This window comes from Wenzhouxiangella psychrophila, assembly GCF_042310375.1.
Classification (GTDB): Bacteria; Pseudomonadota; Gammaproteobacteria; order Xanthomonadales; family Wenzhouxiangellaceae; genus Wenzhouxiangella.
Window position 1 is genome coordinate 537,922 of record NZ_JBHJMQ010000001.1, and the last position, 57,671, is coordinate 595,592.

The 57,671-nt window shown below is 63.7% G+C and carries 47 protein-coding genes and 2 tRNA genes (1 of these 49 running past the window's edge); 37 read left to right on the top strand and 12 right to left on the bottom strand.

What is annotated here, in order from left to right; translation table 11 throughout:
* Nucleotides 1-2: 2 nt before the first annotated feature.
* The 14 genes from ACDC66_RS02310 (at nucleotide 3) to pmbA (ending at nucleotide 17,338) form a co-directional block, all read left to right on the top strand.
* Nucleotides 3-482, top strand: a complete 480-nt coding sequence (locus ACDC66_RS02310; protein ID WP_376695056.1) for a DUF2937 family protein — start codon at nucleotides 3-5, stop codon at nucleotides 480-482.
* Nucleotides 483-555: 73 nt separating this feature from the next.
* Entirely contained in the window at nucleotides 556-1,914 is a 1,359-nt protein-coding gene (locus ACDC66_RS02315; RefSeq protein WP_376695057.1) for a leucyl aminopeptidase family protein, read from the top strand.
* A gap of 155 nt (nucleotides 1,915-2,069) precedes the next feature.
* Entirely contained in the window at nucleotides 2,070-2,609 is a 540-nt protein-coding gene (locus ACDC66_RS02320; RefSeq protein WP_376695058.1) for a hypothetical protein, read from the top strand.
* Nucleotides 2,610-2,694: 85 nt separating this feature from the next.
* Complete coding sequence (gene leuS, locus ACDC66_RS02325) at nucleotides 2,695-5,283, top strand: leucine--tRNA ligase (protein ID WP_376695059.1); 2,589 nt, start codon at nucleotides 2,695-2,697, stop codon at nucleotides 5,281-5,283.
* On the top strand, nucleotides 5,283-5,780 hold the full coding sequence (locus ACDC66_RS02330; protein WP_376695060.1) for an LPS-assembly lipoprotein LptE: 498 nt from the start codon (nucleotides 5,283-5,285) through the stop codon (nucleotides 5,778-5,780). Before leuS ends, ACDC66_RS02330 begins: the two co-directional genes overlap by 1 nt.
* Nucleotides 5,777-6,796, top strand: coding sequence for a DNA polymerase III subunit delta (holA, locus tag ACDC66_RS02335; protein ID WP_376695061.1), 1,020 nt, complete (start codon nucleotides 5,777-5,779; stop codon nucleotides 6,794-6,796). The genes ACDC66_RS02330 and holA overlap by 4 nt, the downstream gene beginning before the upstream one ends.
* Nucleotides 6,793-7,431 carry a nicotinate-nucleotide adenylyltransferase gene (gene nadD / locus ACDC66_RS02340; protein WP_376695062.1) on the top strand — a complete coding sequence of 213 codons (639 nt, stop codon included), beginning with the start codon at nucleotides 6,793-6,795 and terminating at the stop codon, nucleotides 7,429-7,431. The genes holA and nadD overlap by 4 nt, the downstream gene beginning before the upstream one ends.
* Before the next feature lie 76 nt (nucleotides 7,432-7,507).
* Nucleotides 7,508-7,888 (top strand): ribosome silencing factor, encoded by a 381-nt coding sequence (gene rsfS / locus ACDC66_RS02345; protein ID WP_376695063.1) that lies wholly within the window; start codon nucleotides 7,508-7,510, stop codon nucleotides 7,886-7,888.
* 15 nt (nucleotides 7,889-7,903) lie between these two features.
* Nucleotides 7,904-8,365, top strand: a complete 462-nt coding sequence (gene rlmH, locus ACDC66_RS02350) for a 23S rRNA (pseudouridine(1915)-N(3))-methyltransferase RlmH (RefSeq protein ID WP_376695064.1) — start codon at nucleotides 7,904-7,906, stop codon at nucleotides 8,363-8,365.
* A 216-nt stretch (nucleotides 8,366-8,581) separates the two neighbouring features.
* Nucleotides 8,582-9,160 (top strand): Maf family protein, encoded by a 579-nt coding sequence (locus ACDC66_RS02355; protein ID WP_376695065.1) that lies wholly within the window; start codon nucleotides 8,582-8,584, stop codon nucleotides 9,158-9,160.
* A gap of 84 nt (nucleotides 9,161-9,244) precedes the next feature.
* On the top strand, nucleotides 9,245-10,717 hold the full coding sequence (gene rng, locus ACDC66_RS02360) for a ribonuclease G (RefSeq protein ID WP_376695066.1): 1,473 nt from the start codon (nucleotides 9,245-9,247) through the stop codon (nucleotides 10,715-10,717).
* Entirely contained in the window at nucleotides 10,714-14,496 is a 3,783-nt protein-coding gene (locus ACDC66_RS02365; protein WP_376695067.1) for a YhdP family phospholipid transporter, read from the top strand. Before rng ends, ACDC66_RS02365 begins: the two co-directional genes overlap by 4 nt.
* A gap of 32 nt (nucleotides 14,497-14,528) precedes the next feature.
* Nucleotides 14,529-15,959 (top strand): metalloprotease TldD, encoded by a 1,431-nt coding sequence (gene tldD, locus ACDC66_RS02370; RefSeq protein WP_376695068.1) that lies wholly within the window; start codon nucleotides 14,529-14,531, stop codon nucleotides 15,957-15,959.
* Nucleotides 15,956-17,338, top strand: a complete 1,383-nt coding sequence (gene pmbA / locus ACDC66_RS02375) for a metalloprotease PmbA (protein WP_376695069.1) — start codon at nucleotides 15,956-15,958, stop codon at nucleotides 17,336-17,338. Before tldD ends, pmbA begins: the two co-directional genes overlap by 4 nt.
* 94 nt (nucleotides 17,339-17,432) lie before the next feature.
* On the opposite strand, the gene ACDC66_RS02380 is transcribed toward pmbA, so the two are convergent.
* Nucleotides 17,433-18,014 carry a YceI family protein gene (locus ACDC66_RS02380; RefSeq protein ID WP_376695070.1) on the bottom strand — a complete coding sequence of 194 codons (582 nt, stop codon included), beginning with the start codon at nucleotides 18,012-18,014 and terminating at the stop codon, nucleotides 17,433-17,435.
* Between the two features lie 126 nt (nucleotides 18,015-18,140).
* Here ACDC66_RS02380 and ACDC66_RS02385 point away from each other — a divergent pair, with 126 nt between their 5' ends.
* The 19 genes from ACDC66_RS02385 to nuoN all read left to right on the top strand — a co-directional run bounded on the left by ACDC66_RS02385 (nucleotide 18,141) and on the right by nuoN (nucleotide 35,136).
* Nucleotides 18,141-18,713 (top strand): DUF2845 domain-containing protein, encoded by a 573-nt coding sequence (locus ACDC66_RS02385; RefSeq protein ID WP_376695071.1) that lies wholly within the window; start codon nucleotides 18,141-18,143, stop codon nucleotides 18,711-18,713.
* 85 nt (nucleotides 18,714-18,798) lie between these two features.
* A complete protein-coding gene (gene tpiA, locus ACDC66_RS02390) occupies nucleotides 18,799-19,548 on the top strand; it encodes a triose-phosphate isomerase (protein ID WP_376695072.1) in 750 nt (249 codons plus the stop codon).
* Between the two features lie 28 nt (nucleotides 19,549-19,576).
* Nucleotides 19,577-20,008 carry a preprotein translocase subunit SecG gene (secG, locus tag ACDC66_RS02395; RefSeq protein WP_376695073.1) on the top strand — a complete coding sequence of 144 codons (432 nt, stop codon included), beginning with the start codon at nucleotides 19,577-19,579 and terminating at the stop codon, nucleotides 20,006-20,008.
* 34 nt (nucleotides 20,009-20,042) lie between these two features.
* A tRNA-Leu gene (locus ACDC66_RS02400) sits at nucleotides 20,043-20,129 on the top strand.
* A gap of 102 nt (nucleotides 20,130-20,231) precedes the next feature.
* Nucleotides 20,232-20,588: an NADH-quinone oxidoreductase subunit A gene (locus ACDC66_RS02405; RefSeq protein ID WP_376695074.1), complete on the top strand. Its 357-nt coding sequence runs from the start codon at nucleotides 20,232-20,234 to the stop codon at nucleotides 20,586-20,588.
* An 8-nt stretch (nucleotides 20,589-20,596) separates the two neighbouring features.
* Entirely contained in the window at nucleotides 20,597-21,124 is a 528-nt protein-coding gene (locus ACDC66_RS02410) for a NuoB/complex I 20 kDa subunit family protein (RefSeq protein WP_181918711.1), read from the top strand.
* Nucleotides 21,121-21,846, top strand: coding sequence for an NADH-quinone oxidoreductase subunit C (locus ACDC66_RS02415; RefSeq protein ID WP_376695076.1), 726 nt, complete (start codon nucleotides 21,121-21,123; stop codon nucleotides 21,844-21,846). The genes ACDC66_RS02410 and ACDC66_RS02415 overlap by 4 nt, the downstream gene beginning before the upstream one ends.
* A complete protein-coding gene (locus ACDC66_RS02420; RefSeq protein WP_376695077.1) occupies nucleotides 21,843-23,096 on the top strand; it encodes an NADH-quinone oxidoreductase subunit D in 1,254 nt (417 codons plus the stop codon). Before ACDC66_RS02415 ends, ACDC66_RS02420 begins: the two co-directional genes overlap by 4 nt.
* Nucleotides 23,093-23,620, top strand: a complete 528-nt coding sequence (nuoE, locus tag ACDC66_RS02425) for an NADH-quinone oxidoreductase subunit NuoE (protein WP_376695078.1) — start codon at nucleotides 23,093-23,095, stop codon at nucleotides 23,618-23,620. The genes ACDC66_RS02420 and nuoE overlap by 4 nt, the downstream gene beginning before the upstream one ends.
* A 15-nt stretch (nucleotides 23,621-23,635) precedes the next feature.
* Nucleotides 23,636-23,803 carry a hypothetical protein gene (locus ACDC66_RS02430; protein ID WP_376695079.1) on the top strand — a complete coding sequence of 56 codons (168 nt, stop codon included), beginning with the start codon at nucleotides 23,636-23,638 and terminating at the stop codon, nucleotides 23,801-23,803.
* Complete coding sequence (gene nuoF, locus ACDC66_RS02435) at nucleotides 23,796-25,091, top strand: NADH-quinone oxidoreductase subunit NuoF (protein WP_376695080.1); 1,296 nt, start codon at nucleotides 23,796-23,798, stop codon at nucleotides 25,089-25,091. Before ACDC66_RS02430 ends, nuoF begins: the two co-directional genes overlap by 8 nt.
* 53 nt (nucleotides 25,092-25,144) lie before the next feature.
* Complete coding sequence (nuoG, locus tag ACDC66_RS02440) at nucleotides 25,145-27,508, top strand: NADH-quinone oxidoreductase subunit NuoG (RefSeq protein WP_376695081.1); 2,364 nt, start codon at nucleotides 25,145-25,147, stop codon at nucleotides 27,506-27,508.
* 29 nt (nucleotides 27,509-27,537) lie between these two features.
* On the top strand, nucleotides 27,538-28,524 hold the full coding sequence (gene nuoH / locus ACDC66_RS02445; protein WP_376695147.1) for an NADH-quinone oxidoreductase subunit NuoH: 987 nt from the start codon (nucleotides 27,538-27,540) through the stop codon (nucleotides 28,522-28,524).
* Nucleotides 28,525-28,535: 11 nt separating this feature from the next.
* Complete coding sequence (gene nuoI, locus ACDC66_RS02450; protein WP_376695082.1) at nucleotides 28,536-29,024, top strand: NADH-quinone oxidoreductase subunit NuoI; 489 nt, start codon at nucleotides 28,536-28,538, stop codon at nucleotides 29,022-29,024.
* 13 nt (nucleotides 29,025-29,037) lie between these two features.
* Nucleotides 29,038-29,640 carry an NADH-quinone oxidoreductase subunit J gene (locus ACDC66_RS02455; RefSeq protein WP_376695083.1) on the top strand — a complete coding sequence of 201 codons (603 nt, stop codon included), beginning with the start codon at nucleotides 29,038-29,040 and terminating at the stop codon, nucleotides 29,638-29,640.
* Complete coding sequence (gene nuoK, locus ACDC66_RS02460; RefSeq protein ID WP_376695084.1) at nucleotides 29,640-29,945, top strand: NADH-quinone oxidoreductase subunit NuoK; 306 nt, start codon at nucleotides 29,640-29,642, stop codon at nucleotides 29,943-29,945. The genes ACDC66_RS02455 and nuoK overlap by 1 nt, the downstream gene beginning before the upstream one ends.
* 207 nt (nucleotides 29,946-30,152) lie before the next feature.
* Nucleotides 30,153-32,114 carry an NADH-quinone oxidoreductase subunit L gene (gene nuoL, locus ACDC66_RS02465; protein ID WP_376695148.1) on the top strand — a complete coding sequence of 654 codons (1,962 nt, stop codon included), beginning with the start codon at nucleotides 30,153-30,155 and terminating at the stop codon, nucleotides 32,112-32,114.
* Nucleotides 32,115-32,125: 11 nt separating this feature from the next.
* The gene (locus ACDC66_RS02470) at nucleotides 32,126-33,637 is read left to right on the top strand and encodes an NADH-quinone oxidoreductase subunit M (protein ID WP_376695085.1); all 1,512 of its coding nucleotides are present in this window, start codon (nucleotides 32,126-32,128) and stop codon (nucleotides 33,635-33,637) included.
* Nucleotides 33,638-33,699: 62 nt separating this feature from the next.
* Nucleotides 33,700-35,136, top strand: a complete 1,437-nt coding sequence (gene nuoN, locus ACDC66_RS02475) for an NADH-quinone oxidoreductase subunit NuoN (RefSeq protein WP_376695086.1) — start codon at nucleotides 33,700-33,702, stop codon at nucleotides 35,134-35,136.
* A gap of 237 nt (nucleotides 35,137-35,373) precedes the next feature.
* Here nuoN and ACDC66_RS02480 read toward each other — a convergent pair whose 3' ends face one another.
* Nucleotides 35,374-35,877, bottom strand: coding sequence for a DUF456 domain-containing protein (locus tag ACDC66_RS02480; RefSeq protein WP_376695087.1), 504 nt, complete (start codon nucleotides 35,875-35,877; stop codon nucleotides 35,374-35,376).
* Nucleotides 35,878-36,116: 239 nt separating this feature from the next.
* Here ACDC66_RS02480 and ACDC66_RS02485 point away from each other — a divergent pair, with 239 nt between their 5' ends.
* Nucleotides 36,117-37,421 carry a sensor histidine kinase gene (locus ACDC66_RS02485; RefSeq protein WP_376695088.1) on the top strand — a complete coding sequence of 435 codons (1,305 nt, stop codon included), beginning with the start codon at nucleotides 36,117-36,119 and terminating at the stop codon, nucleotides 37,419-37,421.
* Between the two features lie 36 nt (nucleotides 37,422-37,457).
* Here the strand turns inward: ACDC66_RS02485 and ACDC66_RS02490 are convergent, their stop codons facing one another.
* Complete coding sequence (locus ACDC66_RS02490; protein WP_376695089.1) at nucleotides 37,458-38,114, bottom strand: response regulator transcription factor; 657 nt, start codon at nucleotides 38,112-38,114, stop codon at nucleotides 37,458-37,460.
* Nucleotides 38,114-38,809 carry an HvfX family Cu-binding RiPP maturation protein gene (locus ACDC66_RS02495; RefSeq protein ID WP_376695090.1) on the bottom strand — a complete coding sequence of 232 codons (696 nt, stop codon included), beginning with the start codon at nucleotides 38,807-38,809 and terminating at the stop codon, nucleotides 38,114-38,116. The genes ACDC66_RS02490 and ACDC66_RS02495 overlap by 1 nt, the downstream gene beginning before the upstream one ends.
* 200 nt (nucleotides 38,810-39,009) lie before the next feature.
* Between ACDC66_RS02495 and ACDC66_RS02500 the strand changes: the two genes are divergently transcribed.
* Complete coding sequence (locus ACDC66_RS02500; protein ID WP_376695091.1) at nucleotides 39,010-40,230, top strand: ISL3 family transposase; 1,221 nt, start codon at nucleotides 39,010-39,012, stop codon at nucleotides 40,228-40,230.
* A gap of 44 nt (nucleotides 40,231-40,274) precedes the next feature.
* On the opposite strand, the gene ACDC66_RS02505 is transcribed toward ACDC66_RS02500, so the two are convergent.
* Nucleotides 40,275-40,349: transfer RNA gene (locus ACDC66_RS02505), tRNA-Val, on the bottom strand.
* A 193-nt stretch (nucleotides 40,350-40,542) separates the two neighbouring features.
* Between ACDC66_RS02505 and ACDC66_RS02510 the strand changes: the two genes are divergently transcribed.
* On the top strand, nucleotides 40,543-41,247 hold the full coding sequence (locus ACDC66_RS02510; RefSeq protein WP_376695092.1) for a YkgJ family cysteine cluster protein: 705 nt from the start codon (nucleotides 40,543-40,545) through the stop codon (nucleotides 41,245-41,247).
* Between the two features lie 30 nt (nucleotides 41,248-41,277).
* Here the strand turns inward: ACDC66_RS02510 and ACDC66_RS02515 are convergent, their stop codons facing one another.
* The 5 genes from ACDC66_RS02515 to ACDC66_RS02535 form a co-directional block, all read right to left on the bottom strand.
* The gene (locus ACDC66_RS02515; RefSeq protein WP_376695093.1) at nucleotides 41,278-44,298 is read right to left on the bottom strand and encodes an efflux RND transporter permease subunit; all 3,021 of its coding nucleotides are present in this window, start codon (nucleotides 44,296-44,298) and stop codon (nucleotides 41,278-41,280) included.
* Nucleotides 44,295-45,347, bottom strand: coding sequence for an efflux RND transporter periplasmic adaptor subunit (locus ACDC66_RS02520; protein WP_376695094.1), 1,053 nt, complete (start codon nucleotides 45,345-45,347; stop codon nucleotides 44,295-44,297). The genes ACDC66_RS02515 and ACDC66_RS02520 overlap by 4 nt, the downstream gene beginning before the upstream one ends.
* A 93-nt stretch (nucleotides 45,348-45,440) precedes the next feature.
* On the bottom strand, nucleotides 45,441-46,070 hold the full coding sequence (locus ACDC66_RS02525) for a TetR/AcrR family transcriptional regulator (RefSeq protein WP_376695095.1): 630 nt from the start codon (nucleotides 46,068-46,070) through the stop codon (nucleotides 45,441-45,443).
* A gap of 77 nt (nucleotides 46,071-46,147) precedes the next feature.
* Entirely contained in the window at nucleotides 46,148-46,801 is a 654-nt protein-coding gene (locus ACDC66_RS02530) for a 2OG-Fe(II) oxygenase (protein WP_376695096.1), read from the bottom strand.
* The gene (locus ACDC66_RS02535; protein ID WP_376695097.1) at nucleotides 46,794-47,795 is read right to left on the bottom strand and encodes a serine/threonine protein kinase; all 1,002 of its coding nucleotides are present in this window, start codon (nucleotides 47,793-47,795) and stop codon (nucleotides 46,794-46,796) included. Before ACDC66_RS02535 ends, ACDC66_RS02530 begins: the two co-directional genes overlap by 8 nt.
* A gap of 124 nt (nucleotides 47,796-47,919) precedes the next feature.
* Between ACDC66_RS02535 and ACDC66_RS02540 the strand changes: the two genes are divergently transcribed.
* The gene (locus ACDC66_RS02540; protein ID WP_376695098.1) at nucleotides 47,920-49,188 is read left to right on the top strand and encodes a hypothetical protein; all 1,269 of its coding nucleotides are present in this window, start codon (nucleotides 47,920-47,922) and stop codon (nucleotides 49,186-49,188) included.
* 53 nt (nucleotides 49,189-49,241) lie between these two features.
* Here ACDC66_RS02540 and ACDC66_RS02545 read toward each other — a convergent pair whose 3' ends face one another.
* Entirely contained in the window at nucleotides 49,242-56,537 is a 7,296-nt protein-coding gene (locus tag ACDC66_RS02545; RefSeq protein WP_376695099.1) for a cadherin domain-containing protein, read from the bottom strand.
* A gap of 324 nt (nucleotides 56,538-56,861) precedes the next feature.
* Nucleotides 56,862-57,671, bottom strand: the 3' portion of a protein-coding gene (locus ACDC66_RS02550) for an FAD-dependent oxidoreductase (protein ID WP_376695100.1). Its footprint extends 648 nt past the window's final position; 810 of the gene's 1,458 nt are visible here — the last part of the coding sequence; the start codon falls outside the window, past its right edge; its stop codon occupies nucleotides 56,862-56,864.

The following is a 57,671-nucleotide window of genomic DNA, read 5'->3' on the forward strand; positions in this document are numbered from 1 at the left end:
GTATGAGCTGGATGGGCCGAAAAGTCGATAACCTGGGCAGTGCCGTGGCCGGTGCCGGTGGCGGCATGGGGCTTTCCCAGGCTCCCGCCTTCACACAGGCGTACCTGCAGCGCCTGGGCGGCCATCTCGACGAGGCGCGGCGGACACTCGACCTGGTCGAGCGCGGCGTGCTGGTACCCGATCTCACGGCAAGCGAGCGGAGTCAGGCTGCGGCGGGCTTCGCCGAGCGCGTGGCCGAACTCGAGGCAACCTACGCTTCCATCGCCGAGGCCACGCCCCTGATGCAGCCCATTCTGATGATGCGTCATGGCGATTCCGAGATCGCCGGTCGGGCCTGGGAGGTATTCACGCCGGCGGTGCCGGTCGACGCGCCCTCCCTGATCTGGACCGGCCTCGGTGTGGTGGCCGCGCTTGTAATCTACGAGCTGTTCAAGTCGCCGGCCGCAGTGGTTCGGCGTCGGCGCCGGATGCGCACCGGTTGATTTGGAGTCGGCGCCGGACGTTGCCGGCGCTGCGCTATCCTAGTCAGCTTCGAAGCAAGCACCCGGAGTCATCATGTTCAGCGTTTCTCCCGATCGGTCCGTTCCCGTTCATTCCCTGGATCCCGAAGGCCTGGAAGCCTGGAAGAATTCCGCCGATGAAAGGACCCGCCGCTGGGTTGTAGCCAGCGGATTCCGGGCGAAGCCCGGTGAAGTCCTGCTCGTGCCCGACGAGCAAAGCGGCATCGGCCAGGTGCTCGCCGGGAGGGAACCGGATGATCGGCTCTGGGCCCTCGCAAACTTGCCGTCGGCCCTGCCGGAGGGAGACTACCGTCTCGAGTCGGACTGGTCGGTCGAAGAAAGGGAACGCGCCGCCATCGGCTGGGGCCTGGGTTGCTATCGTTTCGATCGATACAAGGAGATGGACAGGCCCGGCGCCCGGCTGGCCCTGGAGCCGGAGAGCGAACAGCGCCTTCGTGTCCTGGTCGAGACATCGGCTTTCGTTCGCGACCTGGTCAATACGCCGGCCATCGATCTCGGTCCGGCCGAACTGGCTGATACCGCGCAAAATCTTGCGTCGGAACACGATGCTGATTTCGAAGTCATCGAAGGCGAGCGACTGGAAAAGGAGTTCCCCGCCATCCACGTGGTCGGGCAGGCCGCCAGCCGCGCACCCAGGCTGATCCGCATGCAGTGGGGGCGGGAAGATGCGCCGCCCCTGGCCTTGGTGGGCAAGGGCGTGATCTTCGATTCCGGCGGACTCAACATCAAGCCCGGCTCGGGCATGGTGCTGATGAAAAAAGACATGGGCGGGGCCGCCCATGCCCTGGGCCTGGCAAGGATCGTCATGACCCTCGGGCTGGACGTGAACCTGCGCGTCTACATCCCGGCCGTGGAAAACGCCATATCCGGCAGCGCCTACCGGCCGTCGGACATCATCAATACGCGCAAGGGAACGAGCGTGGCAATCGGCAATACCGATGCCGAGGGACGGGTGGTGCTGTCGGATGCCCTGACCCTGGCCTCGGAGGAGGGCGCCGAGCGCATCATCGATTTCGCCACGCTCACCGGGGCGGCCCGTATCGCGCTGGGTGAGGATTTGCCGCCGGTTTACGGGCGCGACACCGGCAGCGCGCGGGCCATCCAGGACCTGAGTTTCGAGCTAGAGGATCCACTCTGGCACATGCCCCTGTTCGAACCCTATCGCCGGCAGATCGAGCCGGCAATTGCCGACATTTCGAACACCGGAACGTCCAACTTCGGCGGCAGCCTGACCGCAGCTCTGTTCCTCGACCACTTCGTCGAGGCGGGGATCGACTGGTACCACCTTGATATCTATGCCTGGAACCTGTCCGACCGCCCCGGGCGCCCGGCCGGCGGCGAGGCGCAGGGTCTGCGCAGCATGTGGCGCTGGTTGCAGACGCAGTACGGATGATTCATCCGGCCGTGAGACAGGTCGGAAGGGCTTCCCGGGCAGATTGCACGCCGGAGGCTTGCGGCCACAGCAGCCGTGTCGAGCGCGGCATTTGGCGTTACGATATTGCCAAGCGATACATTTGAAGCCCTAGGGTGCTATTGGAGGATGATGTGATGCGTTATTTCCTGATTTTCGTTGCCGTTTTGGCGCTGGCAGCCTGCCAGTCCGAGGAGTCCAGCGAGATCGAAGAGACCGGCGACGAGGCGGCTGAACAAGTCGAAGAGGCCGGCGAGGAAGCAGCTGAAGCCTACGAAGAGTTTCAGGAAGAAGGCGAACAGGCTCGCGAGGAGATCGAGGAGTTCGTCGAAGAAGGTCCAACGACAGACGAAGAAGCCTTGCATGAGCAGCTCTGGGAGCGCGCTCGTGAACTGGCCGAAGAGGCCCGCACAAAGACTGAAGAGGCCCTGGCTGCCGCCGAGGAAGAAAGCGGTGACGCCTGGGAAGAGACGCGTCAGGCCGCTGAACGGGCCCGCGAGCAAGCCGAGAATGCCTGGGAAGAAGCCAGCCAGTTCGCTGACGATACCTGGGAAGGCACCAGCGCCGAGGCGCGTGACGCCTGGCAGGAAGCCCAGTCGGCCTGGGATCGCCTGGCCGAGCGGATGGAAGAGAAATCCGACGACGGCGAAGAAGGCGACGAAGGCGACGAGCAGTAAGCCTCGGTGACGCCCCCGAGCGCGCCGCCCCGCACCGGGGCGGCGCGCGTTTTTGAAGCGACAACCAGCAGGAACCATTTCAACGGTGTCTGACAGCTACCATCCGGGCGAACTGGAGCCCGCCATTCGCCGCCAATGGGAAGAGCATGACGCCCACCGGGCCGAATCCGGCGATGGTGAGCGTTTCTACTGCCTGAGCATGTTCCCTTATCCCTCGGGCAAGTTGCACATGGGCCACATGCGCAACTACACCATCAGCGACGTCATCTCGCGCTATCACCGAATGCAGGGCCATCGCGTGCTCCAGCCCATGGGCTGGGACGCGTTCGGCCTGCCGGCTGAAAATGCCGCCATGGCCAACGGCGTGCCGCCGGCGAAATGGACCCGCGACAACATCGAGCACATGCGCGGCCAGCTCTGGCAGCTCGGCTTCGCTATCGACTGGGAACGCGAACTGGCGACCTGTGATCCCGAGTACTACCGTTGGAACCAGTGGTTTTTCCTCAGGCTGCTCGAGCGCGGCGTCGCCTACAAGAAGACCGGTACCGTTAACTGGGACCCGGTCGACCAGACCGTGCTGGCCAACGAACAGGTCATCGACGGGCGCGGCTGGCGCACCGGCGCGCCGGTGGAAAAGCGCGAGATCCCGATGTACTACCTGCGCATCACTGACTATGCCGACGAGCTGCTCGAGAGCCTGGACACGCTCGACGGCTGGCCGGAGCGGGTGCGCACGATGCAGGCCAACTGGATCGGCAAGAGCGAGGGCGCCGAGATCGAGTTCACCTGCGGCGACGAGACGATCAAGGTATTCACCACCCGCCCCGACACGCTGATGGGCGCCACTTTCATGGCCGTTGCCGCCGAGCACCCGCTGGCCCGGCAGGCCGCCGAGAGCAATCCCGAGCTGGCCGGCTTCATCGCCGAATGCGAGAAGGGCGGTGTGTCGGAAGCCGATATCGCCACTCAGGAAAAGAGGGGCATGGACACCGGTCTGAAAGCCGTACACCCGCTCACCGGAGACGAGTTGCCGGTATGGGTGGCCAATTATGTGCTGATGACCTACGGCGAGGGCGCCATCATGGCCGTGCCCGGTCACGACGAGCGCGATTTCGAATTCGCGCTCAAGTACGAGCTGTCCATCCGGCAAGTGATCAGCCTGCCCGACGGGCGCGATTACGACGACCGTAACTGGCACGACGACTATGCCGCCAAGCAGGGCCGCCTGGTCAATTCGGGGGCATACGACGGTCTCGAGTGGTCGAAGGCCTTCGAGGCCATCGTCGCCGACCTTGAAAAGCATGGCGTCGGCCGCGCGCGCACGCAGTTCCGCCTGCGCGACTGGGGCATTTCCCGCCAGCGCTACTGGGGTTGCCCGATTCCGATCATTCACTGCCCGGACTGCGGCGACGTGCCGGTGCCCGACGAAGACCTGCCGGTCGTACTGCCCGAGGAGCTCGTGCCCGACGGCTCCGGCAACCCGCTCAACCGTCATAGCGAATTCATCGATACCAGCTGCCCCGAGTGCGGGAAGGCGGCGAAGCGCGAGACCGACACCATGGACACCTTCGTCGACTCGTCCTGGTATTTCCTGCGCTACACCGGCCCGGACAACGACGAGGCCATGGTCGACGAGCGCGCCGACCAGTGGATGCCGGTCGACCAGTACATCGGCGGTATCGAGCACGCCATCCTGCACCTGCTCTACGCGCGCTTCTGGACCAAGCTGATGCGCGATGAGGGCCTGGTCAAGGTCGCAGAGCCATTCAAACGCCTGCTCACCCAAGGCATGGTGCTGGCCGAGACTTACTATCGCGAGGACGACACGGGTCGCAAGACCTGGTTCAATCCGGCCGACGTCGAAGTCCAGCGCGACGGCAAGGGGCAGGTCGTGCGCGCGGTGCTCAAGGATGACGACCAGCCGGTCACGCCCGGCGGCATCGAAAAGATGGCCAAGTCCAAGAACAACGGCGTCGACCCGCAGGAGCTGGTCGATACCTACGGTGCGGATACAGTTCGCCTTTTTTCCATGTTCGCGGCCCCGCCCGAGCAGTCGCTGGAATGGTCGGAAGCCGGGGTGGAAGGCGCCTGGCGTTTTCTCAAGCGGCTTTACGCGGGCGTTCAGGCTCATGTTGCCGAGGGCGCGCTTCCCGGCCGCAAGCCCGAACAGCTCGAGGGCGAGGCACGCGAGTTGCGCACCCGGCTGCACGAGACGATTGCCAAGGTGGGCGACGACATGGGCCGGCGCCAGACCTTCAACACGGCGATTGCCGCGATCATGGAGTTCTGCAACGAACTGCAGCGATTCGAACCCGAGGGTGCGCCCGGAAGGGAACTGGTCCAGGAGGCCTGGGAGTCGGTGGTCCGACTGATTGCGCCGGTGACGCCGCATATCGCCGAATCGCTGTGGCGTGACCTGGGTCGCGAAGGCCCGGTTTTCGCAGCGGGCTGGCCGACGGTCGACGAATCGGCCCTGGAGCGTGCGGCCGTGACCGTGGTGGTGCAGGTCAACGGCAAGGTGCGCGGGCGCGTTGATGTCACACCGGGCTCGGACCAGGAGACCGTGCAGGCCGCGGCCATGGCCGACGACAACGTGGCCCGTCACCTGCAGGACAAGACCGTCCGGAAAGTCATCCTGGTGCCCGACAAGCTCCTCAATATCGTGGTCGGTTGATGCGCATTCCCGTTCTCGTCATCCTGTCCGTGGCGCTGCTGGCAGCCTGTGGCTTCCAGCTGCGGGGCGATGCCCGGCTGCCTGGCTTCATGGACCGGACCTTTGTTGCCGTTGCCGATGACAGCACCGTGTTCATGCGGGAGCTCGGGCTGCTGCTGGAAGCCAACGGCGTGGAGCTTGCCGGCGAGCCGGGACCGGAGGCCGCCACGCTTCGCATCGATTCGCAGAACATCTGGCGCCAGCCACTGTCGGTGAGCGGCCAGGCGCGGGTGCGCGAATTCCTGATCGTGTTCGAAGTCAGCTGGTTGCTCGAGAACGTCGAAGGCGAGCAGGTGCTGGAGCGCTCCACGATCCGGCTAACGCGCGATTACAGCTTCGACGAGGGCGAGATCCTGGCCGCCCAGCGCGAGGAAGAGTTCCTGCGCGACGATCTCGGCCGGGCGATGGCGACTCAGTTGGTCCGGCGCCTGGAGGCGCTCGCCGGGACCAGCGGATGAAGCTGTTTCCCGAAAAGCTGCCGCAACGCCTCAGGCAGGGCCTGGATCCGGTCTACTTGATCGCCGGCCAGGAGCCCTTGCTGATCGAGGAGGCCTGTGATGCCGTGCGGGCCGCCGCGCGCGAGAATGGCGTGGGCGAACGCCTGGTGCTCGAGGCCGATGCGCGCTTCGACTGGAGCCAGCTCGGCGGCGCTACTGAAACCAGTTCGCTGTTCGCCACCCAGCGCCTTGTGGAAGTGCGCCTGCCGACGGGAAAGCCCGGGCGAGAAGGCGGCGCGGCGTTGCGCGAATTTGCTGACAAGGGCGGCGACGACATCCTGCTGGTCAAGTGCGATGCCTGGGACATGGGCAGCGAGAAGACTGCCTGGGCCAAGGCCCTGGACGCGACCGGTGTGTACGTACCCTGCTGGAAGGTCAAACCACAGCGACTGCCGCAGTGGGTTGCTCAGCGTTTGTCCAGCCGGGGTATACGGGCCGACCAGTCCGCCTGCAGGTTCCTGGCCGAGCGGCTGGAGGGCAACCTGCTGGCCGCCGCACAGGAGATCGAGCGCCTGGCCCTGCTTTATCCGGCCGGACAGGTCGGCCTCGAAGCCGTGCGCGCGGCAGTTACCGACAGTGCGCGCTTCGACAGTTTTCGCCTGATGGAGCTGGTGTTCGCCGGCCAGGCCGGCCCGGCCGTGCGCTGTATCCGCGGGCTCAAGGAGGCCGACACGCCCATGCCGATGATCGTCGGGGCGCTGGCGCGCGAGTTGCAGACGATCGGTAATTTCCAGCTGCTCACGCGTTCGCAGTCGGCGGGACAGGCCTTCAAGACCCTGGGTATCTGGAAGAGTCGCCAGCAGCCGGTGGCGGAAGCCGCCCATCGCCTGTCGCCCGAAGTGGTGCGCCAGACCCTGGCGCGCCTTTCGGAGCTCGACCAGCTGTCCAAGTCGACCGGGCGCGAAATGTTCTGGCTCAGGCTCGAACGGTTGTGCGTGGCGCTGGCCACCAATCGCCCGGAGTACAGCGCGGCATGAATCACGCCACGGTCATCTTCGGCGGCACCTTCGACCCGGTGCACTATGGCCATCTGCGCGCGGCCGCCGAGGTGTGTGAGAAGCTGGCCGTCGACGATTTCCGTCTGTTACCGGCAGGCATACCGCCGCATCGCGACTATACCGGGGCGGAGGCCTATCATCGCCTGGCCATGCTCGAGCTGGCACTGGCGCCGTATCCCGACCTCACTGTCGACGAGCGCGAGGTGCGCCGCGACGGCCCTTCCTACATGGTCGAGACCCTGGCTTCCATCCGCGACGAGGCCGGGCCGCGGCCGATCATTCTCTGCCTTGGGCAGGATGCCGCCAATAAGCTCAACGGCTGGCATCGCTGGCGCGAGCTCCTCGAACTGGCCCATTTGCTGGTCATGAAGCGTCCCCGCAGCCGACCCAAGTACTCGGGCGAAGTGGCCGAGGTACTGCGCGAACGCCGCGTGCGCCGAGCCAACCAGTTGATGGAAACCGAGTCCGGCCGGGTTTGCTATCTGGGGGTGACCCAGTTGGCCATCTCCTCGACCGATATTCGCCGGCAAGTGGCCGATGGGCGGGACCCGCGCTTTCTGTTGCCGTCGACCGTGCTGGCCTACATCCGCAAACACGGCCTGTACGGATACTGATTCAAGCTGAATGAGGCAATACTTTCGGTTGCATTAGTAGTGCTGACAAGGCGTAAAATATGGCTTGTGTTCAATCATGGATGATTCGTTGAGCGAAAAGGAATTGACCGACCCGCAGGACTTGCGGGATCTCGCCGTCTCCGTTCTGGAAGACGCCAAGGCCCAGGATATCCAGGTTATCGATCTGTCCGAGCGCAGCAGCTTTGCCGACTACATGGTCATCGCCTCCGGGACTTCTTCCCGCCAGGTCAAGGCCGCGGCCGACCGGTTAGTACAGCGCGTCAAGTCGCTTGGCATCCAGCCGCTGGGCGTGGAAGGAGCTGACGACGCGGACTGGGTGCTGGTCGACCTGGCCGACGTCATCGTTCACGTCATGCAGCCCCAGACCCGCGCGTTCTACAACCTCGAGAAACTCTGGGCGGCGCCTCCGGCCACCCGTTCCAGCGCGCAAGCCTGAGTTCGCCGCCGTCTCATGGAGTTGGTGGTTGCAGGTGTAGGCACCCGCATGCCCGCCTGGGTGGCCGACGGCTGGCGGGAGTATGCCCGCCGAATGCCGCCGCACCTTCCGCTGCAGCTTGTCGAGGTGCCGGTGGCCGGCAAGGCCGGGGCGGGGCGCGAGTCTTCCCTGGAGGCCGAACGCCTGTTCGGCAAGTTGCCCGAGCGTGCCCGCGTGGTGGCCCTGGAGATCACGGCACGACCCTGGTCGACCGAGAAGCTGGCCTCCCGACTGGAACAATGGCAGCTCGACGGTGATCCGGTTTGGTTCCTGATCGGCGGGGCCGATGGGCTCGACGCGTCGGTTCTCGAACGTGCCGACGAACGCTGGTCCCTGGGCCTGGCCACCTTGCCGCATATGCTGGTTCGCGTGTTGGTGGCTGAACAGCTCTATCGGGCTTCGACTATCCTCTCCGGCCATCCTTACCACCGCGCCTGAGGCACGGCGGGTTGGCTGGTTCGCTTGTTCGCTTGTTTGCTCGTTCGGCTTCGAACAAGGCGGTGTGGGGGTTTCGTGATTGGGCAACTCCGGATCGACTTGACGCATCATTCAAAAAGCCACTTACACTGCTGCCCAACAAGCGAACCAGCGAACCAGCGAACCAGCGAACCAGCGAACCAGCGAACCAGCCAACAAGCCAACAAGCCAACCACCATGAACACATCCAGCCGTCTGATCCTGGCTTCCGCCTCCCCCCGCCGCCGCGAACTCCTGTCGCTGTTCGAGATCGACTTTGACGTTCAGCCGGCGGATATTGACGAGACAGTGCGTGAGGGGGAGCCGCCGGAGGATTATGTACGGCGCATGGCGCGCGAGAAGGCGCTGGCAATCCACGACCGTGACGACGAGGGCTTTGTGATCGGTTCGGATACCGCCGTCGTTCTCGATGGCGAATGCCTGGGCAAGCCCGTCGACGATGACGATGCCCGCGACATGCTGGAGCGCCTGTCCGGAACGGTCCACCAGGTGCTCTCGGCCGTGGCATTGGTGGCGCCCGGTGGGCGGGTCGTCGAACGCCTGAGCGTTACGGCGGTCGAATTTGCCCGGCCGCCCGGTTCTTGGATCGATCGCTATGTTGCCTCCGGCGAGCCGCACGACAAGGCCGGCGCTTATGGCATTCAAGGGACGGCTGGCATCTGGGTACGTTCGCTTTCGGGAAGCTACACCGGCGTGGTCGGTTTGCCCCTGTTCGAGACCGGCGAATTGCTGCGTAAAGCCCGGTTCGTCGACTGACGCAGCGCACTGTCCGGAGGGCTCCCGGACGGTGCGGGTGCTATTCTTGCCGAATGTTGAATATCTTGAGCGGACTTCGTCGCCGTGAGTGATGAAATACTGATCAATGTCTCGCCGACAGAGCGGCGCGTGGCCGTGGTGGAAAGTGGTCTGCTGCAGGAGCTTTACCTGGAGCGCAGTGGCGAGGCCAGCTACGTGGGCAATATCTACATGGGCCGGATCGAGCGGGTGCTGCCGGGCATGCAGGCCGCCTTTGTCAATATCGGCCTGGAACGAACGGCCTTTCTGCACGCCTCCGACATGGTGCCGCGCCAGTCCGAACCGGACGAGAATGGCGAAACGCGACCCACTCCCCTGATTACCGAGCTGGTCAACCAGGGACAGAAGCTGCTGGTCCAGGTGATCAAGGATCCGCTCGGCACAAAGGGCGCGCGCCTGACCACCCAGCTGAGCATTCCGTCGCGCTACCTGGTCTTGCTGCCGGGCGTGACCAGCCTGGGTGTGTCGGTTCGAATCGAGGCCGAAATCGAGCGAGAGCGGTTGCGCGGTCTGCTTCGCGAGTTGACCGGTGAGGAGCCCGAGCACGGGTTCATCATCCGCACCAATGCCGAGGGCGCCGAAGCCGACGCCCTGGCCCGGGATCTCAAGTACGTGCGCCGATTGTGGCCGCGTATCGAGGCCGACGCTGACCAGGCGTCCGCCGGGCAACTCGTCTACGAGGACCTCTCCCTGCCTTACCGCTCGCTCAGGGATCTCATGCATGCCGGCATCGAAAAAGTGCGTATCGATGAGCAGGAGACCTTCCAGCGTGCCCTGCGCTTCGCCGGCGAGTTCTTTCCGGAATGGGCCGATCGCATCGAGTTCTACGATGGCGAAGGCCCGTTGTTCGATCTCTACGGGGTGGAGACCGAGATCGAGCGTGCACTTGATCGCAGCACGCCGCTGAAATCCGGTGGACACCTGACCATCGACCAGACCGAGGCGATGACCACCGTCGACGTCAATACCGGTTCCTACCTGGGCTACCGCAATCTCGAGGAAACCATCTACAAGACCAATCTCGAGGCGGCACAGGCCATCGCGCGCCAGCTTCGGCTGCGCAACCTCGGCGGAATCATCATCATCGATTTCATCGACATGACCGAGGACGATCACAAGCGCCAGGTGCTGCGTACGCTGCAGCGGGCCCTGTCGCGCGATCACGCACGCACGACCGTGTCGGAGATCTCGCCGCTGGGCCTGGTGGAAATGACGCGCAAGCGCACCACCGAGAGCCTCGAGCATCGCCTGTGCGAGTCCTGTCCGGCCTGTGACGGTAGCGGCAGGGTCAAGAGCGTCGACACGGTCTGCTCGGAAATCTTTCGCGAGATCATGCGGGCGGTACGCCAGTTCGAAACCGGGCAGATGCGCGTGATGGCCTGCCCGGTCGTGGTCGACCGTATGCTCGAGGAACACCACCGCTCGATTGCCGAGCTGACCGAGCAGCTGGGTACCAGCATCCAGTTTCAGCCCGAAGAACAGTACGACCAGGAACAGTTCGACGTGGTCCTGCTTTGAGCGAACGCCGCACCCACACGCCACCATCGAAGACGCGAACGTTCCTGACCAGGGTGCGGCAGTGGCTGGCGGCGATCGCGGCCGTAATGATCATTGCCACGGCCGTTGTCGTGGGCATCGGTCGATTGCTCATTCCGTACGCCGATGAGCTGCGCCCCTGGCTGGAGACGCAATTGTCCGAACGACTCGGGCAGCCGGTGTCGATCGATCGCGTCGAGGCACGCTGGCCGCGGCTGACGCCGCAGATCACGCTCAACGGCCTCGAAGCCGGCTCCGGCGACGGGCCGCTGCTCGAAGTCGCCCGGGCCCGGCTGGAATTGCACCTGCCGGACCTGGTGCGTCCGGATCGCAATCCATTCCGCTTTGTGCTGCTGGGTCTGGACCTGGTGCTGGCCGAGGACGAGGCCGGCCGCTGGGGTCTGACGCTGGAGGATGGTGCGCAGGTCACCGGACAATCGGCTGGCGGCCAGGCACTTGCCGGCGACCTGATCGTGCGGGACGTCAACGTCCGTGTTCGCCCGCATGAAGGCCCGACGCTTGATTTGGTCATCAGCGAGGGGGAGATTCGCCGCCGCGGCGATCGCACGGGCCTGGTGGCGCGGGCGCGCCCTGCTGCCGCGCCCGAGGCCGAACTGTCGCTGACCTTGCTGGGTACACACGCTGAAGGTCGTCTGCAGTCACTGTCCGGCCGGGTGGACCTGCGCCGCCTGCGCCTGGCCGCGCCCGGGCTCGAGGGTTTCCTGCCGGAATTCCTGCGTCTGCCGCCGGACCGCCTCGATGCCGACCTGGCATTTGGCTGGCACGAGGCGCACGGCGGCTCGGCGGACCTGGATCTGGAGTTGACCGGCAGTGACGACTTCAATGCCACCGCCGAGCTGCGCCTGGAGCGCCGCGACCGCCGCATCGATGCCGAAATTATTCGCCTGGCCAGCGGCGGGAATGTGCTGGCGCAAAACGTCGTTGTCGCGCAGGAAGACGATCGGTGGGCGGCTTCCGTTCCCGGCCTGGCACTGGCTGATATTCACGACCTGGCCGGGCGCTGGCTCGGCGATTGGCAGCACTGGCCAGGGTCGATGACGGGTCAGCTCAGCGATCTCGAAATGCTCTACGAGCATCCGGGCGCTTTTCACAGGCTCGGGGGTGCAATCAATGGCTTGAGCGTCGATCTGGCGGGCGACCGAATCCGGCTGGCCGATCTGGATCTTGACCTGGGCGTGGACGGCGATCGCGCTGCCCTGTCGCTGTCGGGCAGCCCCGTGATCGACTGGCCGGCCCGGATGCGTCGCACGATTCCGATCGAAACGATTTCCGGCCGGCTCATCGTTTCGGCGGGCGCGGTGCAACTCGACGATATCGTGGGTGAGCGGCCCGAGGCCGAGGGCCGGGCCAACGGCTGGGTATGGCTCGGGGGCGAGCGGCCCTTCTTCGACTTCACCGTCATTTCCGACCGGGTCGGTGCCGTCGATCCGCGTCCGTGGCTGCCGGCCGGAAAGATTCCGCCCAAGGCGCTCGCCTGGCTGGATCATGCCTTGCTGGGTGTTTCCGGGGCCAGCGGTGGGCTCAACTATCATTTCCGCGCCGGCCGCAAGTTTCCCACCTGGGGTTCAGGCGATTTCCAGGCCTGGATCGATTTTCGCGGGGCGGAAGTGGACTACTGGGAGGGCTGGCCGCTGGCTCGAGACCTTCGCGGGCGGGTCGACTTCGTCGGCCGCAGCATGGTCGCCCGTGTCGATGGCGGGCTTTTCGGAGACATTCCCGTATCGGCCGAACGGATCGCCATTGATGATCTGACCGCGCCCGAGATCGAGATCTCGCTGGCCGCGGACGAGGTCCCTGCGGAGCAGGTGCACGGCGTGGTCGCGTCCTTTCCGATCGAGGGTTGGTCGCGATTCGTCGACCCCGTCGCCGCCTCGGGCGAGTTGTCGGTTCAAACGGACCTGTTTCTGCCGCTGCGCCGCATGCCCGAGTGGCGAATGAACGGTCGCGTCACCCTCGCGGGCACAACGCTGGCCGTGCCGGAGGTCAACCTGCGGTGCCCCGAGTTGCGCGGTAGTGTTTCCTTCGATCGCAACGGCATTGAACCGGCGCAGTTGCAAATGGCGGGAACGGAGGATGGCAGCCTGGAGATCGAGGCCGGATTTTCGTCGCCGGCCCGACTGGGTGTGAGCGGGAACCTGCCGCTTTCACGCATGCTTCCGGATCGCCCTCCTTTCTCAGCGCTGGCCGATCGTATCGGCGGCGCCAGCCGGTGGCAGCTGAGTCTCGATGCTCATCCGGCCGGTGGCTGGCAACTGGAAGCACGGTCGGACCTGCGCGGGCTCTCGCTGGATCTGCCGCATCCGCTGAGCAAAACAGCCGATGAGGCGATGGCCCTGAATCTGAGTATGCTCCGGCAGGATGACGCGCTGACCTTCAGCGGCCGCCTGGGCGAATGGCTCAACCTCACCGCTGAGGACGTCGAGGGTCGCTGGCGCCTGGCGGCCGGTCTGGAGCAGGCGGCTCCGGCACTACCATCGAACGCGGGATTCGAAGTGGCCGGTAGTGTCGGCAGGCTGGATCTGAAGGATTGGGGCGACTGGCTGTCGAGTCTCTCGATGTCGCCGTCGGGCTCGGCCGCGACCGGTTCGGGAAGCATCCGGCTTCAACTCGGGCGCCTCGAATATGGCAAGTTGACCCTGCGCGACGTGGCGCTCGATGCGCGACGTGACCGGGCACAGTGGCAGCTGGCGCTGTCGGGGGAGTCCATCGAGGGTGACATCAGGGTTCCCCTGCCGATCGATTCCGGGCGCGTTGTCGCGATCGATCTGGAGCGCCTGGACCTGGCCCGCAGCCTGGCCGAACGGCCGGTTGAGGATCTGGCCAGCTCGCCGGTGCCGGCACAGACGAGTACGCGGGTGCCGACCGATTTCCCGCCCATTCATCTGCTGGTTGAGAACCTGCATGTCGGCGGGTTTCCGCTTGGGCTCGTTCGGATCGAAAGCCACGCACGCCGGGACGGAATCGAAATCGAGCGGATCGAGGTGGTCGGGCCGCAACTGGAGCTGAGCGGTTTCGGACGCTGGATTCTGGAAGACGCCGGGCCAGTGACCGAGTTCCAGGGGCGCCTCATCAGCACGGATCTACCGGCCCTGCTCGAGAGCTTCGGCCAGGAAACGCAGTTCAATGCCGACCATGCGCAAGTGGACATCGAGGGGCGCTGGTCGGGCGCGCCGGTCGATTTTTCCCTGGCGCGGCTCAGCGGCAACCTTCAACTGATCATGACCGACGGAAGCATTCCGGAAGCGCAGCCGGGCGCCGGTCGGCTGGTCGGCCTGATCAGTCTCAGCGCCATGCCGCGGCGCCTGATGCTCGACTTTCGTGATGTCTTCGGCCAGGGGCTGAAGTTCGATCGTATCGAGGGTTCCTTCGAAATCGACGGGGGCGTGGCCCGAACCGAGGGGCTGCGTCTTGCATCGCCGGCGGCCGATATCACGGTCAGTGGCCAGACCGACCTGGGCAGCCGGACCTATGACCAGACCGTCCTGGTCGAGCCCGGTGTGGGCGGTACGCTGCCTGTTCTCGGGGGGCTGGCCGGTGGTCCGGCCGGCGCCGCCGCGGGGCTGATCCTGCGCAGCCTGCTCGAGCGCCCGCTTCAGGGCATTGCCGAAGCGCGTTACCGGGTCACGGGCCCGTGGGACGATCCGAACGTCGAATTGATCGATGCCCGCGCCGCCGAGCCGGATGAAAACCGCGACGACAATGGGAACAAAAATGAGACTTCATCCGGGCCACCCGATTGAAACTATCCACCTGAGACAGAATATCCCTTGGCATGTATGAACAAGTGCTCGATAGCCTCCTGGCCCCGGCCGGTGTAGGCGAGAAAGAAATGGAGCTGGCGCTCGGCCGGCTGGTGTCTTCGCAGATCGACTTCGGCGAGCTTTATTTTCAACGCCGCGTCAGCGAGGGCTGGTCGCTCGAGGACGGCGCCGTCAAAAGCGGCAGTTTCGATTCCGACCAGGGTGTCGGCGTCCGGGCCGTCGCCGGTGCCGGCACGGGCTTCGCCTACGCCGACTCCCTGGCGTTGCCGGCCCTGCTGGATGCCGCCGGAAGCGCACGCGCCATCGCCCGTACCGGCGGCAACGGCATGGTGCGCGTCGGCCAGCCCCGGGTGGCGCCGGCGCGCTACGGTGCGCACGATCCGGTTGGCGGCGGTGAATCGTCGGAGCGGGTCGAGCTGCTGCGTACCATCGACGCCTACGTGCGCTCGCTCGACGAGCGGGTCAGCCAGGTCAGTGTCAATCTCGCCGCCAGTCACGATTCGATCCTCGTGGCCGCCACCGACGGGCTGCTCGCCGGCGATGTCCGGCCATTGGTGCGCCTGGATATTCGGGTGCTGATGGAATCCGACGGCCGGCGTGAGCAGGGCATGTCCGGCGGCGGCGGCCGCTGGAGCATGGCCTCGATCATGGAGCCGGAGTTCTGGCAGGAGCACGCCCGCGAGGCCGTCCGGATTGCGGCGGTCAACATGACCGCCGAAGCCGCGCCCGCCGGTTACATGACCGTGGTGCTCGGCTCGGGATGGCCCGGCGTGCTGCTGCACGAGGCCGTCGGTCACGGGCTGGAAGGCGATTTCAACCGCAAGGGCATTTCCGCTTTCGCCGATCGCATGGGCGAGATGGTGGCGACCGAGGAGTGCACGGTGGTCGATGACGGCACGTTGGCGGACCGGCGCGGTTCGCTGAGCATCGACGACGAGGGCACGCCTTCGGCCTGCAACACGCTGATCGAAAACGGCCGGCTCGTCGGCTTCATGCAGGACCGGCTCAATGCGCATCTCATGGGGGGCAAGCCGACCGGCAATGGACGTCGCGAGTCTTTTGCCCATCTGCCCATGCCGCGCATGACCAATACCTACATGCTGCCGGGCAGCCACGATCCCGGCGAGATTCTCGCCTCTGTCGAAGACGGCATCTACGCGGTCGGTTTCAACGGCGGACAGGTGGACATCACTTCCGGCAAGTTCGTGTTTGCCGCCTCCGAGGCCTATCGCGTCAAGAACGGCAAGGTCGGCGCGCCGATCAAGGGGGCCACCCTGATCGGCAACGGCCCGGACGTGCTCACGCGCGTTGGCATGGTCGGCAATGACCTCGAACTCGACGCCGGCGTGGGCGTTTGCGGCAAGGAGGGCCAGGGCGTGCCCGTGGGTGTCGGCCAGCCGACGCTGAGAATCGACGGGCTCACCGTCGGAGGTACGGGATGAGCCGCAGCGCACTGACCGAGGTGGATAGTTCAGCCCTGCTGCACGATCCGGAGCGCGAGACCGAGCTTTTGGTCGGCATTGCCCAACGCGTGCTCGAACGCGCCCGGGAAGGCGGCGCCGAAGAGGCCGAAGTTTCCCTGGGATCGAGCCTGGGTCGTGAAGCGACCGTGCGCCTGGGAGAGATCGAAACGCTCGAGGAAGCCCGTGATCGCAGTATCCAGGTCAGCGTCTACGTGAACCAGTGCACCGGAGGTGCGAGTACCGGGGATCTGCGGCCGCAAGCCATTGACGAGACCGTTGACCGGGCCCTAGCCATCGCCCGCAATACCCAGCCCGACCGGGCAGCCGGCCTGGCCGAGGCCGGACTGATGGCCACCCGGTTTCCCGACCTGGATCTGTGGCATCCCGAGGATATTCCGCTCGAGGACCTGATCGAACGTGCCCTGAGCATCGAAAACGCCGGCCGGGGCGCCGATGAGCGCATCGCCAATTCCGAGGGGGCGAGCGTGACCAGCGAGGCGAATCTCGGGGTCTATGCCAACAGCCACGGCTTTGTCGGGCGCATGCGCGGCACGGCTTACTCTCAGAGCTGCGTGCTCATCGCCCGGGACGAAGCGGGCATGCAGCGCGACTACGAGTTCGATATCCAGCGGCGCTGGGGCGCTCTGGCCGCGCCGGAGGACACCGGTGCAAGCGCGGCGCGTCGGGCGGTTCGTCGCCTGGGCTCGAAGCGTATTCGAACCGGCCGGATGCCTGTGTTGTTTTCGCCGGAAGTCGCCCGCGGACTGCTCGGCCACCTGGTTGCCGCCGTCTCCGGCGGCAATCTTTACCGGCGCAGCAGCTTCCTGCTCGATGCCGTCGGCGAGCGCGTGATGCCGGAGTGGGCGTCGTTGATCGAACGACCGCACCTGCCCGGCGCGGCGCGTTCGGCGGCTTTCGATGCCGACGGCGTGGCCACCCGCGAGTCGCCGCTGGTCGAGTCGGGCGTACTCTCGCGCTACGTGCTGAGCAACTATTCGGCGCGCCGGCTTGGGCTGGAGACCACCGCCAATGCCGGCGGCATTCACAACCTGGAGCTGGTCGGCGCGACGCATTCGTTCGACGAGCTGGTCGCCGAAATGGGTGAGGGCTTGGTGGTCACCGAACTGATGGGGCAGGGCATCAACCTGGTCACCGGCGACTACTCGCGCGGCGCGGCGGGCTTCCGCGTCGAGGATGGCAGGATCGGCGCGCCGGTCGAGGAAATCACCATCGCCGGCAACCTGCGCGACATGCTCGCGGGGCTCCGCGCGGCGGGTACGGACGTGGATCCGCGCCACAATATCCGCACCGGTTCCCTGCTGGTCGACGAGATGACCGTCGCCGGGCAGGAGGGGTAGGAAGAGGTTTCAGGGTTCAGGTTTCAGGAGGTCGGGGGCTCCAGGTGGATTTCCTGAAACCTGAACCCCTGAAACCCTGAACCCTGGATTCCGATCAGGAATCTTCCTGGCGCACACCCTCGATCGAGAGGATGATCTCGACCTCCTCGGCCGCCGGGCCCAGGTCGTAGTCGATGCCGAAGAACTCCAGCGGCAGTTCGGTCCGGCCCTGGAAACCGCGGCGGAAGCCGCCCCAGGGATCCTCGCCGGCGCCGATCTGGGTGACGTCGATTTCGATTTCCCGGCTGACCCCACGCAGCGTGAATTCACCGGTCATGCGGTAGCGGTCCTCACCCAGGCGTTCGAAGCCGGTCGACTCGAACGTGGCTTCGGGGTGGTTTTCGACGTCCAGGAAGTCGTCGCTTCTGAGGTGTTCATCTCGCTCCTCGTGGTTGGTGTCGACGCTGGCCGTCTGGATGGTGGCCTGGACCGCGGAGTTTTCCGGGCTCTCGGGGTCGAAGGTGAACTCACCCTCGAAGTCGTTGAATCGTCCGTACAGCCAGGAATAGCCGAGATGGGAGATCTTGAACTGCACGAAGGCGTGCATGCCCTCGGTGTCGATCTCGTAGCGCTCGGACGCCTGTAGCGGCAGCGCAAGGGCCAGGGCGAAAACAGCGGTAATCAGATGATGTTTCATGGTGCAAACTCCTCCATGCGGGTTCAACATAATTGTCATCGCGCGTGGATCATCTCTTGTTTCAGACAAGGGGGCGTGAACGGAATTCAGTTTGTATTCATGGCTGGCGAGTAGGCTCGAAAAGCTATGAAAGCGCTGACAGTTGCTCTCGCTCTGCTCTTGCTCGCGCCCTCGCTCGTCCTGGGCGTCAACGACGGTTTCTACTGCGGTCAGCGCATCGTCAGCGTCGGCGATCGGGTCTGGGAAGTGGCGCGCAAATGTCCCGAACCGTTCTGGACGGAATCCTATGATCGCCCGCTGGCCGCGGATCGCCACGGCCGTCCGCTGGCGCTGGCGCGAGTCGAAATCTGGGCGCTCAACTTCGGGGCCAACCATTTCATGCGTCGACTCGAATTCGTCAATGGGCGGTTGTCCCGCGTGCGCGACCTCGGTTACGGCGTCGACTACGAGCCCGGCAGCCGTCGCTGCGGCCCCCACGAATTGACCCAGGCCGGAGAGACGACCGCGGAGGTCTACGCCCGCTGCGGGTTGCCCGATTACAGCTACGAGATTCCGTCGCCGCAGTACTACGGTTACTTCGGCGTCAACGCTTATCGGCAAGGCGAGCGTCTCGTCTGGACCTACGAGTTCGGGCCCCGGCGGCAACCGCGAGAGTTGCTGTTTGTCGACGGGCGATTGCAGCGCCTGTCCATTCCCTGAGATGTTTCACTCATCTTGTACTTTATCCCCCTTGCCCGAAAGCAGTAGAATCTGCGTCCTTCATTGACTGCCCGAGGGTGAAACCATGCGCACCAAGCTGATCGCCGGCAACTGGAAAATGCACGGCAGCAAGCCCGAGATCCGCAGCCTGATCGGCGGCATACTCGCGCGCCTCGACCCGAACCGGACCGCGGAAGTCATGGTGCTGCCGCCGTTTCCCTACCTGCCGCTGGTCGATTCCCTGGTGGATGCCACGCCTGTCTTGCTCGGTGCGCAGGATCTCAGCGCTCACGCTAGCGGCGCCTATACGGGCGAGGTCTCAGGCGCAATGCTGGCTGACTGGAATTGTTCGTTCGCGCTGGTGGGGCATTCGGAACGGCGCGCGCTGCACGGCGAGACCAATGAAACGGTTGCGGCCAAGTTTGTCGCCGCCCAGGATGCCGGCCTGCAGCCGATCCTGTGCGTCGGCGAAACGCTCGAAGAGCGTGAGGCCGGTCGCACTCGTGAGATCATCGATGGGCAGATCGCCGCCGTGGTCGAAGCCGCCGGTATTCAGGCCTTCGCACGCGCCGTGGTGGCGTATGAGCCGGTTTGGGCGATCGGTACCGGCCAGACGGCTTCACCCGAGCAGGCGCAGGAAGTTCACGCTGCAATCAGGGCGCAGTTTGCCGCGGAGGATGCTACAATAGCCGGCCGAATCAGGATCCTGTATGGCGGCAGCGTCAAGCCCGACAATGCCGCTGATCTGTTTGCCTGTGAAGATATCGATGGCGGTCTGATCGGCGGTGCATCGCTGCAGGCCGAGTCCTTCATGGGAATCTATCAGGCGGCCTGACCCCGACAGTTTCTAGACGAGATTTTTGATGTATACGGTTCTCATCGTTTTTCATGTACTGCTGGCCGCGGCCTTGATCGCCGTGGTGCTGGTTCAGCGCGGACCGGGTGCCACCATGGGCGCGGCCTTCGGTTCCGGCGCTTCCGGTACGGTGTTCGGCTCGCGCGGTGCGGCGGGCTTCCTGACCAAGCTGACCAGCTGGCTGGGCGTGGCCTTCTTCGCCGTCAGCCTGACCATGGCCGTCATGGTGGCCCGGTCCGGCAACGTCGCCGACCAGACCGAGGATCTCGGCGTCGCCGGGCAACTCGAGCAGCCTGCAGCCGCTGAGCAGGCAGAGGGCGAGCAGGCTTCGAGCGAGCCCGCTTCCGCCGCCGAGTCAGACGACGAGGAGTTTCTGGAAGTGCCGGTCGAGGAAGAATCGACCGAGGACGAATCGCAGGAGCCGCCCAGCGTTGACTGATGTCAACGGCGGTTGATCCTGTGTCATTGAAAATGCCGAAGTGGTGGAATTGGTAGACACGCTGTCTTGAGGGGGCAGTGGCCTAACGGCCGTGCCGGTTCGAGTCCGGCCTTCGGCACCATCTTGTAACGCCGGCGCGCTTCCACCGAGTGCGCGGCGACGACTGCGACGATAGTCGCTGCGACTAATGTCGTGATAATCGACGCACTGGCAGGTTAGACGGATGCTCGCTGACTATTTTTCGATTCTGTTGTTCATGGCCATGGCCCTCGGTATGGGGGTGGCCCTGCTTCTGGTCGGCGGCATTCTCGGGCCGCGGCGACCCTCGAGCGAAAAGCTCTCGCCTTACGAGTGCGGTTTCGAGGCGTTCGAGGATTCGCGCATGAAGTTCGACGTGCGCTTCTACCTCGTGGCCATCCTGTTCATCATTTTCGATCTGGAAATCGCCTTCCTCTTTCCCTGGGCCGTGGCGCTGGATTCCGTCGGTGTGACCGGCCTGGTGGCGATGGGCGTGTTCCTGCTGATCCTGGTGATCGGCTTCATCTACGAATGGAAGAAGGGAGCGCTGGAATGGGAATAAGCAATCTCATGCACAACCCGGTCCCCGAGGGCCAGGTTGACGACATCCTGCGCCCCGGTGGCGACAACCCCCTGCTCGAGAAGGGCTTCGTGACCACCAGCGCTGATGCACTGATCAACTGGGCACGCACAGGTTCGATGTGGCCGGTTACTTTCGGTCTGGCCTGCTGTGCGGTGGAAATGATGCACTCGGCCGCCTCGCGCTACGACCTCGACCGTTTCGGCATGATCTTCCGTCCCAGTCCGCGCCAGTCCGACGTTATGATCGTGGCCGGCACGCTGGTCAACAAGATGGCGCCGGCGCTGAGGAAGGTTTACGACCAGATGCCCGATCCCAAGTGGGTCATTTCCATGGGTTCGTGCTCGAACGGCGGCGGCTATTATCACTATTCCTACGCCGTGACCCGCGGCTGCGACCGCATCGTGCCCGTCGATATCTACGTACCGGGTTGCCCGCCAACGGCCGAGGCCCTGGTCTACGGCGTGTTGCAGCTTTACAAGAAGATCCGTCGCACCAACACCATCGCCCGCTCATGACCCAGTTCTCTTCACGCAATCAGGCGCTGGCCCAGTCGCTGAGCGACATTCTGGGCGAGCGGATCGCCTCGATGAACGAGCACTGCGGCCAGCTGACCGTGGAGATCCCGCGCGATCACTGGCTGGATGCCGCCTGGCTGCTTCGCGACGAGCCCGACCTGGCCTTCGAGCAACTTCTCGACCTGTGCGGCATTGATTATCTGGGCTATGGCGACGACGAGTGGGAAACCGCCGAGGCCACGGGTCAGGGCTACTCGCGTGCTGCCGACGAACTCGGGCCCGGCCGCTTTGCCTGGGAGAATCGTCCCGAAGCCGGTGAAATTCAGAACCGGTTTGCCGCCGTGGTGCATCTGCTCTCACTCAAGCACAACCGACGCCTGCGCCTGCGCTGTTATGCGCCGGACAATGAGTTCCCGGTCCTGCCGTCGCTGATCGAAGTCTGGAACTCGGTCAACTGGTACGAGCGCGAGGCCTTCGATCTTTACGGCATCGTCTTCGAGGGGCATCCGGACTTGAGGCGCCTACTGACCGACTACGGTTTCATCGGTCATCCCTTCCGCAAGGATTTCCCGCTGATCGGCAATGTCACCGTGCGCTACGACGAAGACAAGGGGCGCGTGGTCTATGAGCCGGTCGAGATCGAACCGCGCGTGACCGTGGCCCGCGTGGTGCGCCGCGACAGCCGCTACGTCGACGACAAGCTGGAAGGAACCGGCTCATGAGCGAGATTCGCAATTTCACCATGAACTTCGGGCCGCAGCATCCGGCCGCCCACGGTGTGCTGCGCCTGATTCTCGAACTCGACGGCGAGACGGTCGTGCGCGCCGACCCGCACGTCGGCCTGCTGCATCGTGCCACCGAAAAGCTGGCCGAGTCCAAGCCCTTCAATCATTCGATCGGCTACATGGATCGTCTCGACTACGTGTCGATGATGTGCAACGAGCACGCCTATGTCATGGCGATCGAGAAGCTGCTCAATATCGAGGCGCCGGAGCGGGCATTGTGGATCCGCACCATGTTCGACGAGATCACCCGCATCCTCAACCACCTGATGTGGATTGGTTCGAACGCGCTCGATCTCGGCGCCATGGCGGTATTCCTGTACGCGTTCCGCGAGCGCGAGAACCTGATGGACGTCTACGAGACCGTCTCGGGGACCCGCATGCACGCCACCTACTACCGTCCCGGCGGCGTCTATCGCGACCTGCCCGAAGAGATGCCCAAGGTGGCCGAATCACCGTGGCGAAAGGGCAAGGATCTCGAGCGGATGAACCAGTGGCGCCAGGGCAGCCTGCTCGATTTCATCGAGGCGTTTACCGACGATTTCTTCGACCGTGTCGACGATTACGAAACCCTGCTGACCGACAACCGCATCTGGAAGCAGCGCACCGTCGGCATCGGCGCAGTCAGTCCCGACCGCGCCCTGCAGATGGGCTTTACCGGCCCGATGCTCAGAGGTTGCGGCGTCGAGTGGGATCTGCGCAAGAAGCAGCCCTATGCCAAGTACCGCGAGGTCGATTTCGACATACCCGTCGGTACCAACGGCGATTGCTACGACCGCTACCTGGTGCGTGTCGAGGAGATGCGTCAGTCGGCGAAGATCATCAAGCAGTGCATTGCCTGGCTGCGCGAGAACCCCGGCCCGGTGATCGTGCGCAACTTCAAGGTGGCGCCGCCGACGCGCGAAGAGATGAAGGACGACATGGAAGCGCTCATTCATCACTTCAAGCTGTTTACCGAGGGCTACTGCGTGCCCGAAGGCGAGACTTACGCCTCGGTGGAAGCACCCAAGGGTGAGTTCGGCTGTTACCTGGTGTCCGACGGGGCCAACAAGCCTTTCCGCGTGCATCTGCGCGCCCCCGGCTATGCGCACCTGTCGTCGATGCATGAAATGGCCAAGGGGCACATGCTGGCGGATATCGCGGCGTTGATTGCCACGCAGGACATCGTATTTGGAGAAATCGACCGATGACGGACAAAGCGACTGTCAGCCCGGTTGCCGGCAAGGCCGAATTGCTGAGCGAGGAAACGCGCCGCGAGATCGATCACTGGCGGGCGAAGTTTCCCGACGGCATCGAAGGCCGGCGTTCGGCCATCATCCAGGCCCTGGTCGCCGCCCAGCACCAGAACGGCGGATGGGTGAGTACCGACCTGATGGACGGCGTGGCCGACTACCTGGAAGTGCCGCCGGTGTGGGTCTACGAGGTTGCGACCTTTTACTCGATGATCGAGACGGAGGCGGTCGGCCGGCATTCGATTTCGATCTGCACCAATATCTCGTGCATGTTGTGTGGCTCGGACAAGATCGTCGAGCACGTCGAGAACAAGCTGGGCACGCGCATCGGCGAAACCACGCCGGACGGAAGCATATTCCTCAAGCGAGAGGAAGAGTGCCTGGCCGCCTGCGTCGGCGCACCGATGATGATCGTCGACGGCCACTACCACGAGAACCTCACGCCCGAGAAGGTCGACGAGATTCTCGACGGACTTGAATAAAAAAGGCATCCACAGATGAACACAGATGAACACAGATGGGGATGTGGGTTTTTGACCTTGACTGATGCGCCGCCGCCTTCGGATGGGTGCAGCATTGTTCATGAAAACCTGATTCCCGAAGCCGCAGCTTTTATCTGGGTCGATCTGTGTTCATCTGTGGACAAGGTTATCAACCATGGCTGATCACAACATCTGTTTCACGCATCTCGATGAAGACCAGTGCTGGTCGCTGGAGGCTTATCGCAAGCACGGCGGTTGGCAGGCCTGGGAGAAGATCCTCAAGGACAAGACGCCTCAGGAAGACGTCATCGAGACGGTCAAGAAGTCCGCGTTGCGCGGTCGCGGCGGGGCCGGCTTTCCGACCGGCCTGAAGTGGTCGTTCATGCCGCGCTCGGCACCCGGTCAGAAGTACCTGGTGTGCAATTCCGACGAGTCCGAGCCGGGTACCTGCCATGACCGCGACATCCTGCGCTACAACCCGCACGCCTTGCTCGAAGGCATGGCGATCGCCGCTTATTCGATGGGCGCGACCGTGGCTTTCAACTACCTGCGCGGCGAGTTCCACCACGAGCCGTTCGAGCGTGTCGAGGGGGCGCTGAAAGAGGCCTATGAGGCCGGCTACCTCGGCAAGGACATCCTGGGTTCGGGAATCGATGTCGATATCCACAACCTGCTCGGTGCCGGCGCCTACATCTGCGGCGAAGAGACCGCGCTGATGGAATCGATCGAGGGCAAGAAGGGCCAGCCGCGTTTCAAGCCGCCGTTTCCGGCCAATTTCGGCGTCTACGGTCGCCCCACGACGATCAACAACACCGAGACACTGGCTTCGGTACCGTCGATCATGCGTAACGGCGGAGACTGGTTCCTCGAGCTCGGCAAACCCAACAACGGCGGCTCCAAGATCTTTTCGGTCTCGGGCCACGTCAACAAGCCGGGCAACTACGAGATTCCGCTGGGTACGCCGTTTTCCGAACTGCTGGAGATGGCCGGCGGCATGCGCGAGGGCCACAAGATCAAGGGCGTGATCCCCGGCGGGTCGTCGATGCCGGTGTTGCCGGGTGAGGTCATGATGGACCTGACCATGGACTACGACGCCATCCAGAAGGCCGGATCCGGCCTGGGCTCCGGCGCGGTGATCGTCATGGACGAGACCACCGACATGGTCGCGGCTTGCAAGCGCATCGCGCGCTTCTACTACGCCGAGTCCTGCGGCCAGTGCACGCCCTGCCGCGAAGGCACCGGCTGGATGCATCGCATGCTGCACCGCATCATGATCGGACAGGGCAGGAAGGAAGACCTGGATACCCTCGCTTCGGTGACGACGCAGATCGAGGGCCACACCATCTGCGCTTTCGGTGAAGCCGCAGCCTGGCCGGTGCAGGGCTTCCTCAAGCACTTCCGGGAAGAGTTCGAATACTACGTCGAGCACGGCCGCTCGATGGTGGCCGACAAGATTGGCGAGGCGGCCTAGATGAGTTGTTCATCTGTGGGCGCATTTCACAAGCATTCCATCGGAATAGATTGATGGCTACTGCCGAAAACAAACAGGACGATATCGTCACCATCGAGGTCGACGGGCGAGCGCTCGAGGCGAAGAAGGGCGAGATGATCATCCAGGTCACCGACCGGGCCGGAATCGATATTCCGCGTTTTTGCTATCACCACAAGCTCTCGATCGCCGCCAACTGCCGCATGTGCCTGGTCGACGTCGAGAAGGCGCCCAAGCCGCTGCCGGCCTGTGCTACACCAGTGGCCGACGGCATGAAGGTGTTCACGGAGTCGCGCCGAACCGTCGATGCGCAGCGCGGGGTGATGGAGTTCCTGCTCATCAATCACCCGCTAGACTGCCCGATCTGCGACCAGGGTGGCGAGTGCGAGCTGCAGGACCTGGCGATGGGCTACGGCCGCTCGGTTTCGCGTTTTACCGAGCGCAAGCGCGTGGTGCGCGACAAGAACGTCGGCCCGCTGATCGAAACCGACATGACGCGCTGCATTCACTGCACGCGCTGTGTACGCTTCCTCGAAGAAATCGCCGGCACTGCCGAGCTCGGCGGCATGAACCGCGGCGAGCACCTGGAAATCGGCACCTTCGTCGAGCGCAATATCAACTCGGAGCTGTCGGGCAACGTCATCGACCTCTGCCCGGTCGGCGCGCTGACCAACAAGCCCTTCCGCCATACCGCGCGGCCGTGGGAAATGCGCGCCCGGAAATATATCGGCACGCACGATTGCCTGGGCTCGCACCTGTTCTATCACACGCGCGGCGCGAAGATCATGCGCGCCGTACCGCGAGACAACGAGGCGGTCAACGAATGCTGGCTGGCCGACCGGGATCGCTACAGCCATTTCGGCCTGTACGCCGACGACCGCCTGACCACGCCGCAGATCAAGGTCGACGGCCAGTGGCGAGAGGTCAGCTGGCAAGACGCGCTTTCGGCTGCCGCTCGTGCGATCAAGGGCGCCGTAGAGACGCATGGCGGCAAGGAACTCGGCGTGCTGGTCTCCCCGCGCGCGACCACCGAGGAACACTATCTCGCCGCGTCCATGGCGCGTGCGCTGGGCAGTGAAAACGTTGATCACCGACTGCGTCTGCTCGATTTCTCTCACCCGCAGGCCGGGCGAGGACACCTCGACGTGCCCACCGCGAAGATTGCCGAATCCGACGCCATCCTGCTGGTCGGCAGCAATATCCGGCATGAACAGCCGATCCTGGGTCACCGGATGCGCACGGCCTGGCGCCTGAACGGCGCGAAGATCGCCGATCTCAACAGCGTGGCATGGGACTTTCATTTCGACCTGGCCGAGCGGCTGATCGTGCCGCCGCAGGCGATGGTTGATACCTTCGCCCGACTGGCCAAGGTGGCCGCCGACCTGACCGGCACGAGCCTGCCGGAGGGTAAGCTGGGTGAATACATTGCCGAGCGCCAACCCGAACAGGAAGTCCAGCAGCTCGCGGGCATGCTCAAGGATGCCGATTCCGGCGTTCTGATACTCGGCGACCAGGCTCTCAACCATCCCGAAGCCGGCTGGTTGCGCCGTCTGGCCGAATGGCTGGCCAAGGCGCTGGAAGTCGCCCTGGTGGTGCTGCCCGGGCCGGCCAATAGCATGGGTGGCTGGCAGGCCGGCAGTGTGCCGGGTGCCGGCGGACTCAGCGCCCGCGCCATGATCGAAAAGGGTCGACAGGCTTATCTGCTGTGGGATGTCGAGCCGGACTTCGACCTGGCCGATCCGGCCGCCGCGCGCCGGGCGCTCGACGGCGCCGCCTCGGTCGTCGCGGCCACGACCTACGACAACCCTGTCTTGCGCGAAACCGCCGACGTGCTGCTGCCACTCTCGCCGGCGCCCGAAGTCGACGGCACCTGGATCAATGCCGACGGGCATCGCGATACGCTCGAGGCTGTCGGCCGGGCACCCGGCCAGGCGCACGCCGGCTGGAAGATTCTGAGGATGCTCGGTGAAATGGTCGGTTCGGAAGGTTTCGATTTCGCCACGCTGGAGGCCGTAACCGAGCGTGCGCTGGCGGCCGATGCCGTGGAAGCCGCCTGCGACGATCCCGCCGACCCCAGCCTGGCCGAGAGCGATACACTCTGGCGTACCGGCGAGGTGCCGATCCATTCCGGCGACAACCTGTTGCGCCGCGCGCCGGCGCTGCAGGCGACCACCCATGCCGCACCCACCGTGTGCGCCGTTCATCCGGCCACGGCCCGTCGCCATGAGCTGGAAAACGCCGAGCGGGTCCGCGTCAGCCAGGGCGAGGCCAGCGTTGAAATGGACCTGGTCATCGACGCCCGGGTGGCACCCGGAGCCGTCGGTCTGCCGGTGGCCACCTGCCCGGTTTCGACCCTGGGCGCCGGCGGCGGTGAGATCAGCCTGGAGGCGCTTTCATGATCGATCAGCTGCTGACCCTGCTGTGGACCATGGCCAAGATCATGATGATCATCCTGCCGGTGACCATCGGTGTGGCCTACTACACTTATTTTGAGCGCAAGGTGCTTGGCTACATGCACTCGCGCCGGGGACCCAACCGCATTGGTCCGCTCGGCCTGCTGCAGCCCTTCGCCGACGTGTTCAAGATGCTCTTCAAGGAGCTCATTGTCCCGACCAACGCCAGCAAGTTCCTGTTTCTGCTGGCGCCCCTGTTGTCGTTGGCGCCGGCGCTGGCGGCCTGGGCCGTGGTGCCCTTCGATGACTGGCTGGTGCTGGCCGACATCGACGCCGGGCTATTGATGGTCCTGGCGCTGACTTCGATGGGCGTCTACGGCATTCTGCTCGGCGGCTGGGCCTCGAACTCCAAGTACGCTTTGCTCGGCGGCCTTCGAGCGGCGGCGCAAACGGTTTCCTACGAGATCGCCATGGGTTTTGCCCTGGTCGGCGTGATCGTTCTGGCCGGCACGCTCAACCTCACGGCCATCGTCGAGGCGCAGTCGGGCAATATCTTTACCTGGTACTGGCTGCCGCTGTTGCCGCTTTTCGTGATCTATTTCGTCTCCGGCGTGGCCGAGACCAACCGTGCGCCTTTCGACGTCGCCGAAGGCGAGTCGGAAATCGTCGCCGGCTTTCACGTCGAGTATTCCGGCGCGGGCTTTGCGGTGTTCTTCCTGGCCGAGTACGCCAACATGATCCTGATCTCGGCGCTGGCCTCCCTGCTGTTCATGGGCGGCTGGCTCTCGCCGTTTGCCGGCATTCCGGTGATCGGCGAGTCGTTCCTGGGCGAGGGCGGGGTGCACTGGTTCCTGCTCAAGACCGTGGTGTTCTGTTTCCTGTTCCTGTGGTTTCGGGCGACTTTCCCGCGCTATCGCTATGACCAGATCATGCGCCTGGGCTGGAAGGTCTTCATCCCGATTACCATCGTCTGGATCATGGTCGCCGGCGTGTTCCGCGTGATGGGCTGGTTCGGAGGCTGATCGAGGTATTTATGCAAGCTGTCACCCGATATCTTCGTTCACTGATGCTGCTGGAGTTGTTCCGCGGCATGGCCGTGACCTGGCGCTTCGGCGTGGCGCCGAAATCGACGCTCAACTACCCGGAAGAGAAGACGCCAAAGTCACCGCGCTATCGCGGGCTGCATGCCCTGCGTCGCTACCCCAACGGGGAAGAGCGCTGTATCGCCTGCAAGTTGTGCGAGGCGGTCTGTCCGGCGCTTGCGATCACCATCGAGTCGCACAATCGCGATGACAACACCCGGCGAACCACCCGCTACGACATCGACCTGTTCAAGTGCATCTATTGCGGCTTCTGCGAGGAGTCCTGCCCGGTCGATTCGATCGTCCTGACCGATATCGGCGAATACCACATGGAAGACAAATCCGAAAAGGTCGTCGACAAGCAGCAGTTGCTGGCGATCGGTGATCGGTTCGAGGAAAGCATCGCCGCCAACCGTGCGCAAGACGCTCGTTACCGCTAAGGGTCTGACTGGTATGCCAATCATCGAAATCGTCTTCTACCTGTTCAGTACCGTCCTGGTGTTGTCGGCACTGAGTGTCATCACGGTGGGCAACGCGATCCATGCGGTACTGTTCCTGATTCTCAGTTTCTTCTCGGCCGCCTGCATCTGGATTCTGCTGCAGGCCGAGTTCCTGGCCATTACCCTGGTGCTGGTCTATGTCGGCGCAGTGATGGTGCTTTTCCTGTTCGTGGTGATGATGCTCGACGTCAACGTCACCTCGGCCAAGGAAGGCTTTGCACGATACCTGCCGGCCGGCGTCCTGGTTTCCCTGGCCATGGCCATACAGCTGTTCATCGTCATCTGGACGCGCGGCATGGAGACGGAGTTCATGCCCGCGGCCGAGGGCGAGGGGTACAGCCACACCAGCGCGATCGGTGAACTGCTCTACAGCGAGTACCTGTATGCCTTCGAAATCGCGGCCGTTCTGCTGCTGGTGGCGATTATCGCGGCCATCTCGCTGACGCATCGCCGGCGTCCGGAAACCAAGCACCAGGATCCGAGCCGCCAGGTGCGCGTCAAGCGTGACGAGCGCCTGCGCGTGGTCAAGATGAAAAGTGAAGGGGAGGAAGGCTGATGCTGACACTGGCGCACTTCATCACCCTCGGCGCGGTGCTGTTCTGCATTGCCGTCGCCGGCATCTTTCTCAACCGGAAGAACGTGCTCATCCTGCTGATGTGCATCGAGCTGATGCTGTTGTCGGTGAACATGAACTTCATCGCCTTTTCGCGTTTTCTCGACGTGCTCGACGGGCAGGTGTTCGTGTTCTTCATCCTGACCGTGGCCGCGGCCGAGGCCGCCATCGGCCTGGCGCTGCTGGTAGTGCTGTTCAGGAACCGCGGCTCGATCAGCGTCGAGGATATTTCCGACCTGAAGGGTTAGGCTCGAAAAATTCAATTGTCCACAGATGAACACAGATGAACACAGATTTAAAAAAAAAGAGAAAAAGGAAATAAAGTGCAACTGGAGCAACACCTGAATGCTCAGGCCTCTCGACGGATTGTCCGAAGCCTTTTGTTTGATCTGTGTTTATCTGTGTTCATCTGTGGACGGTTTCATAATTAAAGAATGGAATGACAGGCTGTGAGTATTGAAACCGTACTGCTGTTGATACCGCTGCTGCCGCTGATCGGCAGCGCCGTGGCCGGGTTGTTGCGTCACCAGGTCGGTAGAGCGGGTGCGCACTGGATCACCATTCTCGCGGTGGCCGGTTCTGCCCTGCTGTCGGCCTGGGTTGCCTGGCAGGTTTTCTTCAACGGCTTGCCGACAATGGACTACACCGTCTACACCTGGGCAGTGGCGGACGGTATTCGCTTCGAGGTCGGTTTCCTGGTCGACAGCCTTACCGCGCTGATGATGACCGTGGTGACCTTCGTTTCTCTGATGGTGCACATCTACACCATCGGCTACATGCACGACGATCCCGGCTACCAGCGCTTTTTCTCCTACATCAACCTGTTCACTTTCGCCATGCTGATGCTGGTGATGGCGAACAACTTCATGCAGTTGTTTTTCGGCTGGGAAGCGGTCGGTCTGGTCTCCTACCTGTTGATCGGATTCTGGTTCAAGAAGGATACGGCGGTGAAGGCCAATCTCAAGGCTTTCCTGGTCAACCGCGTCGGCGACTTCGGTTTCCTGCTCGGTATTGCCGCCATCCTGGTGTATATGGGTTCGCTCAACTACGCCGAGGTGTTCGCGCAGGTTCCGGCCGTGGAGGGCGCTACCATCAGCCTGTTCGGCGATACGCAGTGGTCGCTGATGACCGTCATCTGCATCTGCCTGTTCATCGGTGCCATGGGCAAATCGGCGCAGGTGCCGCTGCACGTGTGGCTGCCCGACTCGATGGAAGGTCCCACACCGATTTCGGCGCTGATCCATGCCGCCACCATGGTCACCGCCGGCATTTTCATGGTTGCGCGCCTATCGCCGATCTTCGAGACCTCGGACGTCGCCCTGAGCTTCATCCTGGTCATCGGGGCAATCACGGCCCTGTTCATGGGCCTGGTCGGCATCGTCCAGAACGACATCAAGCGCGTCGTCGCCTACTCGACCCTGTCGCAGTTGGGCTACATGACCGTGGCGCTCGGCGCCTCTGCCTACTCGGTAGCGATTTTCCACCTGATGACCCACGCCTTCTTCAAGGCGCTGCTGTTCCTGGCCGCCGGTTCGGTCATCATCGCGCTGCACCACAAGCAGGACATGCGCGAAATGGGGGGCTTGGGCAAGTACATGCCGATCACTGCAGCCACTGCCTGGGTCGGCTCGCTGGCGCTGATCGGTTTCCCGTTCTTCTCGGGCTTCTTCTCGAAGGACCTCATCATCGAGGCGGTTCACTACGCTGACCGACCCGGTGCCGGGTTTGCCTATTTCGCGGTCATGGCCGGCGTGGTGATTACCGCGCTGTATACCTTCCGCATGCTCTACCTGACCTTCCACGGGCCCACGCGGATGGACGAGGAAACCCGTTCGCACGCACACGAGCCGCCCGCGGTGGTGACCGTTCCGCTGATCCTGCTGGCCATTCCGTCTCTGGCCATCGGCTATTTCACGGTCGAGCCGCTGTTGTTCGGTGGGGCGCTGTCTGATTCCATCTTCGTGCGTGAGGCCAATGACGTCGTTGCCAACAACCTGGCCGGCAAGTTTGATCATGGCGTTCTGGCCTTCGCCCTGCACGGATTCATGACGCCGGTGTTCTGGCTGGCAATGCTGGGCGTTGGGGTTGCGACCTACGTCTACTTGTTGAATCCGGCCCTGGCCGAATCGCTCAAGCAACGATTCCACGCCGTCTGGAAGATCCTCGACAACAAGTACGGCTTCGACGAGCTGTATCAGAAGATCCTGGCCGGTACCGGCCTGAGTATTGCCTCGGGCCTGTCGAAGGGCGGTGACCGCACCGTCATCGACGGCTGGCTGGTCAATGGTTCGGCCCGCATGGTTGGTCGCATGTCCGGCGCACTGCGTCAACTGCAGTCCGGCTTCCTGTTCCACTACGCCTTCGTCATGGTGGTCGCGCTGGTCGCGCTCGTGGCGTCGTTCGTTCTGCTCCGGTAAGGATTGAATCGATGTTGGATTGGCCCCTGCTGAGTCTGCTGACCTGGATTCCGATCGCCGGCGCCGTCGTCGTGGCCGCGCTCGGTCAGCGCTCGCCCGACCTGGTTCGCCCGCTGGCACTGATCGTCGCGCTGGTGACCTTCGCATTGTCGCTGCTGCTCTACATCGGCTTCGATGCCTCGACCGCGCAGATGCAGTTCGTCGAGAAGGCCGTCTGGATCGAGGCGTTCAATATTCACTACCATCTGGGCATCGACGGACTTTCGCTGCCGCTGATCCTGCTCAACACGCTTATCTGCGTGCTGGTGGTCATCGGCGGCTGGCGTATCACTGACCGGCCGCACCAGTACATGGCCGCGTTCCTGATGCTGCATGCGTTGATGACCGGCATGTTCGCAGCGCTCGACGCGTTGCTGTTCTACGTATTTTTCGAGGCCATCCTGGTCCCGATGTTCCTGATCATCGGTATCTGGGGCGGGCCCAACCGGATCTATGCCACGGTCAAGTTCTTCCTTTTCACCTTCTTCGGCTCGGTGTTCATGCTCATCGCGCTGCTGTGGCTCTACCTCGATTCCGGCAGTTTCGCCGTGGCCGACCTGCAGCAGCACCGGTTCGGTCTGTCGGCGCAGATCCTGGTCTTCCTGGCCTTCCTGATCGCTTTCGCCGTCAAGGTGCCGATGTGGCCGGTGCATACCTGGTTGCCCGACGCTCACGTCGAGGCACCCACCGGCGGTTCGGTCGTCCTGGCGGCGGTGATGCTCAAGATCGGCGGCTACGGCCTGCTGCGCTTTGCCCTGCCGATCACCCCGGATGCGGCCGCGCACCTCGACTGGCTGGTAATCGCCCTGTCGCTGATCGCCATCGTCTACATCGGTTTTGTGGCGCTCGCGCAAAGTGACATGAAGAAGCTGATCGCCTACAGCTCCATCTCGCACATGGGCTTTGTCACCCTGGGCATGTTCCTGGCCTTTGCCATCGCACGCAATACCGGTGAACTGACCGGCGCCGGTCTTGGTATTTCGGGGTCCATGGTGCAGATGATTTCGCACGGCTTCATCTCCGGCGCCATGTTCCTGGCCGTCGGCGTGCTCTACGATCGGGTCCACAGCCGCGAAATCTCGGCCTACGGTGGGGTGGCCAACACCATGCCCTGGTTCGCCATGTTCGCCGTGCTGTTCTTCATGGCAAATTCCGGGCTGCCCGGCACCTCCGGCTTCGTCGGCGAGTTCATGGTTATCCTGGCGGCCTTCCACGCCAGTTTCTGGTTCGCTTTCGCCGCTGCGGCTACTCTGATTCTAGGCGCGGCCTACAGTCTGTGGCTGGTCAAGCGCGTGTTCTATGGAGAAGTGGCCAACGACAATGTCGCTTCGCTCAAGGATCTCGACGGTCGGGAGTGGTTCATGCTGACGGTCCTTGCGATCTTCACGCTGGGCCTTGGGCTGTGGCCCTACCCGCTGATCGAGTTGATGGAGCCTTCGGTCCAGAACCTGGTCGAGCACATCATGCAATCGAAACTTGATTAATCCGTCCATGGATGAACACACCTTCTTCTGTGGACCAATAGAAATAGACAAGTGATTACGACATGACCATTGCCGAACTGCAACTGGCGCTACCCGAGATCTTCGTGCTCAGCATGGCTTGCGTGGTACTGCTGGCCGACCTGTTCATCTCCGACGAGCGGCGCGGGCTGACGCATACACTGGCCGTGATTACGCTGGTTTTTGCCACCATCCTGAGCCTGCGCCTGATGATGGCGCCCGGAGAAGTGGTCTACGCCTTCAGCGATACCTTCATCCGTGACCGATTCGGTGACGTGCTCAAGGTGTTCTGTTACCTGATATTGATCGGCGTGTTCGTCTACGCCAAGCATTACCTGCGTCAGTTCGGCCTGTTCAAGGGCGAGTTCTATACCCTCAGCCTGTTCGCCCTTCTTGGCACGATGGTGCTGATTTCGGCCGGATCCCTGCTGACCGTCTACCTGGGTCTCGAACTGTTGACCCTTGCGAGCTACGCGCTGGTGGCGATCGATCGCAATTCCCTGCAGGGTTCCGAAGCGGCCATGAAGTACTTCGTGCTGGGCTCCCTGGCGTCAGGCTTCCTGCTTTTCGGCATGAGCCTGATTTTCGGTGCAACCGGCAGCCTGGATCTCAATGCGGTGAATGCCGCCCTGGCCTCCGGAATGGGCGAGAGTATGCTGCTGACCGTCGGACTGGTCTTCATCGTCATGGGCATCGCCTTCAAGCTGGGCGCCGTTCCGCTGCACATGTGGGTCCCCGACGTCTATCACGGCGCGCCGCTGCCGATTACGCTTTTCCTCAGTTCGGTACCGAAATTGGCCGCCGTGGCGCTGGCCATCCGCCTGCTCGACAACGGCCTGATCGAACTCCACGCCGATTGGCAGGGCATGCTGATCGTTCTGGCAGGCCTCTCGATGGTGCTGGGCAACGTGGTCGCCATTGCCCAGACCAACATCAAGCGGATGCTTGCCTATTCGACCGTTTCGCACATGGGCTTCGTGCTGCTTGGCATGCTGCCGGCGACCCAGCAGGGCTACGCCGCGGCCATGTTCTACGCCATTGTCTACGCCATCATGTCCGCCGGCGCCTTTGCCGTCCTGATCCTGTTGTCGAACAAGGGTGCGGAAGCAGAGAATCTGGACGATCTCAAGGGCCTGGCCAAGCGCAACCCATGGCATGCGCTGATGATGCTGATGCTGATGTTTTCGCTGGCCGGTATTCCGGTATTCGTCGGCTTCTTCGCCAAGTGGCAGGTGATTGCCGCCGCGCTTTCCGCGGGCTTTACCTGGCTGTCCATCCTGGCGGTCATCACGGCCGTCATCGGCGCCTTCTACTACCTCCGCGTGGTCAAGCTGATGTATTTCGATGAGCCCGAGCACGCCGAGCCGGTTTCCGCCCCGGTCGACTTTCGGGCTGTCCTGACGGTCAACGGCGTGGCCATGCTGGCACTGGGTATCTTCTCCGGCGGGCTGATCAGCCTGTGCGTGAGTTCGTTCGTGTAACAAGGGGTTCAGTGTTCAGGGTTCAGGAGCGTTTGGCGAAGCCGATTGTTCCTTGCCGAAAACCCTGGCGTCATGCATGCCCTTCGTTTTAAACCCAATCGAGTTCGTTCCCGAACCCCGAACCCCAAACCCCTTAATATCTTCCTGAAACCTGAAACCTGAAACCTGAAACCTGAAACCTGAAACCTGAAACCTGAACCCGGAACCCGGAACCCGGAACCCGGAACCCGGAACCCCTTAAAGCCACCACGCCAGCGCGAACCAAACCACCATCACAACGCCGATCGCTGCCCCGGCGACCGTGCCCACCATCACGCCGATGCCGGCGCCGACGCCGGCGCGAATCGAATCATCCAGGTTGGCTTTCCCGACGAGGTGACCGAGGACGGCGCCCAGGAAGGGTCCAAGCAGGATGCCGACGAGCCCGAAGAACAGCCCGAACAACAAGCCCAGAGTGGCGCCCAGGATTGCATAGCGCCCCGCTCCGAAACGTCGCGCTCCCTCGGCGGTTGCAATGAAATCGATGAACACCGACAGGATGGTCAGGCCCGTCAGGCCGAACAGTGTTCCCCAACCCACATGTACGAAACCGTCCAGCCAGGCCATCAGGACAAAACCAAGCAACATGATGGGAACGCCGGGGAGAATAGGCAGCACGGTGCCGATCAGGCCGATGACCACCAACAACACGGCCAGTACCCAGGTGGGCCAGATCAGTAGTTCCCAACTCAGCCATTCCATTGAATTTTGCCTTGTGAATCGAACCTGCACATCATAGGGGCAGTGCCCTTTTTTGTCACAGGCCGCCTTTGCGCGCCCGCTGCAGGCCACCGTACAATCGGCTCATGCACGCACCTCCTGCAAACGCCGTAGCGACAGATTCCGCGTGCCATGGTGCATGGAACGATTCCGTCGGTCGGCTGCCAGAAATTGGTGCGTGCCCTTGAAGCGGAAGAGAGAGTCGTTTGATGGATAGTCCGGTGTCTGAAACGTCCCGAGCGGCCGAGCCAGCGCCCGCCAACGGCGACCATCGTCGCTGGCAGGTCGAGCAGATGGTCGAGATGATCAACGAGATCACCGCCCCGCTGACCGGTGCCGACTATTTCCGCGCACTGGTCACCCGCCTGGCCGAGAGCCTGGACGTCAACGCCGCGCTGGCGACGGAGTGCCTGGAGTATCCCGAAAATCATGTCCGAACCCTGGCTTTCTGGGAGGGTGAAGATATCGCCGAGAATATCGAGTTCGACCTGGTCGGAACCCCCTGCGAGGAAGTCATTCACGGTGGTGCCTTCTGCTTCTATCCCGACGACCTGTCGAAGCGGTTTCCCGAGTGGGCTGCTGAAGAAGGGGGGATGGAGAGCTTCATCGGCATCCCGGTGCTCGCACCCAGCGACGGAAGAACCCTGGGGCACATCGCGGTGTACGGTCGCAAGCCGATGGCCGAGGATGCCGTCGTCGAATCGATGTTTCGCATCATCGCCGCGCGGGCCGGCGCCGAGATCGAACGCCTGCAGGCCGAGCGCGCATTGCGCGACAGTGAGGCCCGGGCTCGTCAACACCTGACCGAGCTGGCCCATGTCTCGCGCCTGGGTTCGATGGGCGAACTGGCTTCGGCGCTCGCCCACGAGGTCAACCAGCCACTGACGGCCATCATGACCTATTGCCGCACCTGTCTGCGTATGCTCGAGCAGGGGCGGCTTTCCGAATCGGACCTTCACAAGGCGATGAGTAGCTCACTCGCCAGTGCCGAGCATGCGCGGGAGGTGGTCAGCAAGCTTCGCACCTTCATCCGTCGCGGTGAAATGAAACCCCATCCCGTTCCCGCCGCCCACCTGGTGCGGGAATGCCGCATCCTGCTCGAGACCGAAGCGCGTCATCACCACGTCCGTCTTAGCCTGATCGCGCCGGAGGACCTGCCCACGGTGCGGGTCGACTCGGTGCTGATCCAGCAGGTCATTTTCAACCTGGTGCGTAACGGCATCGAAGCCATCAATGACAGCGAAAATTCCCGCCGGGAACTGTCGGTTCATGTCAGCGCCGAGGGTGATGAGGTCGTGGTTTGCGTCAGTGATACCGGCAGGGGCGTCGACGAGGAACTGCGCGAGCGCTTGTTCGATCCATTTGTCAGTACCCGCAAACAGGGTCTGGGCATCGGGCTGTCGTTGTGCCGATCGGTGATCGATCGTCACCAGGGGAAAGTCTGGATCGAGGACACCCAGGGGCCGGGTGCGACGTTCTGTTTCAGCCTGCCGGTTCACCGGATTGCGGAGGCTGTCAAAACCTGACAGCTGCCCCGGCGACTGGGTCGAAGACGACAGTCGCTATAGGAGCCAGTTGCGGTAGCTGTAGCTCGACAGCACCATCCGGATCATCTCAGAGCTGTTGCGTGCACCGATCTTCTCGAGCGCATTGGCGCGGTGGATTTCGACGGTACGCACGCTGATGTCCAGGTCGTCGGCGATGATCTTGTTGAGTTTGCCCTCGAGAATGCCTTCCACAACCTGGCGTTCGCGGGGAGTGAGCGAGACGATTCGCCGTTCGATCTCGTCACGCTCGATTTCGTTCTCCCATTCCTCGCGGTCGAGTTCGGTGGCGTTCCGGATTTTCTCGACCAGCAATTCATCGTTGAACGGTTTCTCGACGAAATCCAGCGCGCCGGCCTGTACGGCGCGAACGGCCGTGTTGACGTCGGCGTGACCGGAAATGAAGATGACCGGCAAGCGAATGCCGCGCTCGTTGAGCGCCTGCTGCGCCTGTAGTCCATCAAGGCCCGGCATGCGTACGTCGAGCAGGATGCAGCCGCGATGATCGGGCGTGACGGCTCCGAGCAGCTTGTCGGCCGAGGCGCAAAGCATGTAGTCCAGTTGTTCGGAGTCGAGCAGGAAGGCGATGGCCTCGCGCACCGAGTCGTCGTCGTCGGTAACGAAGACGCAGGGCGCGCGAGCCTGATCGCTTGCCGTGGATTTCTCGGCGGTCATTAGCCGTCTTTGCCGTTGGAATCCGGTTGGCTGCTCATTCTGGCACGAATGAACAGGGCGATGGCGACCAGCGTCAGCACAATGCCCCAGGTCGGGATCAACCAGAAGGTGATCACGGCGAAGATCAGCGCAGCCAGCGCGAAGGCGGTCGTGTCGGTTGTAGTCTCCTGCAGTTTCTGATTGCCGGTCAGATGCACGATCAGGTGGTCGAGGCTCAGCTTGCCGGGGCCGGAGAACAGCAGCGGCAGCAGCATGGCCAGGAAAAGCAGCGGAATGCGGAAGTTGCCGCGGAACTCGCCGTCGTCCATGACGCGCGATACCGAGTAACCTTCCCAGAGCTGTCCGAGGCTGGCCCAGGATTCCGGCCAGTGCACGGCGGCGATGGCCACAGTGGTGATGATCAGCAGCACGAACGCGAAGAAACGCGTGAACAGGCCGAACAACAGCGCCAGGCCGGCCACCAGCTCGCCCAGGGTGACCAGCATCCAGTTCATGTCGGCCGGCAGGAGGCCGAACGGAATGGGAAAGTTCTGGTTGGCAAACCAGCCGGGGGCCTCGCCCAGGCCGGCGCCGAGCTTCTGCTGCCCGGCGCTGAAGAACTCGTAGGCCAGCAGCAGTCGAAGCCCCAGCGGCGCCAGCCAGAGGCCGGCACCGTCGAGGCGGTTCCTGATGGATTGCAGGATTGATGTCAACACTTAATGTGTCCTCCTTGCGGACAGTCGTCTTGGCGTGACGACATGCTAGGTAAAGGAGGACGTGCAGTCATTACGCAATTGCACGTACGGTAGTTGTACGTAAACAGGCAGGACAAAAAAGGTTCTTCGCGCAATTCCGGGGAGCATTTCTAGCTGAGTAGTCGTAGTCTTTCCAGATCAAAAAGATTCTGGAGAGGCCGATGCTTGACCGAAAGACGCTGGAACGACTGGGAGCCTGGGAGGGCTATCGGCTCAAGGACGTGGTCTGGCCCGAGAGCGAGACGGGCACCGTCGAGCTTCATTTGGAGCCCACGCGCAAGGTCATGACCTGCTCGGGCTGCGGGAAGCGATGCCGGCAGGTGCATGAAACGGTCACTCGTCGCGTTCGGGATCTCCCGCTGTTTGAGTATCGGGTTGTTCTGGTGGTCCCTCGCCGCCGGGTCTGGTGCGACCATTGCGGCGGGCCACGCCTGGAGCAGCTGAGCTGGCTGAGTCGCTATCAGCGTGTCACCGACCGTCTGGCCGATGCCTGTGGCCGATTGCTGGAAGGGATGACGATTCAGGGCGTTAGCCGTTTCTACGATCTGGACTGGCACACGGTCAAAGGCATCGACATGAACCGGCTCAAAGCGAGTCTGCCTGAGCCGGACTGGTCAGCGATCCGCTACCTGGCCATGGATGAGTTCGCGCTTCACAAGGGGCATCGCTATGCCACGGTGGTCGTCGAACCGATCCAGCGCCAAGTGCTGTGGGTCGGGCTTGGCCGTTCCCGCGAGACCGCGCAGACCTTCTTCGAGGGGCTGCCCGAAGGGGTGTGCAAGCGCATCGAGGCGGTCGCCATCGACATGACGACGGCCTATGAAGTGGAGATCCGGGCCCACTGCCCGCAGGCGGAGATCGTCTATGACCTGTTCCACGTCGTGGCCAAGTACGGCCGTGAAGTGATCGATCGGGTTCGGGTCGACGAGGCTAACCGACTGCGTCAGGATCGGCCGGCCCGAAAGGTCGTCAAGTCCGCCCGCTGGTTGCTGCTGCGCAACCGGAAAGGGCTCAACCAGACTCAGAAGGTCCGGCTCGATGAGCTGCTCGAAGCCAACCAGGCATTGCTGACCGTCTATCTGTTGCGCGACGAGCTCAAGCGGCTGTGGTACTACCGCCGCGAGGGCTGGGCCCTCAAGGCCTGGCAAAACTGGTTCGATCAGGCCATGAGCAGCGGCATCGATGCGTTGCAGCGCTTCGCACAGCGCCTGAAGCCCTATCTACACGGCATTCTGGCGCGTTGCCGTCACCCGCTCAATACCAGCGTGGTAGAAGGCATCAACAACACGATCAAGGTCATCAAGCGCAGGGCCTACGGCTACCGTGACCAGGAATACTTCTTCCTCAAGATCCGGGCAGCCTTCCCCGGTAATGCGCGATGAACCACAAAAAAGGGGCCGGAAGAGCCGGCCCCGCTGGAATTCGGTGGTGGGCGATGCTGGACTTGAACCAGCGACCCCTGCCGTGTGAAGACAGTGCTCTCCCACTGAGCTAATCGCCCGAAGACCGCGTATTTTAGGCCGCTTTGACGCCGACAGCAACCACCACTCGATATGCGGCGAGAATGGTCAACAGACAATGCGCTTGCCAAGGTAGTCTAGCCGGCGGCCCGCACCACGCAAGCGGTCGGTGGTTGCGATAGGGCGCTTTTGGCAGTGGTAGCATTCGGTCTCTGTAAAGCCGATTGTGAAGCGATGACCGACTCCCGCCATACTGCCGGCGGCGCTATCCGGATGCGGGTGGCGCAGGAAAGCCTCGAGGAAACGGGCCGTGCCATGCGGCAAGGGTCGGGGCGCGGCCTGCGGCAGGCCCAGCGCGTGGTCGAGTCGCAAACGCGACGCCTTCCGCCTGCCGACCGCGGTCCGCTGGCCTGCGAGGCCGGCTGCGACTTCTGCTGTCACCTGCGCGTGATGGCAACGGCGCCTGAGGTGTTCGCGCTGCTCGACTATCTTCGGGGCAGTCTCCACCGGGAGGCCTTCGCGCGATTCGAGCAGCGGGCCGAGGAGACCGACCAGCGGCTTCGCGATCTGGACTCCGACGACATTCTTCGCACCAACATTCCCTGTCCGGCCCTGGTCAAAGGCCGTTGCAGCGGCTACGCGGGGCGCCCGCTCAACTGCCGCAGTTACCACTCCACCTCGAAAGCCGCCTGCGAAGACTCCTTCAACCACCCCGAGGACCTCGACCGTGGTCATCCGCAGATCAAGGCGCTGGCCCAGGTCCACGAGGGCTCGCAGGCCGGTTTCCTGTCGGCGCTGGAGCGGGCCGGCTACGACGCCCGCCAGTACGAATTGGCGACCGCGCTGGCCGAGGCCATGCGCGATCCGGAAGCCCGCAAGCGTATGGAAGCGGGAGAGCGAGTCTTTCGGGTACCGCTGGAGATTCCGCCCGACGGGTGACCGGCTCGGGTCACCGCGGGGCGATGGTGGTCAGCCGACTCGGGCGGTACGGTCTTCGGGCTGGACCAGCCGATAGGCCGCCGGAATCACCACCAGGGTCAGCAGGGTCGCGGCCAGCAGTCCGGAGATGATCGCCCAGGCCAGCGGCGGCCACAGCGTGGACTGCGTGAGGGTCAGCGGCAGCAGGCCGACGATGGTGGTGGCCGTGGTCAGCAGAATGGGCCGGATGCGTCGGCCCACGGCGCCGGAAACCGCCTGCTCGACGGTCAGACCCTCGGACTGGTTGGTCTGTATGACGTCGATGAGCACGATGGCGTTGTTCACCACGATACCGATCAGTGCGACCACGCCCAGGGTGGCGGTGAAGCTGAAGGGCTGACCGGAGAGGATCAGGCCGGGTACGACGCCGATCGCCGCCAGCGGTACGGTCAGCAACACCAGGCCCACCAGGCGGAACGAGTTGAACTGCCACAGCAAAAAGCCGATCAGCAGTACGACGCCGATGGGCAGGGAGCTGAACAGGGCGCTGTTGGCGCTATCGGCCTCGGCCGCGGAGCCGCCCTGTTCCATTCGCACGCCCGGCGGCAGCTCGAGTTGGTCGAGCCGGGGCTGCAGCTCGCTGACGACTTCGTTGTAGGTCACCTCCCCGGTCGTTTCGGCCAGAACGGACGTCATGCGCTGAAGGTCGCGGTGAAGGATGACCGCGGGTTGGAGGTCGAGTCCGACCTGTACGAACTGGTCCAGCGGAACCGGGCCGTCGGCGGTGGGTACCTGAAGTCCCGCCAGGGCGCGTTCGGGCAGGTCCTCGCCATCGGGGCTTCGCAGGCTGATCGGCACCGGTTCCCGGCCCGCCCGCCAGGTCGAGATCTGCCGTCCGAAGCTGGCCTGGGCGAGCACATTGGCGATGTCGGAGCGGTTGATGCCGTGACGCGCCGCCTCGGCGTCGTCGATGGCGAAGGTCAGCGTGGGCATGCCGTCGCCGAGTTTGTGGCGCACGTCGCGCGCGCCGGGCGTGGCGCGCACCGCGGCCATGACCTGACGGCTCGCGCGTGCCAGATCGGCGGAATTGTCCCCGTAGAGCAAGACCTCGACCGGGGCGTCCACCGGCGGCCCCTGGCCGAGGCGGTGGGCGACCACCTGGGCATCCGGGATTCGATCGGATACATGGCGATCGATCCAGTCCATCACCTCGGGCAGTTGTGAGTCGTCGTCGGTAACGACCACCAGTCGGGCCAGGTGGGGCGAGCGTGGAATCTCGATCAGGTTGTAGTAAAAGCGCGGGCCGCTGAAGCCGGCGAAGTGGTGCACGGCACGGACCTGCGGCAGGTTTTCCATTGAAGCGGCCAGGTCGCTGGCTTTCAGGGCGGTGTGCTCGAGCCGCGTACCTTCCGCGAAATACAGGTCGACGATGAGCTGGTTGCGGTCGGTGCTGGGGAAGAAGTCGCGCTGCATGAACCCGCTGATGCCCAGGGCGCCGACGACCATCAGCGCGGTCACGCCCATGACCGGCCAGGGGCGGGTCACGGCGATGCGGCCCAGGCGCCGGCCGATATTTTCCAGCCCTGCCGAGGTATTGCCCTCGCCGGGCTTGAGTATGGCGGCCGCGACTGCGGGGGTCACCAGCACCGCGTAGAGGTAGCTCACCACCAGGATCAGCATCACCATGATCGGAATACCCCGCGTGAAGTCGGCCGTGTCGCCAGTCGACAGCAGCAGCGGCGTGAATGCCGCCAGGGTGGTGCCGGTGGCCGCCGCCAGCGGGCCAGCCAGCTCGGCCACGGCGGTGACGGCCGCCTGGGTCCGACCCTTGCCGCGGTCGAGATGCCATTGCAGGTTCTCGACCATCACGATGGCGTTGTCGACCAGCATACCGAGCGCGATCACCATGCCGGCGATGGCCATCTGGTGGAGCACGCCGCCGCCCATGGCGTAGATGGCCAGGCCGCTGAGGGTGACCACCGGCAGGAGCGTGGCGACGACGAATCCCAGCCTCGGTCCCATGGTGAGCAGCAGGACGATGGCGACCACGCCTACGCCGATCAGCAGGGATCGCCCCAGTTCCCCGATTCGCTTTTCGACCCAGCGCGGCTGGTAGAACATCTCGCGGATGTCCAGCGGTGCGTAGTCCGGGCGCAGTTCCTCGATGATTTCGCGCGCCTGGCGTCCGAAGCGAACGGCGTTGAGCCGGTTCTCCGGGATGACGATGCCGAGCCCGATCGCGGGCTCGCCGTTGAACCACATACGCTCCACGGCCGGCTCCTGCGGAGCCAGCCGGATGCTGGCGATTTCGCTCAAAGGCACGATCTGCCCGGTTCGCGTGCGGATCGGGGTGTCGGCAAGCGCCTCGATATCGTCGAAATCGGTGAGCGGGCGCACCACCAGGGCGCGGCCGCCGCTGGCCAGGGTGCCGCCGGGCATGACCCGGTTGCGTTCGGCGACCTGTTCGGCCAGCGACTGAATGTCGATACCGGCCGCCATGGCGTCGGCATCGTCGAGCCGGATGATGAGTTGTTCGCCGGGATCGGCCAGCACATCGATGCGCCCGACATCGGGAATCCGGAACAGGTCGCGCTTGAGGTTGCGAGCGGCATCGAGCAGATCCAGCAAGTCGTCGGAACCGGTCACGGCCAGCACGATGCCGTGTGTTTCCATCGAGCGGTCCTCGATGGCGGCCGGGCCGGCGCCGTCGGGAAAGCGCTGCTCGGCTCGCTCGACCGCGACGCGAATGCGATCCCAGACGGCGTCGGTATCGTAGACGTGCTGATGCATGCCCACGATCAGGTGGGCGAAGCCCAGGCGCGCGGTGCCGCGGATCTCGTTGACTTCCTCGACCCCGGCGATTTCCTCTTCCAGCGGGTCGAGAACGAGGCGTTCGATCTCGGCCGGCTCGGCGCCGGGCCAGGCCACCTGGACGTTGCCGTAGCGAAACGGGAAAAAGGGATCTTCCTGGCGGTCCATGCCCAGCCAGGCTGCCAGGCCGATCACCGAGAGCATCGCCACGCCGGTCAGGATCAGGCGCCGGCGGTGCAGGGCGGCTTGCATCAATCTCATCGCAGAACCCGCACCCGCTCGCCGTTCAGCAACTGGCCGTGCCCGGCGATGACCACCTCGTCTCCGGGCTCGAGATCACCGTCGACGCGTACCCGGCCGCCGTCGAGTTCGCCGGGAATGACGCTGACGAGTTCGGCGTGTTCATCGCGCAGTCGGAACACGTGCGGCAGGCCCTCGCCGGTATCGACCAGGGCGTCGAGGGGGATACTCAGCCGGTTGCTGCCGGTCCAGGACAGTTCGACGTGCACGGCCTGCCCGGGCGACCACTCGGGCCAGTCAGCGTCGGGCAGGTCGATGACAGCCGTTGCCGGCTGGCCCGGAGCGGGCAGGCCAATTTCCCGAATCGATCCGCTTTTGCTCGCGCCGCCGTCGACTCCACGCACTGTTGCGGAATCACCCACGGCTAGTGTCCGCGCCTGCCGGGTCGACAGATCGAGGGCAATCTCGAGGCGCTCGGGTGCGCTGATGGAAATGATCGTCTGGCCGGGGCTGACGAACTGGCCGGGTTCGACCGGCAGGGCCGCGACCCGGCCGGAAAAGGGCGCACGCAGCGTTGCTTCATCCAGCTGATCGCGCGCTTCCTCGAGCCGGGCCTGAGCCTGGCCGCGCGCTTCGCGCGTGGCATTGCGCTGGGCCCGCACGCGATCGAGTTCGTCGGTGGACACCAGGCCGCGTTCGTGCAGGTTGGTCAGGCGCTGTGTTTCGCGCTCGAGCCGCTCGAACTGTTCGTCGAGTTCCCGAACCCGGGCTTCGGCGCCTGATACACCCGGCATCAGCGCGGGGTTATGCAGGATGGCCAGAGCCTGACCTGCGCTGATTGATTCGCCCCGGGCGACCAGGCGCTCGGCCAGCAGGCCGCTGTGCAGGAAGGCCAGGTCGGCGCGTTCGACCGCGCGGGTCACACCCGGTAAGCGCAGCCGCACCGGCGGCTTGCTGTCGCTGACCGCGGCCACGCGAACGGGTTGGCCCGGTTCCCGCGGCGGTGCCTCGGTGCCGGTTCCATTCGAGCAGGCAACGGCCACCGCCAGGAGAATGGCGAGGAACGGCACCTGCACTATGCGTCGAGAAGTCTGTAATAAACTGGCCGGTCGGTCAGTTATTTGGGCGTTTGAAAGGGTCTCGGAGTTCATGATCAAAAAGACTCAGCTGTCGTCGGTTTGCGGCACGGTCGCGCGTGGTGCCAGGCCGTCCATGAAAATCTTGAGGAAATCGTCGAGATATTCATCGTCGCTGCCGTTGCCTTTCCAATTCTTGTGCTGGGTGCGCACTTCGAACCACTGCGAGCAGGCGTGGATGAACACGGTAACCACGTGGGTCGGATTGACGTCGGAGCGGAGCAGGCCGGCTTCCTGGGCCTCGCGTACGCGGCGGGCGCCGAGCTCGACCAGTTCGGCGTCCATTTCGTTGCAGGTCGTGTCGCCCTCCAGGTGCATCCAGGTGAACAGCCGAACGACCTGCGGGTTGTCCTGCAGAAAGCGGAAATAACGAATGACGCCGTTACTCAGCAGTTTCGGGTCGGGGCTGTCCGCGCCCTCGAGTTCATCCTTCTGCCCTTCGTAATAACGAGCGAAAGCCACTTCCTTGACGGCGTCCCAGAGGCCTTCCTTTGTGCCGAAATGGTGATGAATCAGGCTCTTGGTCACGCCCGAGCGCTCGGCCAGTTCGCGCATGCTCACGGCCGCGAAACCGCGGTCGACGAACAGGTCGAATGCCGCTTCAAGAATGCGGGCCCGGGTGAGATCCGGATCTCTTGTGGCGATGGATTCGTTCATTTCGGCGCGAGATTAGCATTGATTGACCGACCGGTCAATTAGCGATCTCCGAAGCGGGACGGGAATTCGATGTGGATTTACCGGGCCGGGTCGATCTGGCCGCCGATCGAAGTATTGAGCCGGAACCAGCCGGCGATGCTGGTGCGGTCGGTGCGGGAGGTCAGGACCTCGTGGGGAACCTCTTCACTGAGAAACAACACGAACGTCCCGGCGCGTGGCTCGACCGTGGCCGAAACGCTTTCTCCATCTTCTCCGTAGACAACCAACTCGCCGCCGTCGCAGGGCTGCCAGTTCTCGGTCAGATAGGTCACGGCGGAGACGACGCGATTGGCCGCGCCCCGAAAACTGTCGAGGTGTTTTCGGTACAGCCCGCCAGGCGGGTAGTGCGCGTAATGGGCCTCGAATTCGAACAGGCCCAGAAACAGTTCGCGATTGAGGGACAGCCGAAGCTGCTCCATCCGCTTGAGAAAGCGCGTCTGGACCGGTCTTTGGCGCGTCAGCCAGAAGACGCGATCGCTGCGGATTCCGCGGTCGAGGTGGAAGTCCCGTTCACGGCCGATGCCGGCCCGATGCAGACGATCGGTTTCCATGAGTTCGTTCAGGTCGCCGCGAAGTTCGTCGACGAGCGAGCGATCCAGCGCATTTTCACCCACCCACCAGCCGTTTTCGCGCAACCCGCCCGCGGCCAACTCGAAGGTGTCGCGGTCGATCGGTAGCGCCAATTCAGCCATGCGTGAGGTTCAGCGGCGGCTCGGACAGCTCGGCGAGCTGTTCGCGCAGCTGTCCGATAATGCTCTCCCAGTGACGGTCGTCGCCGAACCATGGGAAGGCGGCGGGAAAGGCGGGATCATCCCAGCGCCGTGCGAGCCAGGCCTGGTAGTAGATCATTCGCAGGGTACGCAATGCTTCGATCAGATGCAGCTCGCGCGGGTCGAATTCGTGGAAGAGCCGGTATTCCTCGATCAGCCAGCCCATCTGCTGCTCGCGCTCGGGGCGCTCGCCGGAAATCAGCATCCACAAGTCCTGGATCGCCGGGCCGGTCAGGCAGTCGTCCAGATCGACAAAATGCGCATGCTCGTCGCGCCAGAGAATATTGCCCGGATGGCAGTCGCCGTGCAGGCGGATGCGTCGGTAGTCGCCGGCACGTTCGAACGCCGCGGCTATGGCTTCGAGCAGGTGCTCTGCGAGGCTCGCAAACGCTTCCTCCAGGTGCGGCGGAAGCCAGCGATTCTCGACCAGCCAGTCGACCGGCTCGCGACCGCGTTCGGCGATGGTCAGTTCCGGCCGATGCCGGAACCGTCCGGTCGCCCCGACGGCATGCATGCGGCCCAGCGCGCGGCCCAGCGTTCGCAGTGTGGGCTCGTGAGCGGGTTCGGGTGCGTGCCCGCCCCGGCGTGGAAAGACCGCCAGGCGAAAACCCTCGTGTCGATGCAGGGTGCACCCCTGGATCGAAACGGGAGCGACCACGGACAGGCCCGAGTCAGCCAGCTCGATGGAAAAGGCGTGCTCTTCCTCGATCGCCTCGTCGCTCCAGCGCTCGGGCCGGTAGAACTTGACCACCACGGGTTCGGCGTCTTCCAGGCCGACCTGCCAGACCCGGTTTTCGAAGCTGTTGAGCGCCAGAAGCCGCCAGTCAGCTCGCAGCCCCAGTGCTTCGACGGCATCGAGTACCACTTCCGGGCCCAGATTCTCATACGGCCTTGTGCCCGTGGTCGATTCATTCATGCCGGTACCATCGTTGCGGGCTGGTGCGCCAAATCTTGGACTTGTCGTATGATGACTTCACTAGCATGCAATCTTGTCCGGGGCTTGTGCATTCTGAAGGACCATATTCGATGAGGATTGTGTCATGAAACGACGTGATCCACGCCTTCTGCTGGCGGTCATGGCAACCGCTCTCGCGTCGGTCGCGTACGCCGGTGATGCGACGCTGGACGTCGCGGAGCGTCAGACCGAAGAGGAGCAGGCCGAAGGGCAGAAGCAGGTCGAGGAAAGCGCGACCAACGAGAAACGTGCCGAACGTCAGGCCCGACAGCAACGCCTGATGCAGGTCTCCTGCCTTGACGAGGAGGGCAGGCCTGAAGGTTGGCTGGACCTGACGCACTCCTATCTCAACCAGCGACTGTGTGCACCGGCGGCCTGGTTCGATGGTTTCTTCGGCGACCCACGCACCCTGGAAGAAAATCCCGTCGGTAGCTTCGTGCGCCTGCGCAATGCCGCGCGCTGGGATGAGCACGAGGGCTGGCAGTATCGGGTCGGGGTGCGCGCCAACGTCATCCTTCCGCGCCTGTCAGAACGGGTCCGTTTGCTGGTCGCGCGCGACGAGGATCTGGAGGGCGACTATTCGGATCCCGCGGGCGCGTTCGACGATCCCGAGAATCAGACGCGGCTGGGCCTGCGATTTCTGGCCAGCGAGCGAGCGCGCAGTCGCTTCGATGTCGACGGCACCATCCGCGTTAGCAGCGGTTCGCTCAACCCCCGCTTGCGGGGACGGTATCGTTACATCCGGGGGTTGACCGACCGGACCCTGGGGCGCTTCACGCAGTCTGCGTTCTGGGAACGCGAGGAGGGCCTGGGATTGACCACAAGGTTGGACTGGGAATGGCTACCGGATCGCAATCGCCTGCTGCGCTGGAGCGGGCGCGGCACCTGGTCAGAGAAGTCCGACGGCATCGACTGGCGCACCGGCCTGGTGTCGTTCCGCCAGCTGGATCTCAAGAGCGCCGTCCGTGCCGAGATCGGCGCCTGGGGCCATACCGAACCGGAATTCGAAACCGAGGAATACTTCGTCGCCCTGCGCTATCGCCGCCAGTTCCTGCGTCACTGGCTCTACTACGAGATCGAGCCGGCCCATGCCTGGCCCAAGGACTTCGATACCGGCGAACGGCGCAGCGATTGGCGCCTGACTTTCACTCTGGAGATCCAGTTCGAGAATGAACGTTCACGCCAGCACCGACTGCGCCAGTATCTCGACGAAGAGCCCGACGTTGAACTCTGGGAAGACGAGCCCATTCCCGTCGATGCGCCGGGCGACCGAGCTGATGATCCATTGCTCGAGGATCAGGACAACGGCAACGGGGAAAACGGGGACGACGATTCCCGGGAGGGCGGCGGTTAAAGCTTGTTGGTCGCCCCGCGACCGTCAGGCCGCGGGGCTTTCGGAGGTCATGGTCACTCGGCCCTTCGAATTGCCACCCGCTTTGTGCCGGCTGCGGCGAGTGCGGCCATCAGGGCCGACAGGATCAGGAGTCCGGGCCAGGACAGGACGGGAATGGCGATGGGCCTGACGCTGATGTCGAACGAACCCCTTGCCGTATCGGAACCGTCGTCGACGATGAGCGTGATGCGCGCGCTTCCGGAGCGATTGGGGTTCGGAGTCACTTCGACCTGACGCTCTGCGCCCGTTCCGGTGACCACGATGTTGGCGTCGGGAACCAGGGTCTGAAGATCGGATTGCCCCGTTACGACCAGTGAGTCGACGGGGGTATCCACATCGTCAATGCGAATGTCGAACGAGATGCTGCCTTCTCTTCCTCCGATCACGATGTCATCCAGCGTCGAAACGATTTCCGGCGGATCGTTGACCGGATTGACCTCCAGCAAAAATGATTGCGAGGTGCTCAGGTCGCCGTCGCTGACGCTCACGGTGACATTGGCGGTGCCGGAGGCATCCGGGGCGGGGCTCAGGTCAAGGCTGCGCTGCGCACCGCTGCCGTTGAAGGTGAAGCTTCCGATCAGCGAGGGATTGTCGCTGCTCAGAGAAAGGCTCAAGTCGCCGAGTGGATCGTCGACATCTCCAACGGTAAGCGCAATGGTTCCCACCGGCTGATCCTCGTCGGTCGTCTGGTCGGCGATGGCCGACAGGGTCGGGGCATCGTTGACGTTGGTCACTTCGATGGCAAAGGGTCCCAGTGTCGCTGAAGCGCCTGCAGCGTCTTCGACGGTAATCTCGATGCCGCTGTAAGTGCCCACGTCCTCGTTACCCGGCGTGCCGGACAGTGTGCCGTCGACCGGGTCGAAGGCCGCCCAGGCCGGCTTTCCTTCGATGCTGAATACCAGGCTGTCGCCGTTGTCGATGTCGTCGGCGGTGGGTGTGAAGGTATAGGCGTTGTCTTGCGCCACCTGTCCAGGCGGGTTGCCGCTAATTGTCGGTGCATCGTTGACGTTGACGACCTCGATTGAAAACGTCCCCGTGCTGTCGGTCTCGCCATAGCTGTCGGTCACGGTGATTTCGATGTTTCCGTAGACGCCGACATCGGCGTTGCCCGGCGTACCCGTCAGCGCGCCGGTGGCAGTGTCGAAGGTGGTCCAGGCGGGCTGGCCGCTGATCGAGAACGTCGCGGTATCGCCCGGATCGGGATCGTCGACCTGGGGAATGTATTCGTAGGCCGAGTCCTGCTGAACGGAAGTCGCCGGCGCGTTGGTGATGGTCGGGGGCACGACGGCTTCGGCGACGCCGCCGGGATCGACGACGCGGGCGTTGGCGACGCCGTCGGAGTCATTGGGCCCGCCGTCGGCAATCGTCAGGCGCACGCACCAGTCTCCCGGCGTCAGTCCTGCTGTGTACGCCGGATCGTCCGTCGGCGGGCAATATCCGGGTGCCCCGGGCGCCGAGGCCACGGCATCTTGTCCGTCTTTAACGAAGTCGGCCCACTGGCCGCTGGCATCGATCTTTCGATACACCGGGTCGGCCGGAATCGCCGCGCGTTGCGGCACCACCACATCGATAACGGCACCGGGCGTCGGCAGGCCGTCCACTCGGAAGTCGAAATAGCCGCCGACGTTGGTTCGGGCATCGGTAAGACCCAGCGTGTTGGTGATATCGGCCGCGCTGACCTGCGATCCGTCCTTGTCGACGGCGAAAGCGACGCGTCCGATGCTCAGCTTCAGTCCCGGCTCGGTTTCGAGACGATAACCACTCGGGTCGGCCAGGTCGGCATGGGTGGTGTTTCGATCTGCGTATGGATCGCGGTAGTCGGGTAGTGAATCGCCATCGCGATCGGGCCGGCCTTCCGCTGCATCGTTGTCGGGCAAGCCATCGTTGTCGGTATCGGCGCCGGTCAACGCCGGAAACGGATCGATCACGCGCAGCCGCAGGCTGGCGGTGCCCGACAGGGGCGACGGATCGTCATCGGTGGCGGTGACCTCGATGTCGTAGATGCCGGGCGCGACGACCGAAGGATCGAACTCGAACGTCGCGGGATCGCCATCGTTGGCCAGGTCCACGAGGCCCGTTTCGGCATCGTTCCAGTCAAAGGTCATGTCGGCCGCAGACGTTGCGTCCACGGTGTCGGCCGAGACGGTCACCGTGTCGGTTACCGTGCCGTCGATGATAACCGCCGGATTGTTCGCCCCCTGCTGAGCTTCCAGTGAAACCACCGGCGGCGTGTTGTCCTCCACGATGGTGATGGTGACCTGCCTGCGCTCGGCCAGCACGGTATTTCCGGCGGTGCCCGTCAGTTCGAGCACCAGTGTTTCCGGGCCCTCGCCCGACAGCCCGTCGTCGAGCACATCGAAACTGATCGTGCCGGTCCGACCGGCCAGGATGGAGACCGACAGCGGCGCGCCAAGGCCCGCGTAGTCCGCACCGTCCGCGGTGCTTGTCCCGGACACATCGACGTCGATAGTCGGCGTCGTACCGTCGAGTGCATCGCCGTTGAGCTCGATCGGTATTTCGATGCTCGTGCCTTCCTGAACGGTGCGGTCCGGACCGATCCCTACACGGGGTCGGACCTCGACGATCTGGATATCGGTGCCCGTTTGGTCATCGCTGTCGGTGGCAGACCAGGTAATGGCGTGAGTTCCCGGCCGCAGCCAGGTCGGTGTCGTGATGTCCTCCGGTGTCGGCGTGAGACTGCCGTCCTCGTCATCGTCGGCGGTCGCCGTGCCGTCACGTTCGAGATTAACCTCGGTGAACAGACCTGCGGCATCGATGGTCAATCCCGGCGGGGCTGTCACCGTAGGTGTCTCGAGCACATCGGTCACCGCAATGGTCACCGTCAGGGAAGAGGAGGCTGTCCCGTCTGCGTCGCGCGCTTCGATAACCAGCGTGTGACTGGTCGCATTTTCAAAGTCGATGGATGCAGCATCGGCGACTGTAACCACTCCGGCGCCGTCAATGGCGAAGCGGCCGCCGGCATCGTCGGTGAGCGTATAGGTGATGTCTCCGCCGGCGGGGTCCGAAGACGTTACGTCGACCCCGACAGGATCGCCGTTGGCGGCATCTTCGGCCACCGAATCTGCGGAGCCGTCCGTATCGACCGGCTGTGAGGGCGGCTCGTCGGTGACATTGATGGTTACCGTTGCGGATGCCGTGCTGCCGCCGTCGTCGGCCTCGATCGTGAGGACGAATGAAGCGCTGTCCTCGAAATCGATCAGCGATCCGTCGGCCACCTCGATTACACCGCTGTTGTCGATCGCGAAGGCACCGCTGGCATTGCCTCCTGTTATCGCGTAGCTAATACCCGCATCGGCACTGCCGCCGTCACCATCATTTGCGTCGACATCGCCCACCAGAATCCCGTTGCTCGGCGCCTCGCCGACGGCGAACGGGCCGGTCGACGTGAATTCCGGCGGGCTGTCGACATCGGTAACGGCGATCGTGAACGAAGCCGGGCTCGAGTCCACGCCGTCGTCATCGGAGGCCACGATGGTGATGCTGTGCGATGTCGCGCTCTCGAAGTCGATCAGCGAAGTGTCGGCAACCGTGACAATGCCCGTGCCGGCGTTGATCTGGAAGCGTCCGCCGGCATCGTCGGTCAGCGCGTAGCTGACGTTGCCGCCGGCCGGATCACTGGCGTCGGCGGTGATGCCGACCGCTGTGCCGTTGGCGGCGTCTTCGCTCACGGAACCACCGGAGGCGCCGTCGCTGTCGACGGGGGTCGAAGGTGCCGCGTTGTTGACGTTGACGGTCACCGTGGCGGTTGGCGCGTTCGTGCCGTCGTCGGCTTCGACGTCCAGGCTGAATGTCGGGCTGGTATCGAAATCGATTGCACTCGCATCGTTGACGGTGATTGCTCCGGCTCCGCCATCGATCGCGAATGGGGCACCCGTATTGCCGCCGACAATCGCGTAAGTCAAGTTGGCATCGGTAGCGCCGCCGTCTCCATCGGTCGCATCCACGTCTCCGACAGCAAAGCCGTTGCCGGCGGCTTCGTCTACGGAGAATGGCCCCGTGGCCTGGAAAACCGGTTCTTCATCGACATCGCTGATATTCAGCGTGAAGCTCGCGGTATCGTCCGGTGTGCTGCCCACCGCCGGGTCATTGACCTCGACGGACACGTTGTAGGTATCCTTCGCCTCGAAATCGGCGCTGCCGGTGAAGACGAGGTCGCTGCCGCTGATGGCGAAGTTCCCGGCGTTCGGGCCATTCAGCGAGAGATCGTTGGTGCTGCCGTCTTCGTTGTCGTCTTCGACCGTGATCTGCGCGACGGTCACGTCGCTACCATTGTTTTCGGGAATGGTGTCCGAGCTCTGGTCGAGCGACACGGCCGGCGGATCGTTCACGGCGTTCACGGTGAGTGTGAAGCTGCCGTCCACCGTATCGGTGCCGTCGTCGAGCGTGACGGTGATGTTGGCCGTCCCGTTTTCATCCGCCGCCAGCGTGATATCCAGTGTCCGGTCGCCGCCGCCGTTGTCCGTGATCGACAGGTTCGTGTCGGGCACCAGCGTCTGGTTGTCGGAAGAGGCCAAGACGGTAACGCCGGCCCCGCCCGATTCGACATCATCGACCGTGAACGCGAATGACGGAACGGAAGCGTCTTCGTCCACGGTGGTGTCGAATGTGGAAATCGCCGGCGATACCGTCGGCAGGTCATTGACCGCATTGATCGTGAGCTGGAAGCTCTCCTGCGTGCTCAGTCCTCCATCGTCGACCGTAATGGTGATCATCGTGGCGCCGTTCTGATCGTCCGCGGGTACGATGTCCAGCGTGCGGTTGGTGCCGGAACCACCGAAGGCGTGGCTGTTGATCAGTGAAGGATCGGCAGCCGTGAACGAGAGCGTCAGTCCACTCGCGGCGGTTTCGGCATCGTCGATCATGAACGCGATTCCACTGAGGGCCGTATCCTCATCCGTGGTCTGATCGGCGATCGCGGTGATCGTCGGTGCATCGGGTACCGACTGGACGTCTAGCGACACCGTTGTGGAATCCGCCTCGCTGCTGGCGTCCCCGGTCAGCCCCGGATCCGTTCCGGTGTTGCCGCGGTCGTTGACCGTTGCCGAGATGGTATCCGTGCCGAAGTAATCCGGATCGCCCAGATAGGCGAGGGTCGACAGGGCGTTGTTGAGGTCGGTGACCGTACCGCTCACTGTGAATGCACTGGCCCCGTTGCCGCCGCTGTCGAATGCGAGACCGGTTGTCGAACCGAGCGTCAGCGTGCCGTTGTTTGCCGACACCGATACCTCGACCGTTGCGCCGCCCGCGTCCACATCCGCAATCTGGATTTCATTGGCGCCGGAGAGGTCGAATGCCACGTCCTCGTCGGGTCGTAGCGTGCCGCCCGGACCGCTGATCATCGGCGTGTCGTTGCCCGCTTCAATGGTGATCGTTGCCGTGGCGCTCGCGGTCGCCCCGCCGTCGTCGGCTACCTCGACCGTTACCGTCCGGGTCGTCAGGTCCGGCGTGTCGCTGTTGTTCTGGTAGTGCACGGCCTCCATCGCCTCGATCAAATCGGCGAGGCTCGCCGAATTGCGGGTGATCGTGATCTGGTTGGACGACGTCGTGAACCCGAGTGCGGACGCAAGCGGAGCGGTATCCACTGCCAAGCCTTCGCCCGCGTCTCCTTGCGGATTATCCAGAGTGTATGTTGCCGATTCGATGCTTCCGTCGGAGTCGGAGGTGGCCACGGGGCCAGTGACCGCCACACCGTCCGAAGCCGTGACGCCCTGATTGGTGTTCTCGCTGAATGCTGCGCTGTGGCCGGTGCCACCGGCACCCGTGTCAAGATCCACCGTCGGAGGGGAGTTGCCGGCGTCCACCACGATATTGTCGAGGGCGACAGACTCGTCGACGTTGGTGGTGACCCGGATTTCGTCGACGTTCGCGAAGGCGGTGTTCGCCGATGCGAACTGCCGCGTCTGATAGCCACTGGAGGCACCGTATGAGAATGACCGGCTGTCGACCAGCGAGTTGTCAAGATAGGCATGGACCACCACGTCCTGCGCGAAGGTCGAGAAATTGTCGATGTCGATCGTTTCGAGCGAGAACGGCTCGTCGGACTCGAAGCGTACGCCGGTCGTACGCTCGTCGGAGGTGACCTGGTCGAGTTGCAGTTCGTTGGAATCGATGGAACCGCTCTCGCTGGCATCGCCGAACCGGAAGCCGTGGAAGAGCAGTTCGAACGTGGATTCGGTGACGATGCGCGCGTCGATCGGGTCGAAATTGGAGAGTTCCGGGCCCAGTTCCGTAAAATCCCAGGTCGTGTTCGCGGTCACAGGGGCCAGTTCGGGATCGAACTCGACCGGGACGGAATCCGATGTCTGTAGCCCGCCGTCGTCGAAACTCAATCTCAGGCCGTACTCGACGACGACCGGGCTGCCGGTATTCGCGTAGGTCACGCCCTGCAGGACATCGTCCACCAGGGAGGAGGTTGCCGCGGCCTCGCTGGAATTGAAACTAACGGTCAACGTCCCCGAGTTGTCAGTGAAGCTCGCGAAGACATTGCCGCCGGTCAGCAGATCGCCCCCTGACACCGTGAACGTGCCCGCGCCGGTGTCGAAGCTGAAATCGTCGTCGGCGTTCGCACCACCCTCGCGCGCGACGGTGAGCGTGCTGCCGGCGTAGTCGTTGGCACTATCGTGCTCCGTATCGGCGACTGTCGCATCGGCATCGACGACGACCGGTATCCCGTCCGCCTCGTCGAACATGACGGTCGCATCGAGGTTCGAGAAAGAGGGGGCCGTGTTCGCTACGACCTCCTGGTCGACGACGATGTCGTCGATGACCAGACACTGGTTTCCATCGTTGGTGGAGTAGTTCTCGAACCGGACCTCGTCGACGGAGTCGAACCCGACCGAATGCGTCGTGGGCCCGCCAAGACCGCCGAGATTGTAGCTCTGGCTCGCCCCCGCGACCGGGCTGCCGTCCTTGTAACCGACGATATCGAACGACCACGACGTTCCGCAGAAAACCTCCGTGGTGAAAGAAACGAACTGGAAACCGTCACCCGCGGGGTCGGCGAATATCGAGTCCGGGCCGCCGTTGTTCATGTTCACGCCGAAGTCAAGCGCGTAGGACTCGTCGATCCGCCAGTTGCTGAACGTCATCTGATCGGCCGTGCCGTCGGCCTCGATGGTCGCAGTGTAGGAATCCCCGTTGGCCAGGCTGCCGTCATATTTGGAGAACCCGAACGTCACCTCGCTCGTGACTGCTCCGAAAGCCGCTGACGTGCCCCATGCCAGGGAGGTAAAAACCAGCACCCAGAGAAGGGGAAACTTTCGTTGTATGGAAGTCGGTACCGTTCTCATGGCAAGTCACCTACCAACTCGGGGCGAGTCGATGACGCTTTCCGGAAGCCATTGAGCAACGGTGGCAGGGCCGACGATAGCTTGCTGATTGAATGAGATGTGCGGTGAGCTTTCATGATTCCGTCCCTCTTCTCGGAATCGAGCATCCCCTTACAGTCCAATCAATTCACGTGCGTGAAGAGAGACGGTGCTGGTGAAGCAATCGATCCCCAATCGAAAAATCAACGAGCGACGCTATCACAGGAGCGTATAGAAAGTAAAAAACGCAGGAGGAGTGGAGCCCTTCGGGAAAAGGGCTCTGCTTTGCGGGTGCCTGAGGGAATGCTAGCCGACAGCCGCCGCGGTTGTTTCGTGCTGCGATGTGGGCGCGTCGATGCCGAGGTCAGAAAGAATGCAGTGGGCGGCTTCGCGGCCCTCGTAGACGGCGGTGACGACCAGGTCGGCGCCGCGCACCATGTCGCCGCCGGCGTAGATCTTTTGGAGGCTGGTCTGGTAGCCGCTGTGGCCTTCCGCGCCGACGACCAGGCGGCCGTCATCGTGCGTTTCCACGCCGGCGGCCGTCAGCCATTCCGGCGGATTGGGGCGGAAGCCGAAGGCGATGATGACGGTATCGGCCTCGACGACCTGCTCGCTGCCGGGTACGGCCTCGGGACGTCGGCGGCCCGCCTCGTCGGGATCGCCGAGTTGCGTCTCGACCAGTTTGACGCCTTCAGCCTTAACGTTGCCGACGATGCCCACGGGCTGGCGATTGAACAGGAAGTGGACGCCCTCGTCCTTGGCGTTCTTCACCTCTCTTCGGCTGCCGGGCATGTTTTCCTCGTCACGGCGGTAGGCGCAGGTGACCTCGCTCGCTCCCTGGCGGATGGCGGTGCGAACACAGTCCATGGCGGTGTCGCCGCCGCCGAGCACGACCACGCGCTGGTCCTTGAGGTTGACGTAGTCGAAGCCTTCCATCGGTTCTTCGAGCACCTGCCCGATATTGCCGATCAGGTAGGGCAGGGAGGCAATCACGCCGGGCAGGTCCTGGTTTTCCAGGCGGCCGTCGACGTATTTGTAGGTCCCCATGCCCAGAAAAACGGCATCGTATTGATCGAGCAGTTCATCGAGCGAGATGTCCTTGCCCACTTCCTGGCC

Bases quoted from the DNA above. Each gene is read 5' to 3' on its own strand.
- ACDC66_RS02385 (WP_376695071.1), top strand. From the start codon at position 18,141: ATGAAAGCGCTGACAGTTGCTCTCGCTCTGCTCTTGCTCGCGCCCTCG.
- ACDC66_RS02530 (WP_376695096.1), bottom strand. From the start codon at position 46,801: ATGGCTGAATTGGCGCTACCGATCGACCGCGACACCTTCGAGTTGGCC.
- ACDC66_RS02420 (WP_376695077.1), top strand. From the start codon at position 21,843: ATGAGCGAGATTCGCAATTTCACCATGAACTTCGGGCCGCAGCATCCG.
- ACDC66_RS02535 (WP_376695097.1), bottom strand. From the start codon at position 47,795: ATGAATGAATCGACCACGGGCACAAGGCCGTATGAGAATCTGGGCCCG.
- rlmH (WP_376695064.1), top strand. From the start codon at position 7,904: ATGGAGTTGGTGGTTGCAGGTGTAGGCACCCGCATGCCCGCCTGGGTG.
- ACDC66_RS02455 (WP_376695083.1), top strand. From the start codon at position 29,038: ATGCCAATCATCGAAATCGTCTTCTACCTGTTCAGTACCGTCCTGGTG.
- ACDC66_RS02500 (WP_376695091.1), top strand. From the start codon at position 39,010: ATGCTTGACCGAAAGACGCTGGAACGACTGGGAGCCTGGGAGGGCTAT.
- ACDC66_RS02415 (WP_376695076.1), top strand. From the start codon at position 21,121: ATGACCCAGTTCTCTTCACGCAATCAGGCGCTGGCCCAGTCGCTGAGC.
- nadD (WP_376695062.1), top strand. From the start codon at position 6,793: ATGAATCACGCCACGGTCATCTTCGGCGGCACCTTCGACCCGGTGCAC.
- ACDC66_RS02490 (WP_376695089.1), bottom strand. From the start codon at position 38,114: ATGACCGCCGAGAAATCCACGGCAAGCGATCAGGCTCGCGCGCCCTGC.
- ACDC66_RS02405 (WP_376695074.1), top strand. From the start codon at position 20,232: ATGCTCGCTGACTATTTTTCGATTCTGTTGTTCATGGCCATGGCCCTC.
- nuoK (WP_376695084.1), top strand. From the start codon at position 29,640: ATGCTGACACTGGCGCACTTCATCACCCTCGGCGCGGTGCTGTTCTGC.
- ACDC66_RS02330 (WP_376695060.1), top strand. From the start codon at position 5,283: ATGCGCATTCCCGTTCTCGTCATCCTGTCCGTGGCGCTGCTGGCAGCC.
- rsfS (WP_376695063.1), top strand. From the start codon at position 7,508: ATGGATGATTCGTTGAGCGAAAAGGAATTGACCGACCCGCAGGACTTG.
- ACDC66_RS02320 (WP_376695058.1), top strand. From the start codon at position 2,070: ATGCGTTATTTCCTGATTTTCGTTGCCGTTTTGGCGCTGGCAGCCTGC.
- nuoF (WP_376695080.1), top strand. From the start codon at position 23,796: ATGGCTGATCACAACATCTGTTTCACGCATCTCGATGAAGACCAGTGC.
- ACDC66_RS02540 (WP_376695098.1), top strand. From the start codon at position 47,920: ATGAAACGACGTGATCCACGCCTTCTGCTGGCGGTCATGGCAACCGCT.
- ACDC66_RS02480 (WP_376695087.1), bottom strand. From the start codon at position 35,877: ATGGAATGGCTGAGTTGGGAACTACTGATCTGGCCCACCTGGGTACTG.
- pmbA (WP_376695069.1), top strand. From the start codon at position 15,956: ATGAGCCGCAGCGCACTGACCGAGGTGGATAGTTCAGCCCTGCTGCAC.
- nuoG (WP_376695081.1), top strand. From the start codon at position 25,145: ATGGCTACTGCCGAAAACAAACAGGACGATATCGTCACCATCGAGGTC.
- ACDC66_RS02315 (WP_376695057.1), top strand. From the start codon at position 556: ATGTTCAGCGTTTCTCCCGATCGGTCCGTTCCCGTTCATTCCCTGGAT.
- ACDC66_RS02430 (WP_376695079.1), top strand. From the start codon at position 23,636: ATGAACACAGATGAACACAGATGGGGATGTGGGTTTTTGACCTTGACT.
- tpiA (WP_376695072.1), top strand. From the start codon at position 18,799: ATGCGCACCAAGCTGATCGCCGGCAACTGGAAAATGCACGGCAGCAAG.
- tldD (WP_376695068.1), top strand. From the start codon at position 14,529: ATGTATGAACAAGTGCTCGATAGCCTCCTGGCCCCGGCCGGTGTAGGC.
- nuoE (WP_376695078.1), top strand. From the start codon at position 23,093: ATGACGGACAAAGCGACTGTCAGCCCGGTTGCCGGCAAGGCCGAATTG.
- ACDC66_RS02310 (WP_376695056.1), top strand. From the start codon at position 3: ATGAGCTGGATGGGCCGAAAAGTCGATAACCTGGGCAGTGCCGTGGCC.
- ACDC66_RS02470 (WP_376695085.1), top strand. From the start codon at position 32,126: ATGTTGGATTGGCCCCTGCTGAGTCTGCTGACCTGGATTCCGATCGCC.
- ACDC66_RS02510 (WP_376695092.1), top strand. From the start codon at position 40,543: ATGACCGACTCCCGCCATACTGCCGGCGGCGCTATCCGGATGCGGGTG.
- ACDC66_RS02525 (WP_376695095.1), bottom strand. From the start codon at position 46,070: ATGAACGAATCCATCGCCACAAGAGATCCGGATCTCACCCGGGCCCGC.
- nuoI (WP_376695082.1), top strand. From the start codon at position 28,536: ATGCAAGCTGTCACCCGATATCTTCGTTCACTGATGCTGCTGGAGTTG.
- holA (WP_376695061.1), top strand. From the start codon at position 5,777: ATGAAGCTGTTTCCCGAAAAGCTGCCGCAACGCCTCAGGCAGGGCCTG.
- ACDC66_RS02410 (WP_181918711.1), top strand. From the start codon at position 20,597: ATGCACAACCCGGTCCCCGAGGGCCAGGTTGACGACATCCTGCGCCCC.
- ACDC66_RS02515 (WP_376695093.1), bottom strand. From the start codon at position 44,298: ATGAGATTGATGCAAGCCGCCCTGCACCGCCGGCGCCTGATCCTGACC.
- nuoN (WP_376695086.1), top strand. From the start codon at position 33,700: ATGACCATTGCCGAACTGCAACTGGCGCTACCCGAGATCTTCGTGCTC.
- nuoH (WP_376695147.1), top strand. From the start codon at position 27,538: ATGGCCAAGATCATGATGATCATCCTGCCGGTGACCATCGGTGTGGCC.
- secG (WP_376695073.1), top strand. From the start codon at position 19,577: ATGTATACGGTTCTCATCGTTTTTCATGTACTGCTGGCCGCGGCCTTG.
- ACDC66_RS02380 (WP_376695070.1), bottom strand. From the start codon at position 18,014: ATGAAACATCATCTGATTACCGCTGTTTTCGCCCTGGCCCTTGCGCTG.
- ACDC66_RS02355 (WP_376695065.1), top strand. From the start codon at position 8,582: ATGAACACATCCAGCCGTCTGATCCTGGCTTCCGCCTCCCCCCGCCGC.
- ACDC66_RS02545 (WP_376695099.1), bottom strand. From the start codon at position 56,537: ATGAGAACGGTACCGACTTCCATACAACGAAAGTTTCCCCTTCTCTGG.